The sequence below is a fragment of the Pseudoalteromonas piscicida genome, from assembly GCF_002744175.1.
GTDB lineage: Bacteria > Pseudomonadota > Gammaproteobacteria > Enterobacterales > Alteromonadaceae > Pseudoalteromonas > Pseudoalteromonas piscicida_B.
Genome location: NZ_NKHF01000101.1, coordinates 1 through 57,671, shown reverse-complemented (window position 1 = coordinate 57,671; position 57,671 = coordinate 1). Strand labels below are relative to the sequence as shown.

The window sequence follows — 57,671 nt, the reverse complement described above, 5'->3', positions numbered from 1 at the left end:
AGAACAGTTTGCCTCAATCCCAACCCCTTGGTACAAAAGCCCGGAAGCTATCGCGGTAACTGTGGCACTGCTCGCAATAGCGATATTTGGATCGATAGTCATGATGCTAATGCATACCGTCACCAAACCCGTGAATGCGCTGCATAAGTGGGCATCGGCATTGGATGCAACTAACCTAGAGGAACCGCCTCCGCAATTTAAATATAAAGAACTCAGTAATCTTGCTCACCTCATTCAGCAAAGTTTGGTCGACGTTAATACAAGTTTAAAACGTGAGCAAGACTTTGTTCGCTACGCCAGCCATGAATTACGCACGCCAATTGCAATTATTCGCAGTAGCGTGGAGTTGATAGATAAAATCTCTCCACCACTTCCCATAAAATGCGCTAAAGCCTTACAGCGTATCGACATCGCCAGCCACGAAATGGCAACCTTAAGCGAAACCTTATTGTGGCTCAGTAAAACCAGCAAACCTAAGCTGGACTGCCAACCCGTCTATCTCGATCAGCTTATTCAATCACAAGTTAAAGCGCTGAGTTATTTAATTGCAGAACGTGATATTCAAATGTCCTTTGATTTATCCCGCTATCAGGTTTGGCTTCCCAGTGCCGCCGCCAAAATCGTGATTGGCAACCTCATTAGAAATGCGATGCAGCACACGTTTTGTGGCACTATCGAAATACACCAACACCAGAATCTGATCACGATAAAAAACATCGAATCTATAGACAATCTGGAACCGCAGATTGACACACTAGGATATGGTCTTGGCTTGAAGTTAGTGGAACAACTATGCCAGCAGCTTAATTGGCAGTGTCACATTGAGTTTGTTAAGGGGGGTTGCTATGCCAGTGTCTATTTTTGCAAACATTAATAGGTGACAGTCAGCTACCACCTATTAATGTGCGAATGTATATTATGCAAAGTACCTCGACAGATTCAATTTAGACAATGCTTTGATGGTAAGACGCTCAGCAGCCCCACCCAGTTGTAAACCAAACTTCTCCGCAACGCCCTTCTTAGCTTTGTAGGCCACCTTATACAGCTGATGATTTTCATTTAATGACATAAGCAAATCATCGCTAGTCGAAATTTCATCTACCAGCTTAAGCGCTAAGGCCTGTGTTCCAAACCAATGTTCACCCGTTGCTACTTTTTCGATATCGAGATCGGCACGATTGTCAGCGACAAAGTGTTTAAATAAACCATGCGTCTCTTCGATTTCTTCTTTAAACTTTTCTCGTCCTTTGTCGGTATTTTCCCCAAACAAGGTTAGTGTACGCTTGTACTCACCGGCAGTAACCATCTCAAAATCTACGTTATTCTTTTTCAATAAGCGATTGAAATTAGGGATTTGCGCTATCACACCAATCGATCCAATAATAGCAAATGGTGCCGCGATAATTTTGTCTGCTACACATGCCATCATGTAACCGCCGCTGGCAGCCACTTTATCAACACATACAGTAAGCGGAATTCCCGCTTGCTTAATACGAGCAAGTTGCGATGCCCCTAACCCATAGCCGTGTACGACACCGCCACCACTTTCAACAGAAACGATGACTTGATCTGTGTTCTTGTCGGCAATTGTGAGAATGGCATTTATCTCTTCGCGTAAAGCTGATACTTCATGGGCATCCATACTACCGTTAAATTCGATATAGAATACGTTCTTGGTATCTTCCTTATTCTTATCTTTACTTTTTTGCTCCTTAGACTGCGCTTTATTTCGTGCCTTTAGCGCTTTTTTATCTAAGGTTTGTTCTAAAAACTGTTCTTTGGACTGTGCCAAACTATCACTTAAATCCGTAACCTCAATTTCACCTTTTTTCGATTTCGGCTTTTGGCTTGCACCAACTACTAAAATAATCACTACCGCAATACCAAAAATGATAGTTACTGTCTTGGCTAAAAATAACCCATACTCAAACAAAAATGCCAAGTCTCTCTCCTCGTTTAGCTCAAAGTTATCCATTGCTTTGTTTTACAAATGGACACAAAAAAGGCCGCTATCTGCGGCCTGTTATAGTCTCTAAAAACGTCTTAGTTTGCAACAACGTCTGGGTTAGATACTTGAAGCGCTAAACCTTTAGACTTCAAGAAACTAGCAACCTGAGTTTGCATTTCAACTGATGCAGCAGCATGGCCTGCTGCTGTGCCACCCGCTTTTTCTTCAAAACCCGTGGTTAAAATAGAGCTATGGTGTCCTTGAGAAAACTTAACCACGTAGCTACCAGGTGTTGTTCCATCTTGGCTTATCTGCGTTTCACTTACAGGCATTAACCCCATAAAGTTAGCAAGCGGTAGGCTGCCAGACAAGAAGCTACGCTCAGTCGTTGGCGGGATCACCAAGTCAGCGGCATTGCCATCTACACCACCGGTTACCACACTCATATATACTGGCGTTTGTAATGCCTTCACTGAAGCTGCGTAATTTAATGGATCTGCGCTATCCAACGCCGTTTGCGCCGCAAATCCAAATTGCGTTACCGTGGCATCAATCAGTGCAAGTGTTGCGGTGTCTTCAGCCGCCTCTAATCCTGCTCTAAAGGTTGCATAAGCACACGACACAAACTCACTTTGTACAGCAGCAAACGCACCACAATCAGCAGCTGCGCCTTCTTGTAAATAGCCATTGAATGCTTGTGACGCTAAGTTACCAGCAGAGCTCAATACCGAACCTTGAACAAACGGACCAAATGACTTTGATTCAATCAAGAAGTTCGCAATACCCGAGCCACCACTGGCCAGTGCAGCAGATTCTACTTTAAAGAAAGCATCAGCCGCGGGGTTAAGTGGTGCATTGGCTTGTGCAAGGAAACTTGGCCCAACAATAGAGCCCAAAGAGTGTCCTAAATAACTAACTTGCTGTGTATTGAAGTTAACTTGACCACCTGATGCTTGGTTGATGAAATTCAACCCTAAACGTAGTCCCATCAAATCGGCTGCAGACTGCTTTAAGCTATCACGTGCAACCAATAGAGAAGTCAAATTCATGTATGACAACACACTTTTGGTTGATGCATTAAACTCGTCAGTGCCGTCACCATCTAAATCAATGCCACGCTCGCCGTGCATTGGGTGATCGATTGCAACCGTCGCAAAACCTGCTTGCGTTAGTGACAACGTCAAACCAAGCATATCTTCTTTCTTACTGGTGATCCCATGCTGCAAAATAACAACCGGCCACCCACCGTTAGGCGCCTCTCCCGAAGGAGATGTGATTTGCACAGGCACATTGGCAAGCCATTGCTGCTTTGGAATTGGATTATATTTGGTGATAAAACGCTGTTTATCCACGCCAATGCTTCTAAAGTTTGGCACCCCTTCTGGCACAGGTAAACTAGCACAGATTTGATCTTCACCTTCGGCAACTGGCGGTAATTGACCACCTTGTGCCACATACCCAGCAAGGGTAACCGGACTGTCACATAACGCCTGCCAGTAAGTATCTGCTAATGCTTCTATGTCGCCTGTTTTTGGCTTCGCTAAGTATTGTGGAAGTTGAATAACACCACCCATTAACTTGATTTGTGCAAAAGCCGGTAATACCTCTGGTGGCACTTTACCCTCAAGTGCATCAGCAACGGTCATTGGTGGTTGAGCAGGTACTGCCAATACCGGTGGTGCATTATTAGCAAGAGACTGCGCCAACAATGCTTTTGCCCCCCCTAAACCAGCACCAGTCGACTGTGTAGTCATCGCTGCAGTATAGATAATCTCGTCTTGAGCAACACCTGACTCAGTTATTGCTTTCTCATAGCTCTGTATTACCGCTTGTAACGATTTCTGAGCATCGGTTACCAGTGGCGCTTCTTGACGTAACAAGGTATAGGTTGATGATGCATCGACGCTCTGACCGCTAGAGTCCTTAAGACCGCGGGTAAGCACTGTAATATAAGTAGTACTTGGTTTAAACGGCTTCACCGGTACGACTACAATGCCATTTCCAGCACTATTTGCCATCGTAACAAAGTCGCCTTGAGGACCGAATTCTAATTCAGCAACGGATTTACATGCGATCCCGGACGGTAACTGCGCACATTCAGCATCAGTTTGAAGTGGGCCACCCATTTCAACTTCGAATATACGCACAGTGCCCGGCGTCATCGCGCTCTGCGGATCGAGCTTAAGGCCATTGGGCGTAGTCATATCGATAACATATGGCATCTGGGTAGACCACCCATCTAGTGCCCCGATAACTAGGCTTGGGTTTGCGTAGCTTGCTTTGGTTACTAAGGGATTACCATCACCATCTGTCTTTCCCAACATTTCGTCAGGCAGATTTATCGTACCATCTTGAGTGCCGGATAAAAGTATATCGTTAGGAACTGAGATCACACCACCTGATGGATCAAATTTCACAGAAATCGTTGGAGAAACGGGTGTAGTATCATTTTTAACATCTTCTAACGTTTCACCGCCTCCACAGCCAGCAAGGGCAGCTGATACTGCGAGTGAGAGTAGCATTTTTTTCATTTTATAGGCTCCGACATAATCTTATTATTATTGTGATAATTCTCGTTAAATCTATGTAATTGCATTTTTAATAAGACATTAGACCAGTTAAACTTAACTCAAACTTTGTTATTTCGCCAGCCATATTTACAATAAATTCGCTAACTTGCTAGCGCATTGTGATAAAATAGTGCAAACATCTTATTTGGAGTCCAGAATGCAGACTTATCAAGCTCCTGAAAATGCACTTGCAAACAAAACGATATTAGTCACTGGTGCGGGCGACGGCATCGGCCGAGTGGCAGCCATTAATTACGCTAAATATGGTGCAACGGTTATTCTATTGGGCAAAACCACCAGTAAGTTAGAAGCCGTTTACGATGAAATTGTCAATGCCGGTTACCCGCAACCCGCTATCGTTCCGATGGACTTACGCGGCGCAACTAAGCAGCACTTCCGTGATTTAGCGGCGACCATTGAGCAACAATTCGGTAAATTAGACGGATTACTTAATAATGCGTCAATTTTAGGATCTCTCGGTCCAATGGAACATTTTTGTGTTTCAACTTTCGAAAACATTATGAAAGTCAATGTAACGGCTCAAGCGGTGATCACCAAATCACTGTTCCCAGTTATGCGCAAAGCGCCACATGCCTCAATTGTGTTTACATCCTCAGGGGTAGGTCGCAAAGGTCGCGAGTTTTGGGGCGCTTACGCCATATCTAAGTTCGCAACAGAAGGTATGATGCAAACTTGGGCAGAAGAAGTGGGCAAAACTAACATTCGGATTAATTGTATTAACCCGGGCGCGACAAGAACAAGCATGCGAGCTTCGGCATTCCCAGGTGAAGACAAAGACAAACTGAAAACACCTGAAGACTTGATGCCAACCTACCTCTATTTGATGTCTGATGATTCTATTGATGTCAATGGGCAATCACTAGACGCACAAACATATTAATCATAAATAAAAAGTTAATGACCACCAGGCTGCGACTCTAATCGCAGCCTTTTTATTGTGTTGGTAAAGTGTCGAATGCCACAATTTTTTCCAATTGATTATCCCAATCCGCTCGACTTGCAACAAATAGGTGTGCACTAGGGATAATTGTTGGAGCTTCATCTAAGCTACCAGCAGGTACAACTATCCCCACCTCTTGCACACTGGGCAGTGGGCTGCCGCAACACGTGCAAAAAGCTTTTAGATGTCGAGTGTTCGGTATTGAAAAGCACTTCACTAGCGACTTTCCTTGCAACCAAGTTAACCTAGCATTTGGGAAAAATAAATTCGCAGCATGTGCTGAGCCGGTACCTTTTTGACAGTACTGACAATGACATAAATAAAAACCATGAGCAGCTCCCACCACACTATACTTTACTTGTGTGCACAGACAACTGCCTTTGAATTCTCCTTCCATTGCTTTGCCCTCCAAAAGCGTAAATAAAAACGCCAGCAATTTGTGCTGGCGTTGTATCAGTATAAAGCTATTTTCTTCTGGGAGTTTTTACCCGTTGATTATGCTTTTTCACTGCTTTTCTGATTTTGTTAATTTTTGCTCGCTTATCTTTGCGTTTTTCAGGCATTACCGAAAGCTTAGTTTGTGTTTCAGGACGTAAACTTACCGATTTACGCAGATAGTTAACCTCTTCTAGCTTCAGCTCTTCCCAACCGCCCTGTGGTAAGCGCTTGTTTAATTCAAGCTTACCATAACGAATGCGGATCAGACGAGACACCTCAACGTCTTGAGACTGCCATAAACGCCTGACTTCACGGTTACGACCTTCAGTCAATGTGACGTTAAACCACTTATTTAGGCCTTCGCCTCCTTGTGGCTTAATGCTAAGAAACTTTGCTGGACCATCTTCAAGCTCAACACCTTTGGTCAAGGTACGTAACGTCTGGTTGGTTACTTCACCAAAAACACGCGCCGAGTATTCACGCTCCACTTCATATTTAGGGTGCATCAAACGGTTAGCTAATTCACCATCATTGGTAAATAATAACAAACCTGAAGTATTGATATCTAAGCGACCAATGGCAATCCAGCGGTCACCATCTAATTTAGGTAAGCGGTCAAATACCGTACGGCGTCCTTGAGGGTCACGGCGAGTACATAACTCTCCCTCAGGTTTATGATACATAAGCACGCGACAAACGCGCTCTTCCTGTTGTTCTATTTTGACAACATGTCCATCTACACGGATCACAGAGTTTTCTTCTACTCTGTCCCCTAGTTTGGCAACTTTTCCATCAACACTTACGCGGTTAGACTCGATATATTTTTCCATTTCGCGTCTTGAGCCAACGCCAGCTCTTGCCAATACTTTTTGTAGTTTTTCACTCATTCAGATGGTTCTCTCACAGAAGGATCATTTAATAACTGATCTATTTTCTCATTGTGTTGCTCAGGTAACCGAGGGAGTTCACCTAGGCCCGACAATGAAAAGTAATCTAAAAATTGTTTTGTGGTTGAGTACAATGCAGGCTTACCTGGCACCTCTTTATAACCCACCACTTTTATCCACTCACGTTCTATCAAACTCTTAATTATATTAGAGCTTACCGTCACACCACGAACCTGCTCGATTTCACCTCGAGTAATTGGCTGGCGGTATGCAATCAGCGCTAATGTTTCAAGTGTAGCACGCGAGTATTTTGGTGCTTTTTCTTGCCAAAGCTTACTCAACCAAGGGCTTAAGCTTGGACAGGCCTGAAAACGATACCCAGTACCGACCTCAACCAGTCGAACACCTCGCGTCTGATAGTGTTCTACCAGCGTTTCAAGTGCTTGGTCTAAACGTTGCGGCGATACGCTAATGTCTTCAAGCACCGTTTCTTTCATGCGCTTTTTCGATAGTGGTTTATCTGAAACAAAAATGGCAGCTTCAACTAACTCAACCAGTTGTTCATCGCTAACACGTCTTTTCATACTATCTGCTTGAAGATAAAAATGCGGAGTATACCAGAGGCTTTAGCCATCCCCTAGCCTTTTAAATGCAGGTAACCCGTCGCAGTACTATCGGGCTGAATATAGTCTATCAATTGTTCTTTGATTAGCTCTAACATGGCAATAAAAGTAACAACTACCCCACTGCGCCCCTCTTCCAAAGAAAAAAACATCCCAAATGCAATGGGCTTGCTATGCTCCCTTAGTAGTTGCAAAATGAGACTCATTCGCTCGCGGGTCGATAATGCTTCAGCAGATATATGGTGATGCTCAAAGGTCTTCGCTCTGGCCATCACTTCTGACAGTGCGAGGATTAACTCTTTGAGTTCAATATCAGGGAATTCTGGTTCTGGATCGAAGCGGCTGTCAACCAATGCGTGCGCCACAAAAATATCACGATCAACTCGAGGAATTACATCAAGATTTTCCGCAGCTTTTTTAAACTGCTCGTATTCTTGAAGCCGTCTAACTAGTTCCGCCCTTGGATCTTCCTCTTCCTCTAGCTCTTCATGTTTTGGCAGCAGCATTCTTGACTTAATTTGAGCGAGTAAAGCGGCCATCACTAGATATTCGCCAGCCAACTCAAGCTGCATGTCTTTCATCATTTCAACATACTGCACGTATTGTTGAGTGATACTAAAAATAGGTAATTCAAGAATATCTAACTTATGACGCTTGATCAGATATAACAGCAAATCCAACGGACCTTCAAAGGTTTCCAAAATCACTTCGAGCGCCTCAGGCGGAATATAAAGATCTTCTGGCTTGTCAATTACCGCTTCGCCGTTTAAAAACGCCAGCGGTAATTTTTGTTGGATTGCTTCGGTCATAACAGACGCTATCACTCAAATGGCGATGTGTCACCACAGCCACGGCGCAAAATTTCTATACTGTCTTCAGACATATCAATCACTGTGGTTGCTTGCTCAATTAGATAGCCGCCGTGGATAATCAAATCTACATGCTTTTCAAGGCGCATGCGAATATCGTCCGGATCCGATTCAGTAAACTGCTCTTTAGGCAAGATCAACGAGCATGACATTAACGGCTCACCTAAGGCTTCAAGTAATGCGCAGGTAATTGGATTATCAGTGACGCGGATCCCGATGGTTTTTTTCTTTTCGTTTAACAGCCTTCGCGGCACCTCTTTGGTTCCTTTAAAGATAAAGGTGTAAGGTCCTGGCGTATTGTTTTTAATCATTCGAAACATTTGATTATCAACACGAGCGTAAGTCGAAAGCTCTGAAAGATCACGGCATAATAAAGTAAAGTTGTGATGCTTTTCGATGCCACGGATCCGCTCAATACGTTCTTTTGCTTGTTTATTCCCCAAGCTGCAACCGATGGCATAACCAGAATCAGTTGGGAACACAATCACACCACCTTGCTCAATAATATCAACCGCTTGATGGATCAAACGAGCCTGTGGGTTATCTGGATGAATATGGAAAAATTGACTCATAAGCTTATTCCTCTTTGCCTCCCCAATGACGCCATACTCCCTGACAATCCTTAGGTAAATACAAGTTACGACCAAGTTCGACCCAAGGCATCGGAAAATGGAAATCAGATCCTTGGCTTGCCAATAATTCGAATTCTTGGCTTAATCGCCCCAAAAACTGGCGCTCTGTTGGTGCTTGTTGCGGTTGTGCAACTTCCATTGCGGCTCCACCGACCGCTTTAAATTCTGCGAGTAATTTTCTTAACCACTTATTCGACATTTTATAACGAGCTGGGTGCGCCAGTACACTCACTCCACCAGCAGCATGGATCGCATCGATTGCGGTCTTCATATCACACCACTGACTTGGAACGTATCCGGTTTTGCCACGGGCCAAAAACTTATTAAAGACACCTTGAACATTCTTAGCCACCCCCCTTGAAACCAACACTTGCGCAAAGTGCGCTCTGGTGATCTGAGCGGTCTGCGCCAGCGCTTGGGCGTCTTCATAGACGTTCTCAAAGCCCTTTTTAGCTAAACGAGCACCGATTTCTGCCGCTCTTGCTTCTCGCTTATCTTGCTGCTCCTCAAGCAAGACTGCCAATGCAGGATGTTCAGGGTCAAAGTTTAACCCAACAATATGGATTTCAAAGCTTTCCCACTTGGTGGAGATCTCAACCCCATTGATCAGTTCTAATGCCAAGTTATTTTGGCTAATGTAATCACGTGCAGGCTTGATAGCATCTACGGTATCGTGATCCGTAATTGCCAAAATATCAACGCCCTTTTCCGTCGCTCGCTCTAGCAGTTCATCAACAGCTAAACGACCATCGGAAAAAGTAGTATGGCTGTGTAGGTCATATTTAATCAAAATGTACTAACTATCTCTCTGAATTATCGACGTTTTGATTATACCACAAGTTGACTGATACGACCTTAGGTTATTTTCTGATATTTGCCCTTGACACTTGTAGCAAGAATAGGGTTTACTGTAGCTACTTTAGATTCAACAACGAAATATTCACAAATGAACAAACAATTTCAAAAAAACATTTGGTGGTGGCACTCGAACTAAGCGGGTGTGTTTCGTTATATCTACGATTTATCAACCCGCGCAATGTCGCGGGTTTTTTTATATTTTTTTAAAGGTTTTTTATGAACAACAATATCACAGTAAACACAATTTGGTGGTGGTGGATGCCCTAGCGGGACGGTATTGTTGTGCCTGAACAATAACCCCCGCAGAGCTTAGCTTTCGGGGGTTTTTTTATTTTCTAATTCAAGATATCTAGAAATTAAGAGGAATGAGGTTTGATTTTTAGTCACATAACGACCACACCAGGTGAGGTCACCAGCATAAGACAACGGCGCGATTATACCGCCAGTCCTTTGTCTCTATATGCTGGCTTAAATAAAGAAAACTCACTACTGCTTGAGTCTGCAGAAATTGAGTCTAAAGACAATGTGAAAAGCATAGTGCTTGTCGATAGCGCCATTCGCTTTGAATGTAATGGCGCGCAAGTCATCGCCAAGGCATTGTCAAATAATGGCGCTCAGCTACTCCCCTATCTCGCGCAAAAAGTTAAAAACTGCAGCGTTTGTTTAGATGGCCATACATTAACGCTAAATTATCAAGGGTTTGAACCTGATATTGATGAGCATACAAAGTTAAAAGCCGATAATGCCTTTAGCGCGCTGAGAACCTGCATAAACGAAATCAAATGTAACTCAGATACGCCGTTTTCGGTCTTCCTAGGTGGTGTATTCGCCTATGATATGGTGGCAAACTTCGAACAACTCCCTAGCGTGCCTGATGGCGACAACGACTGTCCTGACTATGTTTTCTATCTTGCAGAAACCTTGGTCGTTATTGATCATCAAGCACAAACAACCGAACTCATCGGTAATGTTTTTAATGGCCCTGAAGTTCATGCCAATTGCTTTGAAGTGGGTAGACAATTAGAAGCACTGAATAACCAGTGTGACCAAATCACCGAATTTCAGTTTGCACCACTAAATGGTAGCGCAGACGTCAAGGTCAACGTCAGTGACGAGGAATATTGTCAACACGTTGAAAAGTTGAAAACCAACATTATCAACGGTGACATCTTCCAAGTGGTGCCTTCTCGCACTTTTTCACTTCCTTGCCATAATTCACTCGCCGCCTATAAACAGCTCAAAAAGCAAAATCCTAGCCCGTATATGTTCTATATGAAAGATGAGCGTTTTGTTTTATTTGGGGCATCTCCAGAGTCTGCGCTCAAATATTGTGAGCAAAGCAACCAAGTTGAGGTCTATCCCATCGCGGGTACCAGACCTCGAGGTAAGTTTGCAAACGGCAGTATCAACCCAGACCTAGATAGCCGCATAGAGCTTGAGCTGCGTAATGACCAAAAAGAACGTGCAGAGCACCTTATGCTTGTAGATCTAGCACGTAACGATGTAGCGCGAATTAGCGTACCGGGTACTCGACACGCAAAAGAACTACTAAAAGTAGACCGCTATTCACAGGTGATGCATCTGGTGTCTCGCGTTGTTGGCCAATTAAAGCCAGATCTTGACGCTCTGCACGCCTATCAAGCCTGTATGAATATGGGCACCTTGGTTGGTGCACCAAAAGTGAAGGCCGCCGAGCTAGTTCGTCAAACAGAAAAGCAACGCCGAGGTAGCTATGGCGGTGCCGTAGGCTATTTGATGGGAAATGGCGCAATGGATAGTTGTATTGTGATCCGCTCAGCTTTTGTAAAAGATAATATTGCCTATGTACAAGCTGGTGCTGGGGTTGTATTCGACTCAGACCCACAAAGCGAAGCGAACGAAACCAAAGCCAAAGCCATGGCAGTGATCAAAGCTGTACAGTCGACCTATGAAGGAGCAAGCCATGACTAAGGTATACTTTTTAGATAATTTCGATTCTTTTAGTTATAACCTCGTAGATGAACTGAGTTTGTTAGGACTCGATTTGGTCGTGTATCGTAACAATATTCCAGCTGAAATAATTTACAATAAAATGCGAGCAGAAGAAGACCCGGTGATTTTGGTGCTATCTCCAGGACCTGGGGCACCGTCAGAAGCAGGCTGTTTGCTCGCATTAATCGAGCTTTGCAAAGGTCAATTTCCAATGCTTGGGATCTGTTTAGGACAACAAGCACTCACACAAAGCTATGGCGGCGAGGTAGGACGCGCCGGCGAAACCGTGCATGGTAAGTCGTCTATTATAGACGCAGATGAGCACCCAGTATTTGCAGGACTTGGGACGCAGTTTCCGGTTGCTCGCTACCACTCATTGATGGCGACCAGAGTTCCAGCTGAGCTTAATGTCATCGCACGATACCAGTCTATTCCGATGGCTATTTACCATAGTGAAGATCGCGTGATCGGGTATCAATTCCACCCAGAGTCAATATTAACACCCAATGGCGCTCAGTTACTGCAACAAAGTATCGCGTACCTTACCGCTTAGGAGAGCACGATGGAAAAGTTACAACCCTTATTACAGCAACAAGATTTAACATTCGACGCCGCCAAGTCGTTGTTTAGCGATATCATGGCAGGGCAATTGAGCGACATCGAGCTTACCGCAGCCTTACTGGCACTAAAATTTAAAGGTGAAACTGCAGCCGAGATAGCCGGTGCAGCGCAAGCCATGCGTGACCATGCCACAGCCTTTAATAAGCAAAACTTACTTTCAGCTGACAGCTGCGGTACCGGTGGTGATGGCACCAACACCATCAACGTCAGTACCACCGCAGCGATCGTTGCTGCAGCATGCGGCATTAATATGGTCAAGCACGGCAACCGCAGCGTAAGTAGTAAATCAGGTTCCGCTGATTTACTTAAAGCACTTGGGATCAATATTGATATGACCCCCACCCATGCAGAAGAATGTCTCGCAAAAACAGGCTTTACCTTTTTATTTGCACCGCATTATCACGCCGGCGTAAAACATGCTATGCCTGTTCGCACGCAACTAAAAACACGCACGATATTCAATATTCTAGGACCTTTAGCCAATCCAGCCAAACCGGAAGTGCAACTACTCGGGGTTTATGACCCAGCACTGGTCCTCCCTATGGCAGAAACACTCAATCGCTTGGGTACGAAACGCGCAATGGTAGTTCACGGCAGCGGCACAGATGAAATTGCCCTGCACGGCGAAACATTAGTTGCAGAAGTGAAAAATGGTGAAGTGACTCAGTACACCATTACCCCAAGTGATTTTGGACTAGAAAACTATTCACTTGAATCCATCGCCGGTGATACGCCAGAATATAACGCAACAGCGAGCCTAGCGATTTTAAATGGCCAAGGCGAGGCGGCACACGACGCTGCTATTATTGCTAACGTCGCAGCATTATTAGTATTGACCGATAAGGCAAACGATTTTAAAACAGCAAGCCTACAAGTTCGTGACGTATTAAAAAGCAAAAAGGCCATGACCACCTTGGCTAACATTGTAGAGGTAAGTAATGGCTAACGTATTAGAAAAAATTGTTGCCGATAAAGTCGAGGAATTAAAAGTACGCAAAGCACAGCGTCCGCTGAGCGACTTTATTGACGAAGTAACCCCAACAACACGTAACTTCACGGCAGCACTAGCACAAGCGGGTACCCAATTTATTTTAGAGTGTAAAAAGGCATCGCCTTCAAAAGGCCTGATCCGCTCACGCTTTGATTTAAACGAAATCACTGATGTTTATCGTAAGTACGCGACCTGCATTAGTGTGCTAACTGACGAAAAATACTTTCAGGGCAGCTATGACTATCTTGCCACAGTGAGAAAGCTGGTTGACCAGCCACTGATCTGCAAGGATTTCTTTATCGATCCGTACCAAGTATATCTTGCTCGCTTGCATGGTGGCGACGCCATTCTCTTGATGCTTTCGGTGTTAAACGACCAAGACTATATAGCACTCGCCAAGGTGGCAAGATCACTTAACATGTCGATTTTAACGGAAGTGAGCAACGAAGAAGAAGTGACTCGTGCTCTCGCGCTAGACGCTGAACTTATCGGCATTAATAACCGTAACCTCAGAGACTTATCAACGGATTTGGCAACAACAGAGAAGCTAAGAAAGTTAATCCCAGAAGACAAAGTGGTGATTTCAGAGTCTGGTATATACACCCACCGCGATGTAAAACGCTTGTCGCCAATCTGTGATGGCTTTTTGGTCGGCAGCTCCTTGATGGCTGAGCAAGACTTAGAACTTGCTTGCAGACGTTTAATCTTGGGCGAAAACAAAGTGTGTGGTTTGACTCGCAGCCAAGATGCACAAACGGCTTACGAGGCCGGAGCTGTGTATGGTGGCCTGATCTTTTATCCAAAATCTCCCCGTTATGTAGATATCGACTGTGCAAAAGCAGTCGCTGATAGCGCACCACTTAAGTATGTTGGCGTGTTTGTTAACGCGCCGCTAGAGCAAGTGGCCGAGTATGCACAAATATTAAAACTTAGTGCAGTGCAATTGCATGGCAGCGAAGATGAGCTATACATCGAGGCCCTGCGTAAACAATTACCTTTAACATGCCAAATTTGGAAAGCTCAGGGAGTGGATACAACACTACCAAGCCCCTTCGTTGGCGTTGATAAACAGTTGTACGATACCAAAACCGACACCGCATTTGGTGGTACGGGACAAGTATTTGATTGGCAACTATTAAATAATGGTTCGAGCAATTACATGCTGGCCGGTGGCTTAACCCCCGACAACATTCGCGGTGCCGTGAATATGGGTGCTGATGGGCTCGACCTAAATTCTGGCGTTGAGCAATCGCCAGGTAAAAAATGCGCTCAAAAGATCGCTAACGCATTTACACAAATTAGAAAATATTGAGGTGGACATGAGTAATTCAGCTTATTTTGGTGACTTCGGAGGCATGTTTGTGCCCGAGTTACTCGTACCTGCACTAAAGCAGTTAGAACAGGAATTTTATAAATCACAAAAAGACCCCGAATTTCAAAGCGAGTTTTATCAACTTTTGAATGAGTTTGCGGGTCGCCCAACGCCACTGACGAAAACACGCAACTTAGTTAAAAACCCAAAGGTGAAACTATACTTGAAGCGCGAAGATTTACTACATGGCGGCGCTCACAAAACCAACCAAGTGTTAGGTCAGGCACTATTAACCAAACGCATGGGTAAAAAAGAAGTAATTGCAGAGACAGGCGCTGGGCAGCACGGTGTTGCAACTGCGCTAGCCTGCTCCTTACTCGGTTTGAAGTGCCGTGTATATATGGGGGCTAAAGATGTTGAGCGTCAGCAACCTAACGTATTTAGAATGCGCCTGATGGGTGCAGAGGTGATCCCTGTTACCGCAGGTTCTGGGACATTAAAAGATGCGGTAAATGAAGCGCTACGTGATTGGTCTGCAAACTACAAAACAGCGCATTATTTACTTGGAACGGCCGCAGGTCCTCACCCATTCCCGACGATTGTCCGTGAATTCCAAAAAATGATCGGTGAAGAGGCAAAACAACAAGTACTAAAAGCTGAAGGCCGTTTGCCTGATGCCGTTATCGCTTGTGTCGGCGGAGGTTCCAATGCCATTGGTATGTTTGCAGACTTTATTGATGAAAAAGACGTAAAACTGATCGGGGTAGAACCTGCTGGTAAAGGCTTAGATACCGATGAACATGGCGCAGCGCTGTGTAAAGGTACTAAGGGTATTTTGCACGGTGCCTATACCTACATCATGCAAAATCAAGATGGCCAGATTGAAGAGTCTTATTCGGTCTCAGCGGGCTTAGATTACCCAGCCGTCGGCCCTCAACATGCTTTTTTACATGAAACAGGCAGAGCACAGTACGTTGGCATTAGTGATACTGAAGCCTTAGACGCGTTTCAAGCACTTGCCAAACACGAAGGCATTATTCCCGCACTTGAATCCAGCCATGCTTTAGCATACGCACTAAAGTATGCAGAAGCACAAACCGAAGAAGCTGTCATTGTTGTTAATTTAAGTGGCCGCGGAGACAAAGACTTAGCTCACGTCCACCAAGTACTATCTGAGCGAGGTGAACTATGAGACGTTATGATGCGATGTTCGCACACTTAAACGAAAAAAACCAAGGTGCTTTTGTTCCTTTCGTAACTATCGGCGACCCCAATAAGGCCGTTAGCATTGAGATAATCAAAAGTCTTATAGACGGCGGTGCCGATGCATTAGAGCTTGGTATTCCGTTTTCAGATCCAATAGCGGATGGGCCGGTTATCCAAGCGGCCAACATCCGTGCTCTGGAGCAAAATGTTAATACCCAAGACTGTCTTGAGATCATCGCTGAAATTCGTCGTTATAACAGCGATATTCCAATTGGTCTTTTGCTCTACTCAAACTTGATTTTTGCTCGTGGTATTGAGCAGTTTTATCAAGATGCTAAAGCGGCTGGTGTCGATTCTATTTTGGTGGCTGACGTACCGCTGCATGAAGCTAAACCATTTAGACTCACCGCAATGGCTAACGATATAGCGCCGATTTTTATCGCCACGCCAAATGCGTGTGATGATACGCTTCGTGAGTGTGCAACCCGCGGTCGTGGCTACACCTATTTACTATCTCGCGCTGGCGTAACAGGCACAGAAACCACAGCGCAAATGCCCGCAACCGATATGATCACTAAGCTCATCGAATATCATGCTGCCCCACCTTTGTTGGGCTTTGGTATTTCAGAACCTGAGCATGTAAAACATGCCATTAGCTCAGGTGCGGCCGGAGCGATCAGTGGCTCGGCCGTAGTGAAAATCATCGAAAAGTACATAGATGACCCTAAAACGATGTGTTTTGAGTTAAAAACATTTGTTGAACGAATGAAAGCAGCTACTCAGAAATAAACTGAATATGCAAAAAAGGGAGCATACCATGAGCATGCTCCCTTTGGTTACATGAGATTCATTAACCTGAACTTCGGAAAAGAAGTTATACCGATGCGCCGCAAGGCTCGCTAGTAGATAATAATTAACACCACTAGAACGGTCCTGTACAGCGTTGTATATTATAAATTATCCTTTAGCGCTTTAGCAGGTTTGAAAAGCACCTTGTTTTGGCCCTCTATGGTGATGGTCTCACCAGTTTGCGGATTTCGTCCCTGTTTGGCTGGATGATAGCTGAGTGAAAACGTACCAAGTCCATTTATTTGCATCTGATCACCTTCTGACAACCGCTTTTTAGTCGCCTGCAAAATGACATGTAATGCTGCTTGTGAATCTTTTTTAGTTAATCCACTAATTTCTGCCATTTTTGTAACTAAATCGCTCTTATTCATGCAAATACCTCTGAACCATTGAATGAGCGCAGCAGGCTATGGTTTTCACAACAGAAAGTCAATATTGATGTTCTTGCCGTATCTTGGTAAAACCCTAACAACGAGTTTTATTAGGACCGAGAATGTCATTTTTAATTGAATACCTACCCCTTATCCTGTTTTTTGGCGTGTATAAGTTTGTCGATATTTTTTGGGCCACGGGCGTGTTGATAGCAGCCTCGCTAATACAGGTTACCCATCAGTACATCACTAAACGTGAAGTCGCGAAGCGTCATTGGGTTTTTCTTGCTATTGCGTTGATTTTAGGGGGAATGACTATTTTCTTTCATGATGAGCAGTTTATAAAATGGAAGGCTACTATCGTCTATGCGATTTTGGCAGTAACCTTGCTTGTCTCAAGATATTTGTTCAATAAAAATCTAGTAAAAACGGCGCTAGAAGGTGTTTTGAGTTCAGTTGCTGAAAAAGAAAACAGTGAACTAAAAATTGACTTGCCAGTAAAAGACTGTGATCAGCTAAACCTTTTTTGGTCGCTGCTGTTGTTTTCTATTGCAGCACTTAACCTCTACGTTGCTTACAATTTTTCTCTGGATTTTTGGGTTAACTTTAAGGTCTTCGGACTAATTGGGATTACCTTTATCGCATTGCTTTTCACTATGTTTAGAATTCAAAAATATTTACCAGAAGAGTAACTGACTTTCCCCTGTGAGATCATTTCCAGCTGCTATAGTTATCTTGACACAGATAATTATAGCGGCTCATGGCCGCGCAGTATTTTGGGGAAATCGCTTTGAACGCAAGCCAGTATCGGTGGTGTGAGCTCATATTTATATTCTTTGTACTGCCCATTGTCGCTTACCAATTTCGAGACCACTTAAATAACTGGTTATTTCCAGCCCTAATTATCTTGATGGCTGTTTGTACTCACCTATTACTTACCGATCCTCACTTCAAACGCTTCAGGTTGACGAGCCTAGGAGAGTTTTCTTCGGTTAAAAAACGCCTCTTTACGACGTTTTTCGCTGGTGCCATGTTTTCGGCCATGCTCTACGGGCTAGTGAGCCAAGGAAACTGGTTTGCACTCCCTCTAGACTCACCAGCCGACTGGCTGTTGTTGTTAATTGCTTATCCGGTGCTATCGGTGTTACCTCAAGAGCTTATTTTTCGGAGTTATTTTTTTCATCGTTACAAAAGAATACTGCCAAATAAAAATAATCGCGTCATGTTAAGTGCGTTAGTGTTTGCACTAGCGCATTGTGTTTACGACAATTGGATAGCCGTAGCACTGTCTTTTTTAGGAGGACTGCTATTCTCCTATACCTACGCACATAGCCGCTCTCTTGCGGTTTGTGTATTGGAACATAGTTTATGGGGACTGTGGATGTTTACGATTGGAATAGGACAGTATTTGGATTCTGGAGTGAAGTTTTGAGGACAAATGAGCTTCGGCATAAACACCGATGCCCATGGATATACTAATTATTATAATTCGCGCGTCAATAGCTGGTTATTGCAAGCAAATTTAACGCTATAGTAAAAGGTAACAACGGCTAGAAAACAAGGTGTTATCCTGAATTCAGGTTATTTAGAACTCAAATAGCAAGATTTTTGCCTTGCCTACAAGAATATCGTTTCCTCAGCATGAGCAGAATGTGAAAGCGGGATTATCGACAAGATTTTCCCGCTTCACAATAGAGCACTTAATTAGGCAAATTGGTATTAGAAACCAAAAATGCTGACAGCAAAGTATTTAGTCGCGACTGTATTGATAAAAATAGCGAGTAAAATCACAGGAATAAATGTCGACAACGAGAAGTTGATATATTTCTCAGTGAAACTGCCGACGTACCCTTCAGATCCCTGTGCTAGCTCCGCACTCAAGCCCGACTTCTTCCAGCGGTAGGTGACAAATAAGCACACCATTAGGCCGTTAAGAGGCAAGATAGTATCGTAAAACACATCATAAATTAAGTCGAAGAAACTCTTTTGAGCGTCACCATAGCTAACAAAGCTAGTGAGCCAATCCACCATCCCAAAGGACATAGTAGATAACACGGTCAGTAAACCAGTCGTCACAGCTAAGACAATTAATGCTTTTTTACGAGAGATGCACTTTTCTTCCATCAACGTCGCCGTTGGCACTTCGACAATAGAAACCAAAGATGTGATCGCGGCAAAAAACACCAGCAAGAAGAAAATACCCGCAACAATCGACGCGCCGATATAACCAATGTCTTCTTGTAGTGCAAGTAACAGCTTAGGTAAGTAGTCAAAAATCATCGATACCGAGGAATCTGATAACTTGCTTGGATCGGTGTTCGGATTAAAACTAAAGATGGCTGGTAACACCATCAAGCCTGCAATAAACGCTACTAAAGAGTCCGTAACCGCAACCATTTTAGAGCTACCCACAATGTCATCTTTCTTTGAAATATATGACGCATAAGTGATCAGAATACCCATACCTAAAGACAGTGAGAAAAAGGCTTGTGACAAAGCACCATTCAACACACTGGCGTTCATTTTATCAAAGTCAGGTACAATATAGTAACGTACACCTGCCATTGCATTATCTAACGTCAGTACATAAGCAACGAGGCCCAGTAGCATCACAAAAAGAGCAGGCATTAATAGCTTAGCTGCTTTTTCGATACCCTCTTTGACTCCCCCAACCAAAATGAGGTTAACAATGACACCCACTATCAACATGTAAATGAATACATTAGTGTCATTAATAAACGTGCCAAAATATTCGGGTGAAGCCAACACATCCAAATTACCTAACGCGGTTTGTGCCAGAAAGCCAAATATCCACACCGTAATGACCATGTAAAATACCGCAATCATAAATGGTGTAAGGACGGCTAAAAACCCAGCAACTGACCACTTTTTATCGTGATTAGATAATAACTTATAGGCACCGAATGGGTCTTTTTGGGCTTTTCTACCCATGGCCATTTCAGCCATCATTACAGGCAAACAAATAAACACTACAAATAGTGCATAGATAAGTAAAAACGCCCCGCCGCCGTTTTTGGCAGCTGAGACAGGGAAGCCGACTAAGTTACCTATTCCCACCGCCGAACCAGCAGCAGCAAGGATAAACCCTAGTCGGGAGCTAAAATGCTCTCGGTTTGCACTCATTGCAATCAACCTTATTATTATTTTCTACAAATATCCGAAGGACTCTACCAGTCTAGTTGAGTGCTTTTCAAGTTTAAATGACTAACTCGCTGAAAAACTCTGCGTGCATTTACTTTTGCACGAGGAGCGTTTTATCATAGAATTGATAAACGGCCCTGAAAAGCCGCCAAAATACGCAAAAATAACAATAATAACCTAGAACTTTATCTGGAACTAATACTTATGCTTTATATGATTTATTCCACTGACGCAGAGAACTCGCTACAAAACCGTCTGGCCACACGCCCAGCTCATTTAGCGCGTCTAGAAGAATTAAAACAACAAGGACGCTTGTTTGCAGCCGGACCATTACCAGCCATCGACTCAGAAAATCCAGGAGAGGCCGGTTTTACTGGTTCTCTTGTTATCGCAGAGTTCGACAGCTTAGAAAGTGCTAAGCAATGGGCAAGTTTAGACCCTTACATTGAAGCGGGTGTCTATACTGAAAGTATTGTTAAACCATACAAACGCGTTCTGCCATAACCTTTACTGAACGTTAAGTTCAGCAAAGGTTAATTACAAAGCACTAAATTTGTTTGAGATTTATGAAGTATAGAAACTTAGTATCTATGAAACTGTGGAGCTTACAATGCGATTGCACCTCACTCTAATAGCGTTGATTTTGGCGTTCGCTTCGAGTGTAGCAGACGCCAACAGCCGCAATGATAAGAATGTAAAGACTATTACTAAAAAAGAAGCGGTGTCGCTGGCGCTAGACAAGTATGCTGGACGAACACTTAAGATTTCTGAAGAGAGCCAGTTTTTTATTGTTAGAATTCTGCAACCTGATGGTAGAATTGTCGACCTGAAGGTGAACAAAAAAACAGGTGAAGTAAATAAGGACTAAGAATGCGTATTTTAGTTATCGAAGACGATATTCAACTAGCAGAAAACCTGCGAAATGCATTAGAGAAAGAAAAATATAGCGTTGATTTATGCCATGATGGAGAGTCCGGACTATTCCACCTAGAAGAATACCCTTTAGATATGGCGGTGATCGACCTCGGTTTGCCAAAACTTGACGGTATCGAAATCATCCGCAGAGCTCGTGCAAGTGGCGTTAAAATTCCTATTTTGATTTTAACCGCCCGTGATCGTTGGCAAGACAAAGTAGAAGGCCTTGATGCTGGTGCTGATGATTACCTAACTAAGCCTTTTCATGTAGAAGAGCTCATTGCGCGCTGCAACGCTCTGATCAGACGCAGTGCAGGACAAGCAAATCCAGAGATCAGCATAGGTCCGATTAAAATTCATACCCGTTCACAGCAAGTGTGGGTGAATGAAAACGAGCTTTCACTTACCGCTTACGAATACAAAGTATTAGAATACTTGATGGTCAACCCTCAGAAGGTTATTTCTAAGTCAGAGCTAACCGAACATATTTACGATCAAGACTTTGATTTAGACTCGAACGTAATCGAAGTGTTCGTATTGAGACTGCGTAAAAAGCTGGACCCAGATGGCACGTTGAACCCTGTTGAAACCCTGAGAGGACGTGGATATAGGTTCAAAAATCAGTGGTAAATAGCTCCCAAATTTCGCTCAAAATAAGACAAGGATTTATCCTTGTCTTTGTGCTTATTATTGCCCTACCTGCGTTATTTTTCTCCGTGGGCCGGGCGTATTATTCTTCTTTGGTTGATGCGACCGAAAAAACCTTAGAAGCGCATTTGTACTCTCTGATCTCTGAAGTTGAGTTTGTCTCTGATGGCTTAGAGATGCCACGCAGCATTTTAGCCCCCGAACTCAATAGATTAAATTCAGATACATACGCGCTTGTGTACCAAGATCATTCTTTGGTCTGGTATTCTGAGTCGGCAGTAAACTTATCTATCTCCCCTGACTTTTCTGGCAATCAAGCCGGTGCTTCTGAGTTCAAGCGCGTTGAATACAACGGCGTATTGTTCTGGCAACTCAGTTTAACTGTGATTCTGGGCAACGCAGAACAATCTCAACAGGCACGCTTTGTGTTGTTAAAGAAAAATGACGCCTTAATGGAGCTGATGTCAGGCTTTAGAAATACTTTAGTCAATTGGATGCTGGTTATGGGTGTTGTGATCGCAGGTCTAATGGCATTTGGATTTGTTTGGAGTGCCCGACCACTGCAAAGACTAGACAAAGAAATTAAGGAGATAGAAGCTGGTGAAAGAGATAAAATTACCGGTTTATATCCAGTTGAGCTGCTGACGATTAAATCGGACTTGAACCTGCTTCTGGAATCTCAAAAACGCCAAAAGGAACGCTACAGGGCCTCACTTAGTGACCTAGCCCATGCACTGAAAACTCCACTAGCAGTGATAAAATCAAGCCCCCTAGCAACAGATGCCGATGCTCAGGAGCAGCTTGATAGAATCAATGCGATGATCGAGCATCAATTAAAGCGTGCGGCAACTGGCGCCTCAGACACATGGAAAAAGCAGACAACCGTCAAACCTGTACTAGACTCAATATTAAACGCAATGACGAAAGTCTACCATGATAAACAAATTCAATTTTCATCGGAATGTAGCGAAGAAGTAGCGTTTCTTGGTGATAAAACCGATCTAATGGAGATTTTGGGTAATATTATAGATAACGCGTGTAAAGCTTGTGACACCTTAGTCGATATAAACGTAAGTGCGCCTAAAAAGCGCTTGTTAATAATCGAGATTGAAGATGATGGTCCAGGCATTCCAGAACACAGACGCTCAGAGCTACTGACGCGAGGCGCTAGACTAGACACCTATGAAGCGGGTCATGGTGTAGGGATGGCAATCGTTTCCGATTTGGTCAAGTCCTATCACGGATTAATGCAAATCGGCACTTCAAAACATGGCGGCGCGAAATTTACAATAGAGTTTAACCATGAAAAAAATAATTAGTAGCCTGCTCATCACAGGGTTTACGTTGTCTGCAATGGCAGATGAAGACGTTAGTTTACAAGACTGTAGTAAATACGAATCCACTCATCCTGAGAAAGCCAAAAAGTTTCTTATGTGCTTGGACGGTAATATCAATCTGCTTGAGCGTCACCGTCAAACTTGGATCACTAAATTATTATTGGACACAAAAAAGTACCAGGCCGACACAGGTAATACGCAAATATTACCAATAATGGAGCGTGCCATACGCAATCAAGAAGAGTATATGGAAGATAGCTGTCGCTGGCGCTATCTACTTGATATGCCCAATGCAACGCGCTCAGCAAGCGCCTATAAAAACTGCAAAATCGCGCTGCTCAAAGCTCATATTACGGAGCTAAAAAGCAGCAAAATTTTGAAAGAAGATCTAAATCTGACGCAGTAATATCCAGCAAGAATGGGGCCATTTCACGCCCCTTCTATTTGGGTTGCTCAGAGCCGAGCAAAATAGCTAACCATTTCCCCTCTTCACTCGCCTCTAATGCAATCTTAACTACCATAGTTAACGGCACCGACAGTAACATCCCCACAGTACCTAGCAACCAGCCCCAGAATATTAATGATAAGAAGACCACTAAGGTAGATAAACCCAGTCCCCTTCCCATAAACCTGGGCTCAATCATGTTCCCCATTACCGTATTGATACAGACATAGCCGATTGCAACGATACCACTGACCAACGGTCCATGCGTTACTAACGCTAATAAAACGGGTGGAATAGCAGCAATAATAGAGCCTATGTTAGGAATGTAGTTTAGTAAAAATGCCACAACGCCCCAAAGCACAAAGTAATCAACATCTAGCGCCCATAGAAATATCGCTGCTACCACACCAGTTGCTAGGGATACCAAGGTTTTAATGGCTAGATAGCTATTGATTGAGTCCAAAAACCTATCAATCTGTTGCATTTTCATCTCTGGATCATCCAAAGCTAAGTGGACTTTATGACCTAAAGAGGGGGCCTCAAAAAGCATGAATACGACAATGAGTAAGATCAGGAAGCTATTTGCCATTACCCCGCCAAACCCAGTCAACATATTAGTCGCCACGTCAATCAATTGGTTGGGGTCTAACATACTGATCAACTGCTGCTTATCTAATAGAATATTGTAATCCGCAGCTGTGCTCACTAACCAAACAAACTTTTCTTGAAGTTCTTCTTTATAGGTAGGTAGTTGCTTAGAAAAATCGTTAATCGACTGCCCTACTAGGCCACCGATGCTGGCACCAATTAAAATGACAAGTCCAATAATGATAAGGATTGCAAGCCCCTTTGGGATCTTAAAGCGGGCTAAAAACTTCAGCATGGGATTACAGATAATCGCAATAAATGCTGCCAACACAAACGGGACTACAATTTCTGTCGCGAGCTTAATCCCCCCTAATACCAAAAATAGTGATGCCAAGACCACCAGCGTTTTATTGATTCCTGTAAGTGAAGACACGTCTCACTCCTTTTGCTTTTTTCCCATTCTAAAACAAACCACCTATAATGAAAATGAGTGATCTAACTCGATGGCAAAACGTAGGTTTGAGTAATAACAATAAAGAGTCGATTGAATGAACATATTGATAACTGGGGCAACAGGCTTAATTGGAAGTAAGTTGTGCCAATTCTTAATCCATAAACATAGTCTTATTGCGCTGACGCGATCACCTGTAAAAGCTGCCGCTATTTTACCATCGGGGGTTGATTTCATTACAAGTCTAGATGATGTCAACTTCAACCAGCTTGACGTTGTCATTAACTTAGCCGGTGAGCCTATTGCCGAAGGTCGTTGGAATAAAACAAAAAAACAAGAGATTTATAACAGCAGAATCAAAATTACAGAAGCCATAACCGCGGGAATAAATACAGCCACGTCACCCCCTAAGTTGTTTATTTCCGGCAGTGCCATCGGGTTTTACGGACGCCAACCCAAACACCTTAAAATTAACGAAGGCTGCAAAGAATATCACGATGAGTTCTCTCACCAACTTTGCCGAGATTGGGAGAATACCGCACAAAGAGCCAGTTCTCAGCATACTCGCGTTTGTATTTTAAGAACTGGTATTGTACTGGCAAAGTCAGGTGGCGCCCTTGAAAAAATGCTCCCCCCTTTTCGATTGGGGCTAGGTGGCCCGATAGGTAAAGGAGAGCAGGTAATGTCGTGGATCCATATAGACGATATGGTTCAAGCTATCATTTATATCATCAAACATGATGAGATGAATGGCGTTATCAATCTAACAGCACCTCACCCAGTAACAAACAAAGCACTGTCACAAGCGCTAGCTAAAACGCTTTCTCGCCCCTGTATTTTTGTCGTACCACCACTGATGCTGAAATTGATTTATGGTGAAATGTCAGACCTATTGCTGTATGGCCAATATGTTGTTCCACAAAAACTACTGGATTCAGGCTATCGCTTTCGTCACAGTAATATTGAGGAAGCACTCAGCGCCCTCAATTTATAAGCCTGCCTCAGATGCTTCTGTTTGCTCTGGTATGTAAAGCTTTTCACGGGTTAATACTTTATCCAAGTAGTGCTTTGTTTCATTGTAGGGTAAACCTTGGTCCAAAGCACTTAAAACATTCTCAGGCGATAGTGAGTTGATGATTTTTGACGCTTTTGTAATGGATCTAGAATCGTCAGTATTAAATACCCGAGCAACATTACCGGCTCCCGTGTTATAAGCAGCTATCATACAGTACTTACGGCTGAGAGGGTCTTGTATCTTGCTAAGATAACGTTTATCCAAAATGTTGAGATAAGCAGCCCCTGCTTCGATATTATTATCAGTGACATAAAGATACGGAGCAGACATAGGTTCATCGCGGTTATAAAGCATGCGATTGACATCAACACCAGCACTCGTTGGCACTATTTGCATCAATCCAAATGCCGGTATATGTGATTTTGCCATGGGGTTAAAGTGACTTTCTGTATGCATTACCGCAAAAATAATACTTGGCTCTATATCAAAGCGCTGAGCTTGTGATTTAACTTGGTTCAAATAACGATGTGCCCTACTCTTCGCATCTACTTGCTTGGGCAATTGAAATACAATTTCGGATACGACCGTCGACTCATTTTGTTCAGTCTTTTTGGTATTACTCGCTGTTTCAAGTAACTTTTTCAATCGCTTCTGTTTGAGCTGCTCGAGTTTCTTTTGTTGCTCCCTATGCTGGGCTTCGGCTAATTTATCGCTTTCTCCCTCTAGTATGGCTTCATCGGCTTGGCGCTCTACATAGCGTTTTTGTTGCTCAAATTGAGCATCTATTTGCTGCTTAGCAGCGATGAGAGCCTTGGCTCTAGCGGCGTTATTAACCTCTCGTTGCTGCGCTTTGCTCTCATTTACCGTGAGGGCATCAGCATTAAATACATCAATAACAGCACGGTCCTTTGCAATAAAATTTTTGTATAACTCTCGTAGCTGTGCTTTTGTAACTTTCTCATCCGCGGCGTGTTTTATACTAACCACCAATTCATTTGTTTCAAAATCCACAACCATTCTTGAGGTAAGATCTTCGCTGTAGGTCACAAATGATGATTGATCTGATGTCGCTATATCACCCCACTCTTGGATCACCCGATCACGAAACGAATCATATTCCTCAAAGTGTTCCTCAACATAATCTGCAAACTCACTAAGCTGTTGTCGTTTATACTGTTCAAACTCACTGAGCTCTTCTTCTGAAGACTCTGAAGTCTGCCACCGCGACATCTTATCTGATAGCTCTTCAAACAACTGAGCTTGACTTGCAACAGCACTCGGAATTGCGCTGAGCGCCATAACTAAAACTGAATACACTGATTTACGCACAGAACACTCCTTAAAAAAAATTAAAGCGTGGTAACCACGCTTTAATTCGTTAATCTTGCAATTTCCTTTTCAAGGTCTTTTTCAGCTTTATAGGCTTTAAATTCCTGATATAAGAACTTTTCGTCTTGAGGGTCAACGGCACGCTTGCTCTCTTTGATAAGGTCTTTGAACAGATCTTTTGTCAGCTCTGGAGACAAAGTGGTAAGCGCACAAAAGTAATCTTGTCCTGAGATATCTATCACATCAGCTTTAACAATTCGTGAGCCATTTAACGTTTGCTTAGTTAGTTGTTTAGAAACTGAGCTAAATGTTGCGCCGACCGTAGTATCTTGATTGGCATCAGTACGGTTCGCAAATGTTTTATCAAGCCCCTCAATGCGTGTTTCAATTTGTTGTGCTAATGCTAAGCGAGCATTTGCAACGGCCATCTTTTGGTCGATCGAAATATTGCCCGAATACCTAACACAATCTGCCGCCGCAATGCCGTCTTCAATTGTTGGATTAAGAACCCACTCTGGAATGTTGACTCGTGGGCTTGATGCCGCGTCATCTTTACTGGAACTACAAGCCGACAAGATCCCTATTACGGCCACTGATAAAAGTAGTTTTTTTGCTTTCATGTTGGGTTCCTTAATTGCCCTGATTACGGAATAAAATTTACCAAAAAAGTAATTATTTAACAGTAATAAATTGTAAAAACGATTTTTAACAATTTAGCACTTTCAATTCAATTTTTTACTATTTATTTTATTGTTATATGATTAAAGACAAATACACTGCCACTATAAGAACAAGTATGCAAGGAAGGCACAGCCAAAACTCTCTCCACTCTCTATTAATTAAGCTCTTATTCTCAATGAGTTGCTTAATGATGGCTGGGTGTAACCTGACCCCAAAAGCGAATAAATTAGCAATAGAATACGCTGAGCAAGGCGATTTTGTTAGTGCACAAAAACATATCGATAACGCTTACAAAAACTCATCGAAGAATGAGCTCTTATATCATTTAGAGTCTGGGATGCTAGCCCACTTACAGCATCATTATGAATTAAGTAACCAACATTTATCGCAAGCAAAAGAGATTATTGAAGCCGCCTATACTGTTAGCATTAGCGATCAAGTATTCTCTGCATTTACGGGCGCTAGCTATAGAAAATACACCGGAAGAGCCTATCATAGGCCTATGATCCACACCATAATGGCGTTAAATTATGTATCACTTGCAAATACTTCAGATCAAAGTCGAGTGGCACTCTATGACTCAGCCTTAACAGAAATGCGGCAGCTGGATTTATACCTCGAGCAACTGAAAAGAGAAACCGGCGGTTATACCAGTCAATCACAAGATATTGGCGGTGTAGAACAAATACTAAAAGTCATTTTTTCTCAGCCTTTTATTAGTAGTGAGTTAGCCTACAAAGACGACGCTTTTGCACAGTACTTAAGTGGTATTTTGTATGAACAACAAAATGAGTTTGATAGTGCAAGAATTCAATATGAGCGCGCTGTAAACGCCTATAAAAACGGGTTTAGTAAACAATATAAGCTAGGGGTACATGCCCAAAATCAAGCACAGAAAGACCTTCAAAGAGTGAAGGCAGACCAAAAAGGAGAGCACTTCACTTTGGTTCAAAGCCTTGGAGTTTCTCCAGAGCGCAAAGAGTTTAACCTCTACCTCAGTGTTGATGAAAAAGCACAAGCTATCGTTATCACCCCAATTTATTTGGGAACAAGACAAGAACGCCAAGCTCAATTCGCTTGGTTTAACCTTATGTTTGCCGACACCAGCTTGTTCGATTTAATACAAAATTATGCCACAGGAGATTTCGGCGACGTTATCTTAGGCTCGGTCACTAAACGTCTTCCTCTTGGCAACAAATTATGGCAAAAGGCGGTAGATGAAGGGGTTATCGATGCACTTAAATTCGGTAGCAGAATATCGGTTACCTACCTGCAACCGCACAAAAACAATATTCAACATGTGAGGCTTTTTGCCAACGGACAAAAACTTACAGAATTACACCCCTTTTATTCAGTAAACTTACTCACACTTTATGACGCACTGAGTAATGCCAACATGGAAATTTACAGCGCAATCTCCCGTGAAGTACTAAAAGCGGTCACGGCCAGTAAAGCAATAAACCAACTGGGGGGGCAGCAAAATACGCTACTTTCGGGTTTGGCTCAATTAACCACCTCTGTGACCAATGCCATCACAGCATCGGCAGATACACGGCAATGGCAATCCTTACCAGCTGAGATTAGAGTTGCTCGGGTTAAACTACCACCAAATACCACTATGCTTACATTGCAAACACAATTGAGCACTGGCAGAGTAATAACGCAAAATATTGCACTTGAGCCAAACTCGCAATCGATTGGTCATGTACGGACTTTTACTGGCATTACCTCGTTTGAGAAACCAAATTATTTATCATCTTTAACTAACATGGACTGAAGACATGAAGCCTAAATTTGCAGTTAAATTAGTTGTACCTATGCTCATCGCGTCATGCGCCGCTATGACGGGTTGCTCTTCAACAACAAAAGTAAGTCGCGTAGATACCAATGAAGAAATAGCGCTGTCTGACAAGTGGAATGCCAAAGATTCACAACTGGTTGCAGAAGCAATGATCAGCGATATGCTCAGCTTCCCTTGGGTGCGTGAACATCGCGCTAAAGAAGGTACTAGACCCGCGATTATTATTCAATCCGTCCGCAATAAGTCACATCAGCATATCGCTGTAGATACTTTTTTAAACGATTTGAAGCGCGCGATCTTGCGCAGTGGTCAGGCTGATTTTGTAGCAAATCGCTATGTTCGTGATGAGATCCGTGAAGAACGACGAGATCAAGAGCTGAATTCAAGCTTGGAAACTCGCAATGAGATGGGACAAGAGCAAGGCGCTGACTATGCGCTCTCTGGCACAATAAACTCATTTGTTGATGAACAAGGTGGTAGCCGAGTTACTTTCTATCAAGTAGATCTGCGATTAATAGACATGACGACTAACCGAGAGGTGTGGAATGGACAAAAGAAAATTCAAAAACTTCAAGAGCGCAGCGGGTATGGCTTCTAAACGTTTAGCTTTCCCTCTGTGTCTGTTGTTGAGTTTATCGGCTTGCCAGTCAACTCAGCAAGCCGAAGCTAAGGCTGAAAGCCTGCCTGCTTGGACATCTCAACAACCAAGCTCTGAATATTTGGTTTATGGTGTAGGCTCTGCAAGCCACATCACCAATCCAACCGAAGCAAAACTTGCCGCGCAAGAATCAGCAAGGTTGGCTATTGCTAAACAATTAAATGTTGAAATTGAAGGCACGACAACAGTTGCCCAAAGTCAGGCTAACGGCGACTTTTCTTATCAAGTCGACGAGATCCTATATTCAAAGGTGCCTAGTATTAAATTACAAGGGATCAACATAGAAGATGAGTTTTATTCTCAGCAAAGCAATACCGCGTATGCCTTAGCTTCTTTCAACAAAGTGGAATCTAGAATGCATGCAGAGCTGGATATTCGACAGTTAGATGAGGAAATCACTGGTGCTCGAATTTCTGGACTTAGCAAATCAGAAAGGCTAAAAGAAGCCATGGCGATAAAGCGCCTGGTAGCAAAGCGTCGCAAGGCCAATGATTATCATCGACAACTTGGCGGTGGCTCAATTGCTACACCTCGGTCAGTGACTGATAAAGATAAAATGTTGAATGACTTTATTCAATCTGTCACATTCAGTATTTCCACACAATTTTGGGGTCAAGAAAGTATCCGAAATCAACTTGCCGAGAGTTTGACGAGTCAAGGACTTACTGTGGTTGGTGAAGGCCAAGCGGCCGACTTTCAAATTGACTTTAGTGTTGATTTTAACGATGTTAAGAAAAACAACACTTACTATGTTTTTGCAAACTCAAGCTTGAAATTGTTGGAAAACAGCAAAGAAAAGGCGCACGTTTCTGCACAAGTCAAAGCTGCTTCTAGCTTTGAAAATATGGCAAAATCCAATGCAGAAGAAAAAGCAGCAAAGATATTGAGCAAAAAATTAGCAATGTTAATCATTGACAGTAAAATCTAATACCAACGCTGATACCGTATGGGGATTGAATGCCACGGTGATCGATGTGCCATGATTGAATAACTAGGCCCCGCGAAGGGGCCTAATATTTCCATCAATTAGAAGGATTTTACGACTTTAACACTCGAATCGGCTGCGCCCGAGGACACAAAGCCAATTAAATTCGGGTTACTCGCAACTAATTTAATGACTTCAGCATCATCAGCAGCTTCTTTTGGCGGTGTCCCCTTCCCAGTAAACACCAGCTTTGACCAGTAAGCTTTCAGTTGACTTGATGACTTATTGAGCACTTTTTCATTAAACTCATCAGTTACACTCGAACCATCGGCCTGAGTAATAGGTAGCGCTTTTGAGCCGTCTGAGAACGACTTAGATTTACCAATGAAGATTTGCTTAATTTCGTTTTCATCAAGCGTAGCGCTATTAGCAGGATTAACAATAACATCGACAGCCAAGGTGCTAAATGAGCTGCAAAACAAAGTAAGTAAAAATAACTTTTTCATGGCGCGCTCCTTAAAATACCATATCTATGCCAATGGTGATGGCTTTACTATCACCAGCAACAGCTAGGCCGACAGAGTTGTCTTCCACTTCATCATATTGAATTTTGAACGCGGCTGCAGAGTGAAAATCCCAGCGTATGCCAAAGGAAGTGGTTTCGTGACTTTCAGCATCGTCACCTTCGCCCTCAAAATCAGCATACGAAACAAAAGGCGTTATACTGTCAAAACGATATCCAAGTGTAAGCATCCGCGTATCTAAGTCACCATCTAGATCTAAGCGGTTCAGCTCAGATAGGATAAAAAAGTTTCCCCAATCAGCGTTGACCGCTAATCCGTAAAACTTACCATCACGCTCATCACTACCATCCCACAATACTGGCTCACCTGAACGATAACGCTTGTTGGTGTAGCGCATATGCGTTAAGCGGATTTCTAGCCAATCATTACTGGTTTGAATAACCCCCCCTAAGATGTCTTTCCATATTTCTCGGGTAGGCTCTTGGAAAAAGAACTCGCTCAGTAGTTTATTGTCATCATCGTCTTCTTTACCCGCATAAATATTACCGCTTAACGACCAGTCGCCAACACTGCCACTGTAGAGCATGTTTATGCCGTTGTAATTGAATATTTGCCAAGTATAGTTGTCTGCCGGTGCTCGCATCCAAACATAAGCATAACCGACGTCATAAAAGTCGGAGTAGTAGAATAATGGTAAGCGCTTTTTACCCGCTTGGAAGGTCCAGTTATCATTAATTTCATAAGATAAATAAGCCCATTCAAACTTCGCATCAAAATCATCTGCTCCCCGCGCGACAATTTGGCCTGTAACACTAAGTCCCTCAGTGAGGTCGGTACTGAACTGCAGTCCCATTAGGGTTTCAGGTTCGAATGAGATATCTTCATCATAGACGCTGACAATGGGGTAGTCAGCGAGAAATATCGGATCATTTATTCCGAATTGTGGAACACCGCTTCCGCTCAGCACCTTACCTGCGTTGATACTTGCAAATCCGGAAAAGTTAACCTCTGCATGGCCTGAAAAGCAGGCAAGACAAAGGGTACAGCCTAATGCTAATTTCATCTTCATCGTGATTCATCCCAATTGCTTGTTCTACAAGTACTACACTGCAAGTATAGTAAAATTTAAAAAAATGCTAGCAAAAGCAGCAAACTAATTGGGAAATTTGCATAAAAGCGGATAGAAAAGGAACAAAAAAGGCAACTACCGCTGCCTTTTTACCGATGGGATCACCAACATAGTAAGTGCAGTGCCTGCTATTCAGACGCAGACACAATACCTAACAGCTCATTTTGGTACTAAGAGCTGCTAAGATTCATCGTTATAATAGCGTTCTATTTGGTCTTTAAGGTTCGGCGGTACGCCTTTTATCGTGAGCGTATCATTAGCGGCATCGTAAATCACTCTCTCACCTAAATGCTTGCGTTCAAACCCAACACTAACGCCACCGCCTAAGCCGGAAAACTTAACCATACTAGTCACCGTCTTTTTATCAACAGGGAAGCTTTCTTCGAGTTCGTAACCCTGCTCTTTGTAAAAGTCCTCAAATTTTACATCTGAAGACTTAGAAAGCGTATCCGATAAAGTATTAACATCGGCATCTTCACCACTACTGACACAATCATTGCAATAATCAAAGATTTCTTTACGAATATCGTCTTTTTCAGACTTCTCATATTGTTGAGAGGATAAATAGTCTTCCACCGCATGAAGCATAGTTTGAGACTGTTGTTTTGGATCAATTCCCTCTTCACAACCTAGAAAGTCTAGGAAGAAGTCTGCAACTTTGCGTCCTGCACGCCCTTTTATAAAGGAAATATAGCGGTTTTCTTCCGCCGCCGTGTCCCATGCATCCAAGTCAATTCTCGCAGCAAGTTGCATCCGTGAAATATCCAAATGCTTTGCAGCAGACAAATCCAAATCAGAGGTGATGGTATAATGCTCTTTTATATTGATAAGCGCGATCATAATAAAATTGCTGGCAACATATTGGTAATGGCAAAACACTAAATATCCAGTTTCGTGGAAAGCGTATTTATTCAGCTCTTCTTTGAGTACATTGGTTGCTTCTTGGGTTAAATTCCAAAAATTCAGCTCATTATTTCGATAACTCTGCATTGCAGAAGCAACAACGCTACTTTTTTCGCCACTGAATGCACAAAACCCTTTCCCCGGCTTGCCGTTATAAGCATGATGTAATTGTTCAATGAAAACATTTACTTTGTCATTGACTTGCATTTCATCTTCACGGAGATGTATTTCGGTATCTTCGTCCTGTTTGTCTACATAGTGAACAACTAGTTTTTTTACCTCAACGCTCATCTTTGTTTTTCACGCCTCTAATGTTAAAATGTAAAAATTATTGCTTTTATAAATTGAACCAACTGATGCCTATCCAATCAAAGTATTCCAATAAACAAGTAGAAGAAATTGTTGACCAATTAATTAATGTATTAAGCTCGCAAAACGCACCAGTTGATCTTAGCTTGATGTGTTTAGGTAATTCTATCACGCACATTCTAAAAGAACATGTTCCAGAGAATAAGAGACAATCTGTTGCCGAAAATTTTGCCAAAGCGCTTACTCAATCAGTAAAGTAACGGAATGAATCTTACACCGCACAGCCCTTTTTCATCCAAAGCAAGTCAATTGTTAAGCTGGGGACATTGGTTTACCTTTGCAAACATTGGCTTGGTTTTGTTGATCAGTTTAGTTTATCTATTTGCCGATAAATCGCCCAGTACGTTTGTTGGCTGGTTTTATATGCTGATCACTTGGATAAGCCACACCAGCTTTATCACCTTTTGTGCGTTTGTATTAACAATCTTTCCGCTCAGTCTAATATTTCCCTATCCGCGACATATTCGAGGGATGGCGGCGTTTATAGCCACGCTTGGCATTGTGGTGCTGACAGTAGACGCCTTCGTTTATTTACAGTTGGGTTATCATATAAACCCATCATCGTTACCTGATATATTTGTGTTGCTATGGGAGACCTTGGTTGGCTCTTCTGTATTCAACTTAATTGTTACTCTGCTCATTCTTGCGCTGATACTCACCTTTGAGTTGTTAGCGGGGAACTACGCATGGCGACACCTAGCTGAGTTAAAGTCTTATACTTTCCCTCGTTACGCAACAGGCACAATTGTCACCTGCTTTGCTTTGAGTCATAGCCTTCATATTTGGGCTGATGCCAATGCGTTTTTCGACATTACCAAACAAGATAACGTCTTGCCTTTGTCTTACCCAACCACAGCAAAAAGCTTGCTCGCAAGACATGATTTACTTGATATCGAACGTTACGAAGAAGCGCATGCACTAGATGTGAGTAGCGCTCACTCTAAATATAAAGCGCCAGTCGTGTCATACAGTTGCCAAGCAGAACCGCAAACCAACTTGACTATTTATGCTTTTAGCAGTGAAGGAGCATATCAACAGGCATCAATAAAAGCGCTTAAAACTGAGAGTAATAAGGTTTTTCAGTTAGATTCCGTACTACGCGCAGGCAACAGTAGTGATGCCTTATTTAGCCTAATTTACGGACTACCAAGCTACTACAAAGAGTCTGTGTTGCTACAACAACAAATACCGGTTTGGTCTGTAAATAATGCGCTATTGAGCGTTGAGCTAAACAACGAGTTTTCGTTTATTCCAGCGACAGACAGTGGTAATTTAACCATTCTTGATGCAACCCGTCATACTGAAATTGATCTAACCAAACCGTTTGTAGCAATTGATGTTAGCCCTCAAAAATCGACCATATTAACAAGTTCTGCTATCACCAATGTGGCATTGTTTGCCAAGGCCACAGGGCTAATTCAGCCACATGATATTACCTTTACAGCGCTTAGCTCTGTGTTGGGCTGTGATGCGTTAGCACAACAAAGTATGCTCGCATCCAATATTAAAACTCGCTCTCATGCAGAAGGCGTGAACTTTACGCAAGGTGTACTTATCGCATACAAAAAAGATAAAATTACCTTAGTAAATCAAGACGGTAGTTTTAAACAGATGTCAGCGAAAGAAGGGTTCGTTTTAAATGGTAACTTGGATATTCCGTTTTTGATCCAAAGTATCAAAACATTAAAAAAATTCACCGCGCCAGAAGCACAATGACCTTGAAGTAATGGACTTGTCATCTATGTTTAAAAAGCACTTTTTGAACCGCAAGGATGCCATATGAAATTACCACTCAAGTTACTATTAATGTTCTTTTTCTCGCTTAACGCGAACGCAGAAACCGTAACATATTTTAAATGCACCACAGACAGGGGGATTGTATTTAGCCAATTTCCCTGCTCAGCAAATGCTACTCAGCATACCATAACGACATCAGACCCCAAGGCCAACGCCCCTTCTGAGCAACATTATAAGACGCTCAACAATATTGAACGTACCCAAATCATTAAACGAACAAAGCATGCTCTTCGGGCTAAACACCACGAAAAAGCCATTCTCAACCGCAAAAGAGACAGCGCGGTTAGGGACGAACAAGACAAACTGACAAAGCTGATGAATGACGACAGGCGGAAAAAAGTAGTCCGACAAGTCACTAAAAAGATTAAAGCAATCAATAAGTCACATGTTAAAGCCATGAAAGGTTTAGAGAAAGAGATCTCAATGTTAGAAAAGCGTCTCAAGCGCTATGAAAACTGATGCTACTTTGACTGCCGGTTTGTATTTATATAATTAACCTGAATTCGGGATAAGTCACAGCCCTTTGTCTTGTTAACTGGTATTACCAGATGACTTTTTAAGCATTCCCTTGTAAAGTGAAAGAATCTCAATATGAGTGAATTATGAGGGATATATATGCAGGCACAGCACCTGGCTGAGCAGATTTTATCTGGTTTCCAAAATCACTATCTTGCATTTGTGCAAATTACTAAATTGGCGCCCATTGCTTTTGCCAATCAGAACTGGGGAGAGATTGAAAGAATAAGTAAGTCGAGGATCAGTCAGTACGATAGTAAAGTTGATGAAACCGCAAACAAACTCATGCAGCTTTATCAGTCGACTCAACTTAATGAGACACTTTGGTATCAAGTTAAGCAAGCGTATCTTGAGCGTTTGACCTTTCACCCTCAACCTGAACTTGCAGAAACTTTTTATAATTCCGTTTTTTGTCGCCTTTTTCATCGTCGCTACTACAACAGCGATTTCATTTTTGTAGAGACCCAGCTTGCAAATGCGACTTCACTCCCAGTTGAAGCAGAATATCGCAGCTATTTTCCAGTGGTGAATGGCCTAAAGCCCACGATAAGAAAGATCATTGAACAAATAGACTTTCATTGCAATTTTGAAGACTTAGACCGTGATATTCGGTTGCTAGTAAAAGCATTTTTGAAACAAGCGCCTAACACCCACCATCAAGCGCACTTAATGCGCTTTGATATCCTCAGTGCCCCCTTCTATCGCAATAAAGGAGCTTATATCGTCGGAAGAGTCGTATCCAAATCTGGTGTGCAACCATTTATCATCTCCGTGTTACACGCCAAAAGTGGAGGGTTACTGATTGATGCACTATTAACCAACAGTTCGCAAATGCGTGTTATTTTTGGTTTTGCCCGCGCCTACTTTTTAGTTGAAACACATGCGCCTTCTGCATTGGTTAAGTTTTTGAACCAGTTAATGCCAAATAAAACCAAAGCCGAACTTTACAATGCCATTGGTTTTCACAAACAAGGGAAAACCGAATTTTATCGAGAGTTTTTACATCACCTTGCTAACTCAGAAGAGCAATTTGAAGTTGCACCAGGAACGCCAGGCATGGTGATGATGGTGTTTACTTTGCCCAGCTTTCCCTATGTTTTTAAAGTGATCCGCGATAAGTTCCCCGAGAGCAAACCGTTTAACAAAAGCACCGTACTCGAACGCTATCAATTGGTAAAACGACACGACCGTGTAGGTCGAATGGCAGACACCATAGAATATTCAGATGTTGTGCTGCCCCTTGCACGTATTTCACCCGAGCTTTATCAGCTCTTGTTAGCCTCAATTTCACAAAGTATCAGAATTGAGGGAGAGAATATGGTGATCAAACATTTATATATTGAACGCCGGATGACACCACTCAATTTATTTGTGCAACATGCTGATGAAGCAACTTGCGAAAATGTGATTAGAGATTATGGTTTTGCACTAAAAGAAATGCTGGCCGTCAATATTTTTCCTGGTGATATGTTGCTGAAAAACTTTGGCGTAAGTAAACATCACCGTGTCATTTTCTATGACTATGACGAAGTACAATACTTAACCGAAATGAATTTTAGAGCTTTACCGAAGCAAGGGCTCGACGAAATGTATGATTCTGGAGATATATCCAGTGCCCCACAAGATGTATTCCCAGAACAATTGTGTACATTTGTACTGACAAATCCTAAACTAAGGGAAATGTTTCTACGCCATCATCCAGATCTGGCTGAGGTGTTGTTTTGGCAACAGGCACAACGGGATGTAAGGGAAAGAGTAGTTAAACATATTTACCCTTACCCACAAGAGAATCGATTTCTCCAAGGCGCCAAAAAAGAAGAAGAATACAAAGGAAACCTGAGTGAACATTAGTAAAATTGACCTAAACCTGCTGGTTTACCTCGATACTTTACTTCGAGAATGTAATGTAACACGTGCTGCGAACCAATTAAGTATCACCCAACCGGCAATGAGCAACGGTCTAAAGCGTCTCAGAAACCTCTTTAATGACCCTATTTTAGTTCGCACTAGTGAGGGCATGGTTCCCACGGAGCGTGCTTTAGAGCTTCAACCCGTGATCCGTGGGATATTGATGACCTTAGAGGAAACCTTAGCCCCTAACAGAGAGTTCGAAGCTGCTATTAGTAATCGTGTTTTTCGGATCATGGCCAGTGATTACGCAGCGAGCACTCTGGCTCCAAAACTTCTCAATAAACTGCATGAAGAAGCGCCTGACACGACACTTGATATCCTAACACCAAGTGACGTTACTTTTCATGACGTTGAGAATGGTAAGGTGGATATGGCCATCAATCGTTTTGAAAACTTACCACAGTCTTTTCACCACAAACGAATTTGGAAAGATAGCTTTTGTTGCTTAGTGAAGTCCGACAACCCCATTATCAATAATTTTACCCTAGATGCTTATCTGAAATCTCGCCATATTTGGGTGAGTAAAACAGGGTTTGGTGTTGGTGTTGGTATGGACCCTGCTGATGTACAAAAACTTGGTTGGGTTGACGAAGCCCTAGCGCATTTTGGTAAACACAGAAATATTGCAACCTTTACTCGTAACTACCATGTAGCAATACACTTAGCTAAAGAACAAAACCTTATTGCGACACTCCCCTCAAAGGCCGCGAATATCTACCGTGATGATCCCACATTGGCAGTCCTTGAGCCGCCCTTCCCCATTCCGCCTTTTGAATTAGACATGATCTGGAGTCCACTTTTGCACCGTGATGCAAGCCATATCTGGTTAAGACAAAAAATAGCAGAAGTCGCCAATGAGTTAACTTAGCGTTCCTCAGCAGTATGTAGACCTAGATAGCGGACTTGAATTTCTGAACGTGATACTGCTGCGCTACTCATTAAATATTGATGAATTGAAATAATATCTTCCGACGGTGTTGCTGTAATGGAATATAGCTCATCGCCTAACGACTCTAGCCTATCAAAGTTAATATCTATAGCTTCAAAATTTACAGCATCAATTGAAGAAGTGACTAAAATAATTTCTCCTGTCACGATACCAACTTGACTGATCGATAGATTGTAGACCTCATCTCCTGCGTAAAGGTTACTCTTTTCAACTTTAATTTTATCCATGCCATTTTTTATTATCAAAAACTGTTTTGTATTAGATTCTAATTCTGTGCTCTTCAACTCAGGCGTTTTTTGAGCATTATTTATCCGTTGCTCTTCCACACAACTAGAAACTAGAAAAACCGCACATAAAATTAACACCAAAACACTACATCTGAAATTTTTCATTTTATTTTGTTTCCTTTTTGTTCCTTTATTGTTACTTTAGATCAAGAATAAAAAATTTAACAACTAAAAACTCAATAATAAAAGATAGGAAAAAAATGAAAAACCAATTTAAACCCTCTTTCCTCTACGCTTCCATCGTTTTCGCCATGGGTACAACCGGAACAGTTAACGCAACAACGGCGTTGCAGTTTACGGGACAAGTGAATAACAACAGTTTTTTTACAACTGCCTCGTCCGAGCTAGCATTGTCTAAACTACCTACGGCTTCCGGTATGAAAAGTCATTATGACTCTCAATTAGCAAAGGCTACTTTTGTTTGGGCACCTGAATCAATAAAACACCCAAACTTTAGTAACATTGCTAAAGAAGACCGTGTTGAACATGCTGCAAACTACTATTTAAACTCTTTAACTGGTTTTAATGTTACTAAGCAAGCCATATCATCTGATGCCGAACTAAAAGACTTACACCAAGGAAAACGCGGGACAAAAATTGCAAAATATCAACAAACTATCGATGGTATTGAGGTATTCAACCGTCAATACAATGTCATTATGGACAAGGAATTTAATTTAGTTGCAGGTTCAGGTTACTTTAGTGCCAAAAGTAAGCTCAATAGAGCTGATTTGAGTACAACATATTTCGCAACACCAAAAGATGCCGTGTTAAATGCATCTTCAGATCTTGGTATATCAGCCAATCAAATAAACCTATATCAAGAGAAAACAGAAGGAAAATATACCAGTTTCGAAGTACAGTTTGGCAGCAATTTCAAAGCGGGCTTCAAACCTAGAAGCAAGAAAGTGTATTTCGACACTGGAAGTGAACTTGTTGCTGCAAATTATGTAGAGATCGAGGTCTTTAAAGAAAACAGCGTAGAAGCAGATACATGGGCATACGTTATTGACAGCCGTGGTAAGATCTTGCACAAACATAGTCTAATTGCTCACGATAGTGAATTCACATACCGTGTATATGCAAATGAAGATGGTTACCCAATGGAAGGGCCTCACGGAAATGTAATACCTAAATTAGACGAAGGACCAGATAAAACAGAAATACTTCCTGCACCACTAGTAACTCTGTCTTCTTTTAGTAAGCTCAGTACAGGAGATGCATGGCTAAGTGAAGATGCAACAATTACTAAAGGTAACAATGTATTTGCATATGCAGATGTTGTCGCGCCAGATGGCTTTACAGAAGGTGATTTTACTGCAGAAATCACATCTGCTAAAACATTTGACTACGTCTTGGATAATAACCAGTCTCCCAATAGCACACAAAATCGAAAAGCTGCGATTGTAAACCTTTTTTACATGAATAATTTTCTACATGACTTTTTTTATGATTATGGCTTTGATGAAAAGGCTGGTAACGCCCAAATGTCAAACTATGGTCGTGGCGGTGAAGAAAATGATCCACTGCATGTACAAGCTCAAGATCACTCAGGCCTAAATAATGCGAATATGTCTACACCAGCTGACGGCCGTAGCCCAAGAATGCAACAGTACCTGTGGAATAGTAAAGATGCCAAGCTCGGTATCGACTTCGGAATTACCTTAGACCCAGAAGGCAATAAGTTGTTACTTGAATCTACACAAATTGCAGGCTTTGGTGCGCGCCAATTTGACGTAACAGAAGTTGTCGCTCGTGTTGATGATGGCGAAGGTACTAGTACAGACGGCTGTCAAACAACAGTCAATGCAGCTGAAATTTCCGGAAAAATTGCTTTAATTGATCGTGGAGGCTGTAGCTTCACCGACAAAGTAAAATTTGTTCAAGAAGCCGGCGCAATTGGCGCTATCGTTGTCAATAATAATGATGATGGCACTCCTGCACCAATGGGTGGTGAAGATGACTCGGTAAGCCTGCCATCAATGGGACTAAGCTTTGCTGATGGCCACTTAATTTATGACATGCTTGAACAATCTGAGACAGTTACTGTTAATATGTCTAATGCATATTTGTTGAAGGATTCAACTTTCGATAATGGGATTATCGCGCATGAGTGGGGTCACTATATTTCCAACCGTTTAGTGGGTAACTCTTCTGGTTTAACTAACTTCCAAGGTCGAGCCATGGGTGAGGGCTGGGGTGACTTCCACTCGCTGATGTTCCTAGCTTTGGAATCAGATTTACAAATTGCGGGGAATGATAAGTTTCAAATACCTTATGCTACAGGTACTTTTGTTGAAGACTTTACTAGAGGCATTCGCCGAGCTCCGTACACTACAGATATGAGTATTAACCCACTCACATTTAAACATATTGAAAGCGGTGCTACGCCTAATAATTTACCACCGACGAGCGTAGCTTCACCGCATGCGCCAGGTGAGATTTGGGCCGTTGTTTTATGGGAAGTCTATGTAGCATTAATCAACAAACACGGTTTCCAAGAAGCCCAAGACAGAATGGCTGTCTATCTAATAGAGGGCTATAAAGCGACACCAATTGAACCTACATATACAGAAGCGAGAGATGCAATTCTATCGTCCATATATGCATCTGATCAACAAGACTTCGATCTGGCTCTAGCAGCTTTTGCTAAGCGTGGAATGGGATTGGGTGCGGTATCTCCTGAACGTTCTGATGATGAGAACCGAGGTGTTGTAGAATCATATAGCACCGAAATTAAAGGGGCTTCTTTAATATCAACAGCTATAAACACAAGCTTTACGGATGAGACAGCTGGTTACTGCAGTAATGATAATGTTCTCGATATTAATGAAACCGCTGCGTTAAAAGTATCCGTCAAAAACGCTGGTAATGAACCTCTTAACAATGTAAAAGCAAAAATAGAAGTAACGAGTGACCATGACGTTGAACTTGAAAATGACGGTGTCTTTATATTTGATACGATTTCACCGCTTAGCACTGTTGAAAGCGCCTACATAAAAGCGACTTTGAAGAGTGCAGGCATTGCAGATACTTTAACTTATAAAGTAACTTTTCCAGAATTAGCAGATGACGAAGTGTTAGGTTCACCAGAACTCACCGCAACCTTAAAAGTCAACTATGACTTCGAGTTAGAAGCGTTAGATGGTTACTCTGCGACAGCGGATATGGAGAACCTTACTTCTCTTGCTGATTTCAAAGAGTCTGTTATGTTTGGTGGTACAGAGGCAGTGGGTACTGTTGGGTTCGATACTTCTGTAACTAACCTATTCGCAGCTAACAACCCCGGCATAGACTTTGGCGAGTCTACCTTATTCCTCAAGAATAATAGTTTCCAATCAGATGTTGCAGCGCAAACCTTACCATTTGAAGTAGGTTATGGTGGTGATTTTACTATATCTTTCTGGCACCTATATTTCCTGGAGGATAATTGGGACGGAGCTGTAGTCGAAATCAGCATTAACGGTGGTAACTGGATAGATGTTACGTCCAAAGAAGCTGGGGGAACATTCAGAAATGGTTATAATGCAGACAAACTAATTGATAATGACGCCCAAACTTTACAAAATCGTCCAGTGTTTACTGGCCGTAACGACTGGGGAGAGGTTGAGGAAATTAGTTTTGGTGATAACTTAGACGGTCAAACTGTACGCTTCAGATTTCGCCTGGCAAGTGATAGTGCCAGTGCCGCACTTGGCTGGTTTATCGACCAGGTAGAAATTAATAATATTGCGTCACCTATCTTTCACTCAGTGATATCCGGAGAAAGTGCTAGTTGTGATAACTCAGCACCTATTGTAAATTTACAAGATGAGTTTGAGATGTCTGAGTCTGAGGTAGTAACTTTAGCTGCAAGTGCAACGGATAGAAATAATGACACGTTAAAGTACTCATGGACGCAAGTAGAGGGGCCAGAAGCTACGTTAATGGGCGAAAATACATCAACCCTCAGTGTTACTGCTCCATTCATATCACAAGATGCTGAACTTACATTTAAGTTAGTTGTATCAGATGAACAAGAATCTGTAACAACATATTCAACTCTTTTGGTTAAGAATGAAGCACCCACTGTTGAGCTGCCTGAAGCACTTACTACATCAGAACAAGATTCAGCAGTGCAGATCTCTGCAAAAGTATCTAACCGTGCAGATGAGCCTTTAACTTACTCTTGGGTACAGCTAGATGGCCCAGAAGCAACCATTTCAGGTTATGACAGTTCGAAGTTAGTAGTAACCCCCCCAAATGTATCCAACGATACAGACTTAACATTTGAAGTAACTGTTTCCAATGGTTCCGAAAGTGCTTCAGCACAAACCGTATTGACTGTGACTAATGTTTCAAATAATGCAGGAGTCACTGATAATAGCTCTTCGTCATCTGGCTCATTTGGTTGGTTTATGACACTTCTTGGGGCATTTGGTTTATTCCGTGCTCGTAGACGCTAGTTAGACTTATGATAAAGGGAGAACAGTTGTTCTCCCTACATACATTCTAAGTTACACTAAATTAAGTTTAATCATACTCACCTATTGATTTCATTATCTCTACCGTTTAACCAAGTGAATATTTTGACAATCTAACTCAGGAAATACCTAAAACCTAATTAGATGTAATTGCTCAGCTTACCTATTTGCTATCGCCTAACTTTACTAATTAGAGAAATTTATTAGTTTGGACTATTATTGAATAAAGCATTTAGTTCGGCTCAGCTCGTATGAAGAAGTTTTCCTATCGCGCAACCATAGACCTTAATGAAAGACTTATCCACGCAGCGGCTTATGGTGAATGTGTCGAAGCCAACATCCTTAATATGTATAAAAACTTGGGTTTGACACTAAAATCCAACCAGCTTAATTGCCTAGTCATCGACGTTTCGCAACTACATATCACCTATGACTATCCAAGCGTGTTAACCGTGCTAAAAAAGCTCAATCAGATTGTTGAAGATATCGCACTGGCTCGAGTGATCGCACCATCAGATACCAAAAGTGGCTTAATCGAGGCTTTCGCTGAAAAACACGGGCTACAGATCAAAAACTTTGAAAACTATAAGGATGCTATTGCTTGGCTTCAAACAGTCAATACCGCTAAAGCTGAGCAATAGAGAGCTGTACTTCACTCAGTTTGAACGGTTCTAATTTAGCCTGAGCTAAGGATTTTTAATGCCTTTCTAGCAGTCGATGCTCAGTGTCTTCATCATCGTATTGTTTTTTTACTCGCCGCGAGCAAGATCCATAAGTGGATTGGAAATAGTGGGCCAGTGAGTCGTGTAATGAGGCTTATTCTCGCCTCTGTTGCGGTTTCCAGCGTATTATCTGGAATAAAGGAGTATTTTCTCTTGTAATCAGGGGCAGTATCGCCCCTTATACCAAATGTATTAAGTAAATGAGCTATTTGAAGCACAGAAATAGCTTTAGTAGCTAGGCAAAAATTTGCTATGTTATCCTTCAAATTGATTAGAGAATGAATTCAATTGGTAATATTACTTCGCTATTTACTGCTTTAGGATATACTTTCTTACCGCTTTATTGTGTTCAGTTAAGGTGGTTGAAAAATGATGTCCACCATCACCCGAAGCAACGAAATAAAAGAAATCTGTCGTAGCGGGGTTTAGCGCAGCATGTATTGAAGCCTGGGATGGCATTGCTATCGGTGTGGGAGGAAGCCCATCAATTCGATAGGTGTTATAAGGTGTTTTTTCTAGCATGTCTTTTCGCTTAATATCGCCGTCAAAGTGCTCACCAATTCCATAGATAATAGTAGGGTCGGTTTGCAGTCGCATCCCTTTTCGTAATCGGTTGATAAATACTGATGCGACTTTTTCTCTTTCGGCTTTTACCCCAGTTTCCTTTTCTATGATCGATGCCAAGATCAGCGCTTCATAAGGCGTATTTAATGGTAGGTCTGGCATTCTATTTTGCCATTCTTGCTCAAGTACTTTTTGCATTTTCCGATGTGCGCGTTTGAGTAACCGCACTGCTGAATCGTTACCATGGTAGTGATACGTATCTGGATACAACCACCCTTCTACCGAGTTCTGCGTAATGCCTAGCTGAGTCGTTAGCACATCCGTATCCTGAATTAGATACGGCGCCTGTTGCAGTTTCTTTTTAACCTCCCATATGGGCATGCCCTCTATGATGGTAAAACTAAAACTATGCTGTTCACCACCGCTAATTTTAGCGATAGCCTCTAGTACGGTATGACCTTCAACATCATAGAACCCAGCTTGAACAGAGAATAGCTTTGGCGCTAACTTGCTGTATAGTTGGTAGGGAAAACAGCTAGATAATGCACCACTTCGCTGCCAAAGTTGACAAAGTTGAGTAAAGGTTTGTCCTGGTTTTACCTCTACTAACGTCTCTGATAATGTCAGCGGTTCAAATTTAATTCGATTGATCTGTTGAGATACCCACCATGCTCCTGCTGCTATCACTATTGCGACTATGATAAACAGTTTTTTCATCTAAATTACTTCCCTAAATACCTTGATTTGAGCGCCTGCAGATGAGTGAGCTCAAACATTTTGTCATCTATTCTCACAATCGGTACTAACTGCATCAAACTGTTGCAAATAAAGACACCATCTGCGGCCTTTAACTCGTCAAAACTTAGCTTTATTGTAGTGATCGTTAATTGCGTTTCCAAGGAGCTCAAGAAAACTCCTTTGATCCCTGAATTACTGAGATCTGGGGTATACACATGCCCCGCTTTTATCAGAATAATATTTGCTGCGGAAGCTTCAATAACCTGATTATGAATGTCTGTGACAATGACATCATCACAAGACATATTCAACGCATCTTGTTTAATAAGTACTTGTTCTAGCCGGTTTAATGTTTTCAGACCAGCTAACAGGGGCTGAATACCTAGCTGGATCCGACTCAGCTCGACCTCAATGCCTTGCTGTTGCCATGCAACATAGTGCTCCGGATAGGGTAGTACTTGGACATTAATATTCAGCTCAGGCGACTTTGGAGGCTGATAGCCACGGCCGCCACTTCCTCGGGTAATAAGTATTTTTAGCACGCCTTTGTCGATGTCTTTCACTTGTTGTTCAACTAATGATTCAATATCATTCAAAGGTAGTGCAGGAAAGCATAAGCGCTGCTGACATTTAACGAGCCTATCTCGATGCAGTGGCCACAGTTGTACTTTCCCACCACTTACTAATGCCGTGGTGAAGAAGCCATCCCCATAAGCAAGCCCTCTATCACTGCTTGAAAAAAGCTGTTGATTATTCAAACCGCTCTCCTTGATACAGATAAACGCATTGGTGTCACATAAAAAAGCTCGGCAATGCCGAGCTTTTTTATCATAGCCTAATTTGCGACTAAATAGCCAAGGCAGGTTTACACCTTTTTAAATAGCAATGAACCATTTGTACCGCCAAAGCCAAATGAGTTACACAAAGTGTACTCTAATTTCGCGTCACGAGCGGTATGTGGGACATAGTCTAAGTCACAACCTTCATCTGGATTATCTAGATTGATGGTCGGCGTTACCTTTTGATCTTGTAATGCCAAAATCGAAATGATCGATTCAACAGAGCCTGCTGCACCAAGTAAGTGCCCCATCATAGATTTAGACGAGCTCACCATGACGTCTTTTGCTGCATCACCAAATACCGACTTAACGGCCTGAGTTTCTGCAACGTCACCCGCAGGGGTAGACGTACCATGTGCGTTGATATAACCAACCTGATCGGCATTAATACCTGCGTCATTCAGTGCATTAACCATAGCCAATGCCGCACCTGCGCCATCTTCCGGTGGCGATGTCATATGATAAGCATCTCCACTCATACCAAAGCCAACTAGTTCAGCATAAATCTTTGCTCCACGAGCTTTGGCATGCTCGTACTCTTCAAGCACAATCACACCTGCACCATCAGCGAGTACAAAACCATCACGGTCTTTGTCCCAAGGACGCGATGCTGCTTGAGGGTCATCGTTACGTGTAGAGAGCGCCCGAGCTGCGCTAAAACCACCCATACCAATTGGGGTAGACGCTTTTTCAGCACCACCTGCGACCATCGCATCTGCATCACCGTATGCAATCATACGTGCAGCGTGGCCAATATTATGAAGACCTGTTGTGCATGCTGTAACGATAGAGATATTAGGACCTCTTAATCCGTGCATGATAGACAAGTGGCCTGAAATCATATTGATGATCGTGGAAGGTACGTAAAATGGTGATAGCTTACGTGGACCGCTATTTAATAATTTGACGTGGTTTTCTTCAATCAGTGTTAAACCACCAATACCAGAACCGACGGCAACACCCACTCTGGCAGCATTTTCTTCATTAACTTCAAGGCCTGAGTCTTTTAATGCTTGTACACCTGCAGCAATACCATACTGGATAAAAACATCCATTTTTTTGGCATCTTTAGGGGAAATATACTCAGTGACATCAAAGTCGTTTACTAAACCTGCAAACTTGGTTCCGAAACCTTCTGTATCAAAGTGCGTGATATTGCGAATGCCACTACGGCCTTCTAATAAGCCCTGCCAGGTAGATGCAACATCATTACCCAGCGGCGTCAACATACCTAAGCCAGTTACTACGACTCGACGTTTAGCCACGGTGTCCTCCAAAAAGGGATTATTATAATAATTGGGGGGTCTAGAAAGAGTTAGGGCAGCGAGTGCTGCCCTAATAGAAAAGCTAGTTACTCAGCGTGAGCAGTAACGTAGTCGATAGCTGCCTGAACAGTAGTGATTTTCTCAGCTTCTTCATCAGGGATTTCTGTATCGAACTCTTCTTCTAGCGCCATTACAAGCTCAACAGTGTCTAGTGAGTCAGCACCTAAATCATCAACGAAAGACGCTTCTGATTTAACTTCTTCTTCTTTAACACCTAGTTGTTCAACAATAATTTTCTTTACGCGTTCTTGGATGTCGCTCATTCTTCTTTCCTTTATTTAAACGCTACTGCGTTAATTTTCAGATTGCGGCGCAGTTTACGACGCATCATTCTGGGATTCAAGGATTGACCCGTACTTTTTTTTCTGGTCAAACCTGTTACAAAGCTTTGACTCTTTTTATCGCCTATTTTCGCGACGATTTCAAGTCAGTTGTCGACAAGATCACAAAAAATTCAATTGATTTGTGATCTTAACGAGTTAAACCATGTACATCGCACCATTTACGTGCAAAGTTTCACCAGAGACATAAGCTGCCGCATCAGAGGCTAAATAAATCACAGCAGCAGCAATTTCTTCTGGCTGACCCAAACGACCCGCAGGTACATTCGCCAATGTTGCCGCTTTTTGCTCGTCGGTCAACTCATCTGTCATGTCTGTTTGAATAAAGCCTGGTGCTACAGTATTTACCGTAATACCGCGAGATGCAACCTCACGAGCCAATGATTTTGTAAAACCAATTACCCCAGCTTTAGCAGCCGCATAGTTTGCTTGACCCGCATTACCCATAGTGCCAACCACAGAACCGATATTAATGATACGACCGCTTTTCTTCTTCATCATTGGACGCAATACCGCTTTCGATAAGCGGAAGATAGAAGATAAGTTAGTATCAATGATATCGTCCCATTCCTGCTCTTTCATCCGCATCAATAGGTTATCTCGAGTAATACCAGCATTGTTTACCAACACATCAATATCACCGAAATCGGCTTTGATTGCATCCAAAGTTGCAGCGATTGAGTCGGCATCTGTTACGTTTAGCGCGTAACCTTTACCATTCTCGCCTAAATAATCTGAAATGCGCTCAGCACCAGATTCACTGGTTGCAGTACCCGCAACTTTAGCGCCCTGTGCGACCAATGCAGTGGCTATAGCTTTACCAATACCACGACTTGCACCAGTAACTAGTACCACTTTACCTGCCAAAGAAAATAAATTACTCATAACTCTCTCGTTCTTATTCTGCCGCTTCGATTGAAGCCAAATCATTTACCGATACGCATGACACTGAACGGTCAATACGTTTTACCAAGCCAGAAATCACTTTGCCTGGGCCAAATTCATAGGCTGTTGTCACCTCTTCTTTCGCAACAGCTTGTACCGTTTCCGTCCATCTTACTGGACTATAAAGCTGGCGAATAAGTGCGTCTTTAATAGCGTTTGCATCTTTTGCAACGACAACATCAACGTTGTTAATCACTTCAAACTTTGGCTCAGAGAAAGACAGTGCTTCTAAATCTTTTGCTAGTTTATCTGCTGCAGGTTTCATCAACGCACAGTGTGAAGGTACACTCACCGCGAGTGGAAGCGCACGTTTTGCGCCTGCTTCTTTACAAGCTTCTGACGCTCTATTTACTGCCTCTACATGGCCTGCAATAACCACTTGACCAGGGGAGTTAAAATTCACTGGTGATACGACATCTCCCTGTGCAGACTCGGCACAAACTTTAGCAATCACATCGTCGTCAAGACCAATAATTGCAGCCATTGAGCCTGTACCAGCAGGAACCGCTTCTTGCATGTATAAACCGCGCTTTTCGACTAGCTTAACGGCATCAGACAAAGATAATACCTCTGCACAAACTAAAGCCGAATATTCGCCTAAACTGTGCCCTGCAAGTGTCAGCTCGGCATCCACGCCTTTTTCTTGCCATGCTCTGAAGATGGCAACACTGGCTGTTAACAAAGCAGGTTGAGTACGATGAGTTTGGTTTAATTCCTCTTCAGGACCATTCAGCACAAGCTCTGCTAAATCGTAGCCTAGCGCTTCTGAGGCTTCTGCGAAAGTCGCTTTAACGATTTCAGACGATGCTAATAATTCAGATAACATACCCACGCTCTGTGAGCCTTGGCCTGGGAAAAATAATGCGATTTTTTGTGACATACTGTGCTCTTATTTTCTCTGTTGTCGTCACGTCCTCATGTCACATTGAAATACTATGGATGAGGACCTGACGGTTGCTTTTCTGTGTCGACTTGTTCAAACACCGCTTGGATCTTTTCGGGGATCTTGCGCTGGACTTCTTGTGCAGCTTCTTCAATCGCGGCCAAAAATGCCTTATTTGTGGCATTTCCGTGACTTTTCACAACAATACCGCGCAATCCTACCAGACTTGCACCGTTATACTGGTCGGGGTTCACCCTTCTGTACAATTTTTTTATAACGGGTCGGAGTAAAAATGCCAACGCTTTATAAAAAAAGTGCTTCTTTAATGCCTTACTGAACTTATGCATGATAAGTTTAGCAATCCCTTCACAGGTTTTGAGCGCCACATTGCCAACAAAACCCTCACAAACAATTACATCGGCTTTGCCCGTGAACATATCGCTCCCTTCGCAGTAGCCCTGATAATTTATAACAGAAGAGGATTTCATTAATTTTGCAGCTTGCTTGATGCCATCATGGCCTTTGATCTCTTCCGAACCAATGTTCAGCAAGCACACTTTAGGTGACGGAATATTTAGTGCTTGGCCTGCGACAATAGAGCCCATAATCCCAAACTGATAGAGCGTTTCTGGGTCACAATGGACATTGGCACCAAGATCCAAAAGATAGACAGGTTGTTTTTTCTCTGTTGGTACTGCTGAGATCAATGCAGGGCGTTTGATCCCCGGTAGCATTTTCAGCACATAATGTGCCATAAAAAAAAGTGCTCCGGTATTGCCTGAACTGACACAAGCCTGAGCCTCGCCGGACTTGACTAAATCGAGTGCTACTCGCATGGAGGAGTGTTTTTTATTTCGCAGTGCAGACGCGGGTTCGCAGCTATTGGTAACGACTTCTTTACAATGCTTAATTGCTAGCCTTGGATGATCCAGCATATTTGCTTTGGATAAGGCTGATTCGATAACCTGCTGGTTACCACACAGAATGAGATTTAGATTCGGGTGCTTAAGTACAGCAGCGATCGCTGCAGGGATAGATGAACGGGGGCCGTAATCGCCCCCCATCATATCTAACGCAATGGTTAGATCAGTCAGCATAAAGCAATCTCTTAGTTAGAAATTACTTTAACGCCTTTGTAGTAACCGTCAGCAGTCACGTGGTGAGACGATGAGTCTCGCCAGAAACCTGATCTACAGTTAGAGCTGGTCCACTGATCGCATCGTGTGAACGACGCATACCACGACGTGCGCGTGACTTCTTGCTTTTTTGTACCGCCATTAGCCTTCTCCTAAGAATCTTTCTTAAGTTGTTTCAAAATTTCAAATGGATTTGGTTTGCTATCTTCTGCCTCAATTTCACCAAAGCTCTTTGGCTCATCAGAATAAGAGCATTGCGCTTCATCATGTGTCGGTACAATCGGAATAGCCAGTAAAAGCTCATCTTCGACAATTTGTCTTAGATTTACTTCACCTTCTTCGTCAAGTTCCAACACATCATAACGCTCGGGAAGATCATCCGACTCTGCACCTAATCCGACTGGCGAATACGCAAAGTCTTGTTCCAAATCCAACCCTAATTCATCATTACAACGTTGACACACAACAGTTAAGTGGGCTCGGACTTTGCCTTGCACAACAACCAAACCTTGTTCGTCGATGTTGAAATGAATATCTACCGCTATTTCACTACTTTGATCACGCACAACTTGCTGCAATCGAGAAAGTTCTTCAAGCATTACAACACCGTCATAAGATGCTCGACGTTGCGCTGCTCTGCATGGATCAAGAGTGATGGGAATTTTCACCTTTTGCATAGGGGCTGCATCATATAGATAGTTACCGTGTTAGTCAAAGTAAAAATACACTTTCCCTTTGTTTTTCGCGTTATTGCGCTTTATCCTGTTGGCAATGTTGTCACAAAGATAAAATATTCATGAAAACGCCCCTTATTTTAGCCTCAAGTTCGCCTTTTAGGCAGTCTATTTTGAAAAAATTAATGCTTCCTTTTTCCTCTTTTTCGCCAGATGTTAATGAGCAAGCGCATCAAGGTGAGTTGGCAGAGCAGCTGGTTGCCCGATTAAGCGAATTAAAAGCCAAAGCAGCGATATCAAACTATCAAAAAGGGATTGTAATTGGTTCGGACCAAGTTGCGTTATTCAATGGCGAGATACTAGGAAAACCCCATAATAAGGAAAATGCGATTAAGCAGCTAAGTCTATTTAGCAATAGTCGCGTAACATTTTTGACTGGTTTAACTGTTTTTGACATTGAAAGCGGTAAAACGCTCACTAAAGTGGTGCCATTTCAGGTTTATTTCCGCAAACTGACTCAAACGCAAATTAGCAACTACTGTGATGCAGAAACACCGTATAACTGTGCTGGAAGCTTTAAAAGTGAAGGTTTAGGGATCTGCCTATTTGACAAATTAGAAGGGGAAGACCCCAACACACTTATCGGTCTTCCGCTCATCCAATTAACTAAGATGTTGTTAGAGTTTGGTATTGACGTACTTGCCGAACAATCAAGCCAACAATAACTGAGATAGGTCGTGGTAGTTATCGCAAATATGACATGCTGATGTTTGCGATAGCTGCTCTCTAGAAGCGACGCCTAAGGTCATCCCAACAGCATCTACACCTGCGTTACGAGCAAGATCCATATCAATGATTGAATCCCCTACCATCACGGTCTCTTGAGCATCAACACCCAGTTCGTTCAGAATTTGCAATAACATGTCTGGGTGTGGCTTAGACTTAGCTTCACAGGCTGTTCTGGTTGTTAAAAAATAATCACAGAGACTATTTTGCGCCATCAAGCGATCCAAGCCTGTACGGCTCTTTCCCGTCGCCACTGCTATTTTGATCCCTTGACTGCGAAGTTGACTAAGTAGCGATTCTACCCCTTCAAATATTGGTGATGGTGTATCATCTTCATTTGAATAGATATATTTGTATGCACTAGTCAAAGAGTCCGCTTTGTCTTGATGCTGAGGAAACAGCACTTGCATCGCCTTAGGCAAAGATAGGCCAATGATACTTTTTGCTTCGCTATCACTGACTGGCGGTATTCCACAAGACTGAGCCGCCAAGTGAATGGTATTCACGATTTTTGGCACGGAGTCCATCACCGTACCATCCCAATCAAAAATTACACACTTATAGCGCATATTACTTCCTGAGTTTTCCTAAACACGCTTCTAACGCGCTATCTAAAGGGGCTTCAACGTGATGCGTTGTTTCTGTTTTCGGATGCATAAACCTGAGTTCTTTGGCATGAAGAAACAAACGATTCAACCCAACTTCGCGCATTTTAGCATCAAATACTTGGTCGCCATATTTGTCATCACAAGCGATTGGATGACCTTTACATTGGGTATGAACACGAATTTGGTGCGTTCTTCCCGTGACCGGTGATGCTTGTACTAAAGTAGCCGACTCAAAGCGCTCAACCACTCTGAAACGAGTATGCGAAGGTTTACCTTGCTCATGATCTACACGTACCACACGCTCACCTGATTTTAAGGTGTTTTTGCGAAGCGGTTCAGTCACATTTTTATGCTTAGCATCCCACTGACCGCTAACTAATGCTAGGTAGTTTTTCTCCATGGTCTTTTCTCTTAGCTGCTCATGAAGACCTTTTAGCACCGCTCTACGCTTTGAAATCAATAAGCAGCCTGAGGTGTCGCGGTCTAAACGGTGAACAAGTTCCAGACTCTGCTCTTGCGGTCGCAATGCTCTCAAGGCCTCAATGAGACCATAACTTAAACCGCTCCCACCATGCACTGCCATACCCGCGGGCTTATTTATAACTATCAGATACTTATCTTCGTAAAGTATGGCATCTTCAAGATTAGCTACTTTATCAAGGTTCTTAGGCACAAACTCGGTTTTTTCAGCAACGCGAACAGGTGGAATGCGAATTTCATCATTTATTTGCAATTTATAAACCGGTTTTACCCGCTTTTTATTGACACGCACTTCCCCTTTACGAAGAATTTTGTATACGGCGCTTTTTGGCACCCCTTTCAAATGCGTAACTAAAAAGTTATCAATCCTTTGACCTTCTTGGTCTTCGGTCACGGTAACAAAGCTAACTTTTAATGCGGGTTTCTCTGACATTGCCTAATCACTGATTTGAGTAATAATTTAGTTGCTATCTCGACATTATTAGTGGGATAATCAGCCCGAAAATTTTTGCGAGGTGCTTTTTATCGCAAAAACAATGTCGTGATGCACATCTTGGATGGCAGATCATACAGATTAGAGCTAATATTTCCAAAGCTTTTATCAAGCATCTAAGATAAACACGTGCGAACAGTCAGTGCGAAGCGCGTAATATTTCGTTTAATGACTGGACACGAACAAAAAACCAAAAAGCAAGAAATTAAAATTTGTCTGATACGTTGACCACAGTTGCAGAAATACCCGTGCATAGCAGGCCGCAACTCGTGATAAGCACAAAGTTAGTGAGTCAAAATATAACGGTAGCCAAACTTGGCAAACCAAGTATGAATAACCCGTGCATGACCACTTTGTGAAACGAATAAACGTCAACAAGCGAACAGTTAATCAGTGATTTTACCCTGATTTAAAGCGGAAACTGTGAATATGTTCCATTTCCCCCAGTCGTGAGACTGCATCATTTAACCGGAACATCCAAGGCGTAACACGCTGCACAGGAAAGACGTATTAGGCGCTGTAAATAAATTGAGTAGAGAATTACAATATGAAACGTATGCTGATCAATGCAACGCAGCAAGAAGAAATGCGCGTAGCACTGGTTGACGGCCAGCGTCTATATGATTTAGATATAGAAAGCCCAGGTCACGAACAGAAAAAAGCCAATATATACAAGGGTAAAATTACCCGCATCGAACCTTCCCTAGAAGCCGCATTTGTTGATTATGGCGCTGAGCGTCACGGATTCCTTCCTTTAAAAGAAATCGCCAAAACGTACTTCCCTGATGGCTATACATTCAATGGTCGCCCAAATATCAAAGATGTGATCAAAGAAGGCCAAGAAGTTATCGTTCAGGTTGATAAAGAAGAGCGTGGCCAAAAAGGAGCTGCCTTAACCACCTTTATTAGTGTGGCTGGTAGCTACTTAGTATTGATGCCAAATAACCCAAGAGCCGGCGGTATTTCACGTCGTATCGAAGGTGACGAACGCATTGAACTAAAAGAAGCGCTGAGCCGTTTGAACGTACCTAAAGGTATGGGTCTGATTGTGCGCACCGCTGGGGTAGGCAAATCTTTTGAAGAGCTAGAGTACGACTTAAAAGCACTTTTAGTGCATTGGGAAGCAATTCAAAACGCCGCAAATAGTGGCAAAGCCCCTTTCCTAATTCACCAAGAAAGTAACGTGATTTTCCGCGCAATTCGCGATTATCTACGTCGTGATATCGGTGAAATTTTAATTGATAAGCCACGTGTATTTGAAGAAGCGAAAGCCCACATTGAGCGCTTCCGCCCAGACTTTATTAATCGCGTAAAGCTTTATCAAAATGATGTGCCATTATTTACCCATTACCAAATTGAGAGTCAGATTGAGTCTGCCTTCCAGCGTGAAGTACGTCTGCCTTCAGGTGGCTCGATTGTTATTGACCCAACCGAAGCACTGACCTCTATCGACATCAACTCGTCAAAAGCGACGAAAGGTGGCGACATAGAAGAAACAGCGCTAAATACTAACCTTGAAGCCGCAGACGAAATTGCACGTCAATTGCGTTTACGTGACCTTGGTGGTTTGATTGTTATCGACTTTATCGATATGACCCCTCCTCGTCACCAGCGCGAAGTTGAAAACCGCTTAAAAGAGGCCGTGCGCACAGACCGTGCTCGCGTACAAATCGGCAAGATTTCTCGCTTTGGCTTACTAGAAATGTCACGTCAACGTTTACGTCCATCTCTAGGTGAAGCGAGTCAACACACCTGCCCTCGTTGTGATGGTCAAGGTACAATCCGTTCAAACGAGTCTATCGCTCTATCCATCCTGCGTTTAATTGAAGAAGAAGCAATTAAAGACAACACCGCACAGGTAAATGCACAAGTGCCTGTCGCCGTTGGTGCCTACTTACTCAATGAGAAACGTCGCTCTGTACAGCGCATTGAAAAGCGCCATGAGTGTCATGTTGTTATTATTCCAAATCAGCACTTAGAAACTCCGCACTACGAAGTGGTTAGGCTGCGTAAAGATGAAACAACTGAAGCAGCAAGCTACGAGCAAATCACCACACCAGAAGCTGAAGCGATTGAAGTCGCTAGACCTCAAGCAATCACCAAAGAAGAGCCTGTGCTTAAAGGCGTGGTAATGCCTGATGTACCAGCGCCAGCACCTGCTACTTCGTCAACTGCGACAAGCAAACCAGAAGCCCGTAAGCCGGAGCCTAAAGCGGCTCAGAACACGACCAGCTTGTTTGCTAAAATTAGTCAGTGGTTCAAAAACTTATTCGCAGCTGAGACGCAAGAAGAAAGCAAGCCAAGCGAAGAAAAGCCAGCAAGGGACAATAGCAATCGCGATAATCGTCGTCGCAACAACAACCGCCGTCGTAATAACAATCGTCGCCGTAATGAACAGCACAAAGAAAACGCTGTTGAGAACAAAGATGAAAGTAATAACAATGAGCAACGTAGCGACAATCGCAAGCGCCGCCGTCCAAATAATAGGAAGCGTCAGGATCAGGACAAAGCAAATCGTCCAGTAAAACAGCCGGCTAATGATAAAACAGAAGTAACTGAAGCAGCCGATACGACTGTAAAAGAAACTAAAGTTAAGCCACGCCGACAAAGACGTAACCTGCGTAAAAAAGTCCGTGTTGAAGATAACAATGCTGAGCAAGTGAATACGCCAGCACAAGCAACTACCGAGGAAGTAAAGGTAGAGGCTAAGCCGCTTGAACAACCTGCTCAAACTGCGACAGAGAAAAAAGCTGAGCAAAAGCCTAAACCGAAGAAGTCAAAACCTGCTGTACAAAAAGCAGATAAAGACGAAGCGGTGGTAAGCGACAAGCCAGCTGAACAATCTGAACCTACGAAAACTGAGACACAGACGGAACAAAAGAAGGTTGTAAACACAGACGAAACAAGCAAACCAGCTATTTCTGACGATCAAACAACTGAGGCAGCTGACGCGCAATCAGACGACGAAAATAAAGAAGGTCGCACTCGCGCTAGACGCTCACCACGTCACTTAAGAGCTGCAGGGCAACGTCGTCGTCGCTCGGATACGCCTGAAAAAGCCCAATCTGCGGCATTTATTCCGGTTGCGGATCAGGCCGCCGCTGAATATGAAGCAGAGCTAAAAGCCAAATCATCTCACGATGGTGAGACGATAGAAACGGCAGCAGAAGATACGGCAACAAAGAGCGAAGCGGTCGAAACTCAGCAAGCTGAAACGGTTGAAGAAA

The 57,671-nt window shown here is 42.7% G+C and carries 55 protein-coding genes and 1 pseudogene (1 of these 56 running past the window's edge); 28 read left to right on the top strand and 28 right to left on the bottom strand.

Annotation, left to right across the window (positions count from 1 at the left end; genetic code table 11):
* Positions 1–874, top strand: partial view of a sensor histidine kinase gene (locus CEX98_RS20535; protein WP_099643855.1) — the 3' portion only. Its footprint begins 389 nt before the window's first position; only the last 874 of its 1,263 coding nucleotides appear in the window; its start codon lies beyond the left edge, outside the window; the stop codon is at positions 872–874.
* Between the two features lie 42 nt (positions 875–916).
* Here CEX98_RS20535 and sohB read toward each other — a convergent pair whose 3' ends face one another.
* Both sohB and CEX98_RS20525 read right to left on the bottom strand, forming a co-directional pair.
* Positions 917–1,942: a protease SohB gene (sohB, locus tag CEX98_RS20530; protein WP_099643889.1), complete on the bottom strand. Its 1,026-nt coding sequence runs from the start codon at positions 1,940–1,942 to the stop codon at positions 917–919.
* 101 nt (positions 1,943–2,043) lie between these two features.
* The gene (locus CEX98_RS20525; RefSeq protein WP_099643854.1) at positions 2,044–4,479 is read right to left on the bottom strand and encodes a VolA/Pla-1 family phospholipase; all 2,436 of its coding nucleotides are present in this window, start codon (positions 4,477–4,479) and stop codon (positions 2,044–2,046) included.
* A 196-nt stretch (positions 4,480–4,675) separates the two neighbouring features.
* Here CEX98_RS20525 and CEX98_RS20520 point away from each other — a divergent pair, with 196 nt between their 5' ends.
* A complete protein-coding gene (locus CEX98_RS20520) occupies positions 4,676–5,419 on the top strand; it encodes a YciK family oxidoreductase (protein ID WP_099643853.1) in 744 nt (247 codons plus the stop codon).
* A 52-nt stretch (positions 5,420–5,471) separates the two neighbouring features.
* Here CEX98_RS20520 and CEX98_RS20515 read toward each other — a convergent pair whose 3' ends face one another.
* The 6 genes from CEX98_RS20515 to rnm all read right to left on the bottom strand — a co-directional run bounded on the left by CEX98_RS20515 (position 5,472) and on the right by rnm (position 9,718).
* Positions 5,472–5,876 (bottom strand): GFA family protein, encoded by a 405-nt coding sequence (locus tag CEX98_RS20515; RefSeq protein WP_099643852.1) that lies wholly within the window; start codon positions 5,874–5,876, stop codon positions 5,472–5,474.
* Between the two features lie 67 nt (positions 5,877–5,943).
* A complete protein-coding gene (gene rluB / locus CEX98_RS20510) occupies positions 5,944–6,804 on the bottom strand; it encodes a 23S rRNA pseudouridine(2605) synthase RluB (RefSeq protein WP_099643851.1) in 861 nt (286 codons plus the stop codon).
* Entirely contained in the window at positions 6,801–7,388 is a 588-nt protein-coding gene (gene scpB / locus CEX98_RS20505; RefSeq protein ID WP_099643850.1) for an SMC-Scp complex subunit ScpB, read from the bottom strand. The genes rluB and scpB overlap by 4 nt, the downstream gene beginning before the upstream one ends.
* 53 nt (positions 7,389–7,441) lie before the next feature.
* A complete protein-coding gene (locus CEX98_RS20500) occupies positions 7,442–8,236 on the bottom strand; it encodes a segregation and condensation protein A (RefSeq protein ID WP_099643849.1) in 795 nt (264 codons plus the stop codon).
* Positions 8,237–8,247: 11 nt separating this feature from the next.
* Positions 8,248–8,868, bottom strand: a complete 621-nt coding sequence (locus CEX98_RS20495; protein WP_099643848.1) for an L-threonylcarbamoyladenylate synthase — start codon at positions 8,866–8,868, stop codon at positions 8,248–8,250.
* A 4-nt stretch (positions 8,869–8,872) separates the two neighbouring features.
* Complete coding sequence (gene rnm, locus CEX98_RS20490; RefSeq protein WP_099643847.1) at positions 8,873–9,718, bottom strand: RNase RNM; 846 nt, start codon at positions 9,716–9,718, stop codon at positions 8,873–8,875.
* Between the two features lie 440 nt (positions 9,719–10,158).
* Here rnm and CEX98_RS20485 point away from each other — a divergent pair, with 440 nt between their 5' ends.
* The 6 genes from CEX98_RS20485 to trpA are packed head-to-tail and all read left to right on the top strand — an operon-like array spanning position 10,159 to position 16,676.
* Entirely contained in the window at positions 10,159–11,736 is a 1,578-nt protein-coding gene (locus CEX98_RS20485; RefSeq protein WP_099643846.1) for an anthranilate synthase component 1, read from the top strand.
* The gene (locus CEX98_RS20480) at positions 11,729–12,310 is read left to right on the top strand and encodes an aminodeoxychorismate/anthranilate synthase component II (RefSeq protein ID WP_099643845.1); all 582 of its coding nucleotides are present in this window, start codon (positions 11,729–11,731) and stop codon (positions 12,308–12,310) included. The genes CEX98_RS20485 and CEX98_RS20480 overlap by 8 nt, the downstream gene beginning before the upstream one ends.
* A gap of 9 nt (positions 12,311–12,319) precedes the next feature.
* On the top strand, positions 12,320–13,324 hold the full coding sequence (gene trpD, locus CEX98_RS20475) for an anthranilate phosphoribosyltransferase (protein ID WP_099643844.1): 1,005 nt from the start codon (positions 12,320–12,322) through the stop codon (positions 13,322–13,324).
* Positions 13,317–14,681 carry a bifunctional indole-3-glycerol-phosphate synthase TrpC/phosphoribosylanthranilate isomerase TrpF gene (gene trpCF, locus CEX98_RS20470; protein WP_099643843.1) on the top strand — a complete coding sequence of 455 codons (1,365 nt, stop codon included), beginning with the start codon at positions 13,317–13,319 and terminating at the stop codon, positions 14,679–14,681. The genes trpD and trpCF overlap by 8 nt, the downstream gene beginning before the upstream one ends.
* Before the next feature lie 7 nt (positions 14,682–14,688).
* On the top strand, positions 14,689–15,873 hold the full coding sequence (trpB, locus tag CEX98_RS20465) for a tryptophan synthase subunit beta (RefSeq protein WP_099643842.1): 1,185 nt from the start codon (positions 14,689–14,691) through the stop codon (positions 15,871–15,873).
* Complete coding sequence (gene trpA, locus CEX98_RS20460; protein ID WP_099643841.1) at positions 15,870–16,676, top strand: tryptophan synthase subunit alpha; 807 nt, start codon at positions 15,870–15,872, stop codon at positions 16,674–16,676. Before trpB ends, trpA begins: the two co-directional genes overlap by 4 nt.
* A 161-nt stretch (positions 16,677–16,837) precedes the next feature.
* Here the strand turns inward: trpA and CEX98_RS20455 are convergent, their stop codons facing one another.
* Positions 16,838–17,107, bottom strand: a complete 270-nt coding sequence (locus CEX98_RS20455; protein WP_099643840.1) for an HU family DNA-binding protein — start codon at positions 17,105–17,107, stop codon at positions 16,838–16,840.
* A 122-nt stretch (positions 17,108–17,229) separates the two neighbouring features.
* Here CEX98_RS20455 and CEX98_RS20450 point away from each other — a divergent pair, with 122 nt between their 5' ends.
* Positions 17,230–17,799: an inner membrane-spanning protein YciB gene (locus tag CEX98_RS20450; RefSeq protein WP_099643839.1), complete on the top strand. Its 570-nt coding sequence runs from the start codon at positions 17,230–17,232 to the stop codon at positions 17,797–17,799.
* 98 nt (positions 17,800–17,897) lie between these two features.
* Positions 17,898–18,539, top strand: a complete 642-nt coding sequence (locus tag CEX98_RS20445) for a CPBP family intramembrane glutamic endopeptidase (protein WP_099643888.1) — start codon at positions 17,898–17,900, stop codon at positions 18,537–18,539.
* 287 nt (positions 18,540–18,826) lie between these two features.
* On the opposite strand, the gene CEX98_RS20440 is transcribed toward CEX98_RS20445, so the two are convergent.
* Entirely contained in the window at positions 18,827–20,251 is a 1,425-nt protein-coding gene (locus CEX98_RS20440) for a sodium-dependent transporter (protein ID WP_099643838.1), read from the bottom strand.
* A 222-nt stretch (positions 20,252–20,473) separates the two neighbouring features.
* Between CEX98_RS20440 and CEX98_RS20435 the strand changes: the two genes are divergently transcribed.
* The 5 genes from CEX98_RS20435 to CEX98_RS20415 all read left to right on the top strand — a co-directional run bounded on the left by CEX98_RS20435 (position 20,474) and on the right by CEX98_RS20415 (position 23,575).
* Entirely contained in the window at positions 20,474–20,773 is a 300-nt protein-coding gene (locus tag CEX98_RS20435) for a YciI family protein (RefSeq protein WP_099643837.1), read from the top strand.
* Between the two features lie 106 nt (positions 20,774–20,879).
* Positions 20,880–21,137 carry a PepSY domain-containing protein gene (locus CEX98_RS20430; protein WP_099643836.1) on the top strand — a complete coding sequence of 86 codons (258 nt, stop codon included), beginning with the start codon at positions 20,880–20,882 and terminating at the stop codon, positions 21,135–21,137.
* A gap of 2 nt (positions 21,138–21,139) precedes the next feature.
* The gene (locus CEX98_RS20425; RefSeq protein ID WP_099643835.1) at positions 21,140–21,814 is read left to right on the top strand and encodes a response regulator transcription factor; all 675 of its coding nucleotides are present in this window, start codon (positions 21,140–21,142) and stop codon (positions 21,812–21,814) included.
* A complete protein-coding gene (locus CEX98_RS20420) occupies positions 21,808–23,151 on the top strand; it encodes an ATP-binding protein (protein WP_099643834.1) in 1,344 nt (447 codons plus the stop codon). The genes CEX98_RS20425 and CEX98_RS20420 overlap by 7 nt, the downstream gene beginning before the upstream one ends.
* Positions 23,135–23,575 carry a hypothetical protein gene (locus tag CEX98_RS20415; RefSeq protein WP_099643833.1) on the top strand — a complete coding sequence of 147 codons (441 nt, stop codon included), beginning with the start codon at positions 23,135–23,137 and terminating at the stop codon, positions 23,573–23,575. Before CEX98_RS20420 ends, CEX98_RS20415 begins: the two co-directional genes overlap by 17 nt.
* 34 nt (positions 23,576–23,609) lie before the next feature.
* Here the strand turns inward: CEX98_RS20415 and CEX98_RS20410 are convergent, their stop codons facing one another.
* Complete coding sequence (locus tag CEX98_RS20410; RefSeq protein ID WP_099643832.1) at positions 23,610–24,635, bottom strand: AI-2E family transporter; 1,026 nt, start codon at positions 24,633–24,635, stop codon at positions 23,610–23,612.
* A 115-nt stretch (positions 24,636–24,750) separates the two neighbouring features.
* On the opposite strand from CEX98_RS20410, the gene CEX98_RS20405 reads away from it, so the two are divergent.
* Positions 24,751–25,647 (top strand): TIGR01777 family oxidoreductase, encoded by an 897-nt coding sequence (locus tag CEX98_RS20405; RefSeq protein ID WP_099643831.1) that lies wholly within the window; start codon positions 24,751–24,753, stop codon positions 25,645–25,647.
* Here the strand turns inward: CEX98_RS20405 and CEX98_RS20400 are convergent.
* Together CEX98_RS20400 and CEX98_RS20395 are read right to left on the bottom strand one after the other, a co-directional pair.
* On the bottom strand, positions 25,642–26,997 hold the full coding sequence (locus tag CEX98_RS20400; RefSeq protein WP_099643830.1) for a murein transglycosylase domain-containing protein: 1,356 nt from the start codon (positions 26,995–26,997) through the stop codon (positions 25,642–25,644). The genes CEX98_RS20405 and CEX98_RS20400 overlap by 6 nt on opposite strands.
* Before the next feature lie 41 nt (positions 26,998–27,038).
* Positions 27,039–27,617 carry an LPP20 family lipoprotein gene (locus CEX98_RS20395; protein ID WP_099643829.1) on the bottom strand — a complete coding sequence of 193 codons (579 nt, stop codon included), beginning with the start codon at positions 27,615–27,617 and terminating at the stop codon, positions 27,039–27,041.
* Between the two features lie 248 nt (positions 27,618–27,865).
* On the opposite strand from CEX98_RS20395, the gene CEX98_RS20390 reads away from it, so the two are divergent.
* The 3 genes from CEX98_RS20390 to CEX98_RS20380 are packed head-to-tail and all read left to right on the top strand — an operon-like array spanning position 27,866 to position 31,065.
* On the top strand, positions 27,866–29,455 hold the full coding sequence (locus CEX98_RS20390) for a hypothetical protein (protein ID WP_242441777.1): 1,590 nt from the start codon (positions 27,866–27,868) through the stop codon (positions 29,453–29,455).
* A gap of 4 nt (positions 29,456–29,459) precedes the next feature.
* Positions 29,460–30,077, top strand: coding sequence for a penicillin-binding protein activator LpoB (locus CEX98_RS20385; RefSeq protein ID WP_099643827.1), 618 nt, complete (start codon positions 29,460–29,462; stop codon positions 30,075–30,077).
* A complete protein-coding gene (locus CEX98_RS20380; RefSeq protein ID WP_242441776.1) occupies positions 30,025–31,065 on the top strand; it encodes an LPP20 family lipoprotein in 1,041 nt (346 codons plus the stop codon). Before CEX98_RS20385 ends, CEX98_RS20380 begins: the two co-directional genes overlap by 53 nt.
* A gap of 98 nt (positions 31,066–31,163) precedes the next feature.
* On the opposite strand, the gene CEX98_RS20375 is transcribed toward CEX98_RS20380, so the two are convergent.
* The 3 genes from CEX98_RS20375 to yejK all read right to left on the bottom strand — a co-directional run bounded on the left by CEX98_RS20375 (position 31,164) and on the right by yejK (position 33,909).
* Entirely contained in the window at positions 31,164–31,568 is a 405-nt protein-coding gene (locus tag CEX98_RS20375) for a phosphate ABC transporter substrate-binding protein (RefSeq protein ID WP_099643825.1), read from the bottom strand.
* 10 nt (positions 31,569–31,578) lie between these two features.
* Positions 31,579–32,655, bottom strand: coding sequence for a porin (locus CEX98_RS20370; RefSeq protein ID WP_099643824.1), 1,077 nt, complete (start codon positions 32,653–32,655; stop codon positions 31,579–31,581).
* Between the two features lie 240 nt (positions 32,656–32,895).
* Complete coding sequence (gene yejK, locus CEX98_RS20365; protein WP_099643823.1) at positions 32,896–33,909, bottom strand: nucleoid-associated protein YejK; 1,014 nt, start codon at positions 33,907–33,909, stop codon at positions 32,896–32,898.
* Between the two features lie 65 nt (positions 33,910–33,974).
* Between yejK and CEX98_RS20360 the strand changes: the two genes are divergently transcribed.
* The 5 genes from CEX98_RS20360 to CEX98_RS20340 all read left to right on the top strand — a co-directional run bounded on the left by CEX98_RS20360 (position 33,975) and on the right by CEX98_RS20340 (position 39,079).
* Complete coding sequence (locus tag CEX98_RS20360) at positions 33,975–34,187, top strand: DUF1414 domain-containing protein (RefSeq protein ID WP_099643822.1); 213 nt, start codon at positions 33,975–33,977, stop codon at positions 34,185–34,187.
* A gap of 4 nt (positions 34,188–34,191) precedes the next feature.
* Positions 34,192–35,703 carry a DUF3413 domain-containing protein gene (locus tag CEX98_RS20355; protein WP_099643821.1) on the top strand — a complete coding sequence of 504 codons (1,512 nt, stop codon included), beginning with the start codon at positions 34,192–34,194 and terminating at the stop codon, positions 35,701–35,703.
* A gap of 63 nt (positions 35,704–35,766) precedes the next feature.
* On the top strand, positions 35,767–36,243 hold the full coding sequence (locus tag CEX98_RS20350; RefSeq protein WP_099643820.1) for a hypothetical protein: 477 nt from the start codon (positions 35,767–35,769) through the stop codon (positions 36,241–36,243).
* A 156-nt stretch (positions 36,244–36,399) separates the two neighbouring features.
* The gene (aceK, locus tag CEX98_RS20345; RefSeq protein WP_099643819.1) at positions 36,400–38,151 is read left to right on the top strand and encodes a bifunctional isocitrate dehydrogenase kinase/phosphatase; all 1,752 of its coding nucleotides are present in this window, start codon (positions 36,400–36,402) and stop codon (positions 38,149–38,151) included.
* On the top strand, positions 38,141–39,079 hold the full coding sequence (locus CEX98_RS20340; RefSeq protein WP_099643818.1) for a LysR family transcriptional regulator: 939 nt from the start codon (positions 38,141–38,143) through the stop codon (positions 39,077–39,079). The genes aceK and CEX98_RS20340 overlap by 11 nt, the downstream gene beginning before the upstream one ends.
* Here the strand turns inward: CEX98_RS20340 and CEX98_RS20335 are convergent.
* Complete coding sequence (locus CEX98_RS20335) at positions 39,076–39,552, bottom strand: hypothetical protein (protein WP_099643817.1); 477 nt, start codon at positions 39,550–39,552, stop codon at positions 39,076–39,078. The two genes, CEX98_RS20340 and CEX98_RS20335, sit on opposite strands and share 4 nt — an antisense overlap.
* 95 nt (positions 39,553–39,647) lie before the next feature.
* Between CEX98_RS20335 and CEX98_RS20330 the strand changes: the two genes are divergently transcribed.
* On the top strand, positions 39,648–43,892 hold the full coding sequence (locus CEX98_RS20330) for a rhombosortase-dependent M36 family metallopeptidase (protein ID WP_099643816.1): 4,245 nt from the start codon (positions 39,648–39,650) through the stop codon (positions 43,890–43,892).
* A 269-nt stretch (positions 43,893–44,161) separates the two neighbouring features.
* Entirely contained in the window at positions 44,162–44,551 is a 390-nt protein-coding gene (locus CEX98_RS20325) for a hypothetical protein (protein ID WP_099643815.1), read from the top strand.
* 390 nt (positions 44,552–44,941) lie between these two features.
* Here the strand turns inward: CEX98_RS20325 and mltG are convergent, their stop codons facing one another.
* From mltG to yceD, 9 genes and pseudogenes are all read right to left on the bottom strand, one after another.
* Entirely contained in the window at positions 44,942–45,913 is a 972-nt protein-coding gene (mltG, locus tag CEX98_RS20315; protein ID WP_099643814.1) for an endolytic transglycosylase MltG, read from the bottom strand.
* Between the two features lie 5 nt (positions 45,914–45,918).
* Positions 45,919–46,692: an aminodeoxychorismate lyase gene (gene pabC / locus CEX98_RS20310; RefSeq protein ID WP_242441775.1), complete on the bottom strand. Its 774-nt coding sequence runs from the start codon at positions 46,690–46,692 to the stop codon at positions 45,919–45,921.
* 107 nt (positions 46,693–46,799) lie between these two features.
* The gene (gene fabF, locus CEX98_RS20305) at positions 46,800–48,038 is read right to left on the bottom strand and encodes a beta-ketoacyl-ACP synthase II (protein ID WP_099643813.1); all 1,239 of its coding nucleotides are present in this window, start codon (positions 48,036–48,038) and stop codon (positions 46,800–46,802) included.
* Between the two features lie 86 nt (positions 48,039–48,124).
* Positions 48,125–48,361, bottom strand: a complete 237-nt coding sequence (acpP, locus tag CEX98_RS20300) for an acyl carrier protein (RefSeq protein WP_010374019.1) — start codon at positions 48,359–48,361, stop codon at positions 48,125–48,127.
* Positions 48,362–48,577: 216 nt separating this feature from the next.
* Positions 48,578–49,324: a 3-oxoacyl-ACP reductase FabG gene (gene fabG / locus CEX98_RS20295; protein WP_099643812.1), complete on the bottom strand. Its 747-nt coding sequence runs from the start codon at positions 49,322–49,324 to the stop codon at positions 48,578–48,580.
* A 13-nt stretch (positions 49,325–49,337) separates the two neighbouring features.
* On the bottom strand, positions 49,338–50,264 hold the full coding sequence (fabD, locus tag CEX98_RS20290; protein WP_099643811.1) for an ACP S-malonyltransferase: 927 nt from the start codon (positions 50,262–50,264) through the stop codon (positions 49,338–49,340).
* Positions 50,265–50,317: 53 nt separating this feature from the next.
* Positions 50,318–51,364: a phosphate acyltransferase PlsX gene (plsX, locus tag CEX98_RS20285; RefSeq protein WP_099643810.1), complete on the bottom strand. Its 1,047-nt coding sequence runs from the start codon at positions 51,362–51,364 to the stop codon at positions 50,318–50,320.
* Between the two features lie 11 nt (positions 51,365–51,375).
* Positions 51,376–51,545: pseudogene (gene rpmF / locus CEX98_RS20280) on the bottom strand (50S ribosomal protein L32).
* Between the two features lie 10 nt (positions 51,546–51,555).
* Positions 51,556–52,080 carry a 23S rRNA accumulation protein YceD gene (yceD, locus tag CEX98_RS20275; protein ID WP_099643809.1) on the bottom strand — a complete coding sequence of 175 codons (525 nt, stop codon included), beginning with the start codon at positions 52,078–52,080 and terminating at the stop codon, positions 51,556–51,558.
* Positions 52,081–52,199: 119 nt separating this feature from the next.
* On the opposite strand from yceD, the gene CEX98_RS20270 reads away from it, so the two are divergent.
* Positions 52,200–52,802 (top strand): Maf family protein, encoded by a 603-nt coding sequence (locus CEX98_RS20270; RefSeq protein ID WP_099643808.1) that lies wholly within the window; start codon positions 52,200–52,202, stop codon positions 52,800–52,802.
* On the opposite strand, the gene CEX98_RS20265 is transcribed toward CEX98_RS20270, so the two are convergent.
* Positions 52,788–53,432: an HAD-IIIA family hydrolase gene (locus tag CEX98_RS20265; protein WP_099643807.1), complete on the bottom strand. Its 645-nt coding sequence runs from the start codon at positions 53,430–53,432 to the stop codon at positions 52,788–52,790. The two genes, CEX98_RS20270 and CEX98_RS20265, sit on opposite strands and share 15 nt — an antisense overlap.
* Before the next feature lies 1 nt (position 53,433).
* Positions 53,434–54,384 (bottom strand): 23S rRNA pseudouridine(955/2504/2580) synthase RluC, encoded by a 951-nt coding sequence (gene rluC, locus CEX98_RS20260; RefSeq protein WP_099643806.1) that lies wholly within the window; start codon positions 54,382–54,384, stop codon positions 53,434–53,436.
* 607 nt (positions 54,385–54,991) lie between these two features.
* Between rluC and rne the strand changes: the two genes are divergently transcribed.
* A partial coding sequence (gene rne, locus CEX98_RS20255) for a ribonuclease E (RefSeq protein ID WP_099643805.1) occupies positions 54,992–57,671 on the top strand: 2,680 nt, incomplete at its 3' end.

Excerpts from the sequence above, each read along its gene's own strand:
- CEX98_RS20525 (WP_099643854.1), bottom strand. The coding sequence starts at position 4,479 with ATGAAAAAAATGCTACTCTCACTCGCAGTATCAGCTGCCCTTGCTGGC.
- CEX98_RS20520 (WP_099643853.1), top strand. The coding sequence starts at position 4,676 with ATGCAGACTTATCAAGCTCCTGAAAATGCACTTGCAAACAAAACGATA.
- CEX98_RS20515 (WP_099643852.1), bottom strand. The coding sequence starts at position 5,876 with ATGGAAGGAGAATTCAAAGGCAGTTGTCTGTGCACACAAGTAAAGTAT.
- rluB (WP_099643851.1), bottom strand. The coding sequence starts at position 6,804 with ATGAGTGAAAAACTACAAAAAGTATTGGCAAGAGCTGGCGTTGGCTCA.
- scpB (WP_099643850.1), bottom strand. The coding sequence starts at position 7,388 with ATGAAAAGACGTGTTAGCGATGAACAACTGGTTGAGTTAGTTGAAGCT.
- CEX98_RS20500 (WP_099643849.1), bottom strand. The coding sequence starts at position 8,236 with ATGACCGAAGCAATCCAACAAAAATTACCGCTGGCGTTTTTAAACGGC.
- CEX98_RS20495 (WP_099643848.1), bottom strand. The coding sequence starts at position 8,868 with ATGAGTCAATTTTTCCATATTCATCCAGATAACCCACAGGCTCGTTTG.
- CEX98_RS20480 (WP_099643845.1), top strand. The coding sequence starts at position 11,729 with ATGACTAAGGTATACTTTTTAGATAATTTCGATTCTTTTAGTTATAAC.
- trpD (WP_099643844.1), top strand. The coding sequence starts at position 12,320 with ATGGAAAAGTTACAACCCTTATTACAGCAACAAGATTTAACATTCGAC.
- trpCF (WP_099643843.1), top strand. The coding sequence starts at position 13,317 with ATGGCTAACGTATTAGAAAAAATTGTTGCCGATAAAGTCGAGGAATTA.
- trpB (WP_099643842.1), top strand. The coding sequence starts at position 14,689 with ATGAGTAATTCAGCTTATTTTGGTGACTTCGGAGGCATGTTTGTGCCC.
- trpA (WP_099643841.1), top strand. The coding sequence starts at position 15,870 with ATGAGACGTTATGATGCGATGTTCGCACACTTAAACGAAAAAAACCAA.
- CEX98_RS20455 (WP_099643840.1), bottom strand. The coding sequence starts at position 17,107 with ATGAATAAGAGCGATTTAGTTACAAAAATGGCAGAAATTAGTGGATTA.
- CEX98_RS20450 (WP_099643839.1), top strand. The coding sequence starts at position 17,230 with ATGTCATTTTTAATTGAATACCTACCCCTTATCCTGTTTTTTGGCGTG.
- CEX98_RS20440 (WP_099643838.1), bottom strand. The coding sequence starts at position 20,251 with ATGAGTGCAAACCGAGAGCATTTTAGCTCCCGACTAGGGTTTATCCTT.
- CEX98_RS20435 (WP_099643837.1), top strand. The coding sequence starts at position 20,474 with ATGCTTTATATGATTTATTCCACTGACGCAGAGAACTCGCTACAAAAC.
- CEX98_RS20430 (WP_099643836.1), top strand. The coding sequence starts at position 20,880 with ATGCGATTGCACCTCACTCTAATAGCGTTGATTTTGGCGTTCGCTTCG.
- CEX98_RS20425 (WP_099643835.1), top strand. The coding sequence starts at position 21,140 with ATGCGTATTTTAGTTATCGAAGACGATATTCAACTAGCAGAAAACCTG.
- CEX98_RS20415 (WP_099643833.1), top strand. The coding sequence starts at position 23,135 with ATGAAAAAAATAATTAGTAGCCTGCTCATCACAGGGTTTACGTTGTCT.
- CEX98_RS20405 (WP_099643831.1), top strand. The coding sequence starts at position 24,751 with ATGAACATATTGATAACTGGGGCAACAGGCTTAATTGGAAGTAAGTTG.
- CEX98_RS20395 (WP_099643829.1), bottom strand. The coding sequence starts at position 27,617 with ATGAAAGCAAAAAAACTACTTTTATCAGTGGCCGTAATAGGGATCTTG.
- CEX98_RS20390 (WP_242441777.1), top strand. The coding sequence starts at position 27,866 with ATGATGGCTGGGTGTAACCTGACCCCAAAAGCGAATAAATTAGCAATA.
- CEX98_RS20385 (WP_099643827.1), top strand. The coding sequence starts at position 29,460 with ATGAAGCCTAAATTTGCAGTTAAATTAGTTGTACCTATGCTCATCGCG.
- CEX98_RS20380 (WP_242441776.1), top strand. The coding sequence starts at position 30,025 with ATGGACAAAAGAAAATTCAAAAACTTCAAGAGCGCAGCGGGTATGGCT.
- CEX98_RS20375 (WP_099643825.1), bottom strand. The coding sequence starts at position 31,568 with ATGAAAAAGTTATTTTTACTTACTTTGTTTTGCAGCTCATTTAGCACC.
- CEX98_RS20370 (WP_099643824.1), bottom strand. The coding sequence starts at position 32,655 with ATGAAGATGAAATTAGCATTAGGCTGTACCCTTTGTCTTGCCTGCTTT.
- yejK (WP_099643823.1), bottom strand. The coding sequence starts at position 33,909 with ATGAGCGTTGAGGTAAAAAAACTAGTTGTTCACTATGTAGACAAACAG.
- CEX98_RS20360 (WP_099643822.1), top strand. The coding sequence starts at position 33,975 with ATGCCTATCCAATCAAAGTATTCCAATAAACAAGTAGAAGAAATTGTT.
- CEX98_RS20355 (WP_099643821.1), top strand. The coding sequence starts at position 34,192 with ATGAATCTTACACCGCACAGCCCTTTTTCATCCAAAGCAAGTCAATTG.
- CEX98_RS20350 (WP_099643820.1), top strand. The coding sequence starts at position 35,767 with ATGAAATTACCACTCAAGTTACTATTAATGTTCTTTTTCTCGCTTAAC.
- aceK (WP_099643819.1), top strand. The coding sequence starts at position 36,400 with ATGCAGGCACAGCACCTGGCTGAGCAGATTTTATCTGGTTTCCAAAAT.
- CEX98_RS20335 (WP_099643817.1), bottom strand. The coding sequence starts at position 39,552 with ATGAAAAATTTCAGATGTAGTGTTTTGGTGTTAATTTTATGTGCGGTT.
- CEX98_RS20330 (WP_099643816.1), top strand. The coding sequence starts at position 39,648 with ATGAAAAACCAATTTAAACCCTCTTTCCTCTACGCTTCCATCGTTTTC.
- CEX98_RS20325 (WP_099643815.1), top strand. The coding sequence starts at position 44,162 with ATGAAGAAGTTTTCCTATCGCGCAACCATAGACCTTAATGAAAGACTT.
- mltG (WP_099643814.1), bottom strand. The coding sequence starts at position 45,913 with ATGAAAAAACTGTTTATCATAGTCGCAATAGTGATAGCAGCAGGAGCA.
- acpP (WP_010374019.1), bottom strand. The coding sequence starts at position 48,361 with ATGAGCGACATCCAAGAACGCGTAAAGAAAATTATTGTTGAACAACTA.
- fabG (WP_099643812.1), bottom strand. The coding sequence starts at position 49,324 with ATGAGTAATTTATTTTCTTTGGCAGGTAAAGTGGTACTAGTTACTGGT.
- fabD (WP_099643811.1), bottom strand. The coding sequence starts at position 50,264 with ATGTCACAAAAAATCGCATTATTTTTCCCAGGCCAAGGCTCACAGAGC.
- plsX (WP_099643810.1), bottom strand. The coding sequence starts at position 51,364 with ATGCTGACTGATCTAACCATTGCGTTAGATATGATGGGGGGCGATTAC.
- yceD (WP_099643809.1), bottom strand. The coding sequence starts at position 52,080 with ATGCAAAAGGTGAAAATTCCCATCACTCTTGATCCATGCAGAGCAGCG.
- CEX98_RS20270 (WP_099643808.1), top strand. The coding sequence starts at position 52,200 with ATGAAAACGCCCCTTATTTTAGCCTCAAGTTCGCCTTTTAGGCAGTCT.
- CEX98_RS20265 (WP_099643807.1), bottom strand. The coding sequence starts at position 53,432 with ATGCGCTATAAGTGTGTAATTTTTGATTGGGATGGTACGGTGATGGAC.
- rluC (WP_099643806.1), bottom strand. The coding sequence starts at position 54,384 with ATGTCAGAGAAACCCGCATTAAAAGTTAGCTTTGTTACCGTGACCGAA.